The following is a 57,671-nucleotide window of genomic DNA, read 5'->3' as shown; positions in this document are numbered from 1 at the left end:
GCGTGGCACGGATCTCCTCCTCCGAATGGAAGGGGCCGCCGAAGTCGTTGACGGCGATGATGAACGGCGTGCCGTGGTGCGTCAGACGGTCTATCGCGTACCAGGCGTCGGTCAGGGCCCGCGTGTCGATGAGGACGACGGCGCCGGTGGTACCGCGGAGCAGGCGGTCCCACAGGAAGCGGAAACGTTCCTGTCCGGGGGTGCCGAACAGATAGAGGACCCTCTGCTCGTCGATCGTGATGCGGCCGAAGTCCAGTGCGACCGTCGTCGCCGTCTTGGCCGGGACCCGGACGGCGGCGTCGCTCACGGGGGTGGCCGCGCTCATCGCCGCCTCCGTGTGCAGCGGACGTATCTCGCTGACCGAACGCACCATCGTCGACCGGCCGGCGCCGAAGCCGCCGACCACAGCGATCTTGAGCGCGCGGAAGTCCGCGCCGTCGCCCACGGGGGCGTCCGCGCCCGCGAGCGCGCTTCCGGGGGTCGCCCGGGTCTTGGCGCGGGTCATCGTTTCTCGGAGGTGCCGGTCATCGAGTGGTGCCTTCCGGGGTGACGGGGGGCGCAACTGGAGCCGCTGCTTCCTGGCGAAGTCGTCGTCACTATAGGAGGCTTGACGATCAGTTGGGGAAGGGCGTGGCGCTTCCCACTTCACGGAGGCGCACAACGTGTGCAAGTGACACGTTTCCTGCCGGTGCGTCGGCGGCCGGAGGAGTCATCCTGGAGCGCATGGCTGAACACACCAGGGATACGGGCGAACTGGCCCGCGCGCTCAAGGCCGCGGTCGGCGGCGACGTGGACTTCTCGGCCGCCGCCCGGGCCCTGACGACCATGGACGCCTCGAACTACCGGCGGGTCCCGGTCGGTGTCGTCGCCCCCCGAGACGCCGACGACGTGGCCGCGGTGCTCGAGGTGTGCCGGCACCACACAGTCCCCGTCGTGCCGCGCGGCGGCGGCACCTCCATCGCCGGTCAGGCCACCGGCACCGGTGTCGTCCTGGACTTCACCCGCCACATGAACAAGGTCCTGGCCGTCGACCCGCAGGAGCGGACCGCCCGTGTCCAGCCCGGGGTCGTACAGGCCCGGCTCCAGGACGCCGTACGGGGGCACGGTCTGCTCTTCGGCCCCGATCCTTCGACGCACAGCCGCTGCACGCTCGGCGGGATGATCGGCAACAACGCGTGCGGATCCCACTCCGTCGCCTGGGGGACCACGGCCGACAACGTCCACGCCCTGTCGGTCCTCACCTACGCGGGCGTCCGCCACCGGCTCGCCCGGGGCGGTCCGCCGGACGACGCCCCGCCCGGCCTGACCGACCTCGTCGACCGCAACCTCGCCCTGCTGCGCACCGGCTTCCCCGACGGCATGCCGCGCCGCATCTCCGGCTACGCGCTCGACGCGCTGCTGCCGGAGAAGGGCACCGACCTCGCCCGCGCGTTCTGCGGCAGCGAGGGAACCCTCGCCGTGCTCACGGAGGCGACCGTGCGCCTCGTGGCCGCCCCGGCCGCCCGGGCGCTGGCCGTCATCGGCTACCAGGACGAGAGCGCCGCCGCGGAAGCCGCCGCCGGCCTCCTGCCCCACGGCCCGCTCACCGTCGAAGGCATGGCGGAGGACCTGGTGCCCGCCGGCCACGGTCTGCCGCGCGGCGGCGCGTGGCTGTTCGTCGAGACGGGCGGCGACAGCGCCGCGGAGGCGCGGGACCGGGCGGAGCGGATCATGCGGGCCGCCGACGCCCTCGACGGCGCCGTCGTCGACGACCCGGCCGCCGTACGCGCCCTGTGGCGGCTGCGGGAGGACGCGTCGGGCGCCGCGACCCGGCGGGCCGACGGAGGCGAGGCGTGGCCCGGCTGGGAGGACTGCGCCGTGCCGCCCGCCCGCCTCGGCGCCTATCTGCGCGACTTCCGCGCCCTGCTGGCGGAACACGGCCTGCGCGGCACCCCCTACGGGCACTTCGGCGACGGCTGCGTCCATGTCCGCATCGACTTCGACCTGTTGAGCAAGGACGGCGTCCGCCGCTTCCGCGCCTTCTCCGAGCAGGTCGCCTCCGTCGTCGTCGCCCACGGCGGCTCCCTGTCGGGCGAGCACGGCGACGGCCAGGCCCGCGCCGAACTGCTGCCCAAGATGTACGGGGACGAACTGGTGGGCCTCTTCGGCAGGTTCAAGGACCTGTGGGACCCGGCCGGCGGCATGAACCCGGGCATGCTCGTACGTCCCGCGCCGCTGGACGCGAACCTGCGTTTCGCGGTGCTCCCCGCCCGGCCCGTCGACGTCGCCTTCGGCTACCCGCACGACGGCGGCGACTTCGCGGGCGCGGTGCGCCGCTGCGTCGGCGTCGCCAAGTGCCGCACCGAGGACGCCGCCGCGGGCGGCGGCCTGATGTGCCCCTCGTACCGGGCCACCGGCGAGGAGCGGCACTCCACCCGGGGTCGGGCACGGCTGCTGCACGAGATGCTCGCCGGGGAGATCGTCACCGACGGCTGGCGCTCGCCCGAGGTGCGGGACGCGCTCGATCTGTGCCTGTCCTGCAAGGGCTGCCGGAGCGACTGCCCGGTCGGCGTCGACATGGCCACCTACAAGGCCGAGTTCCTGCACCATCACTACAAGGGCCGGCGCCGCCCCGCCGCCCACTACGCCATGGGCCGTCTCCCGCAGTGGCTGCGCGCCGCGGCCCCCCTCGCGCCGCTGCTGGGCGCCGCGGCCCGGGTGCGGCCGCTGGCCGCGCTCGCCAAACGGCTCGCCGGCATCGCGCCGGAACGGGAGCTGCCGCGCCTGGCGCGCGGGACGCTGCGCCGCCGGCTGCGCGGGCGGCGGCCTGCCGGCAGGCCCGCGGCCGTGCTGTGGCCGGACACCTTCACCGACCACCTCTCGCCGCACGTCGGAGAGGCGGCGTGGCGGGTCATGGAGGCGGCGGGCATCGGGATCGCACTGCCGGCCGGGCGGGTCTGCTGCGGACTCACCTATGTCTCGACCGGCCAGCTGGACCTGGCGCGCACGGTCATGCGGCGCACGCTCGACGTCGTCGAGCCGCTGCTCGCACGCGGGATGCCCGTCGTGGTGCTGGAGCCGAGTTGTGCGGCCGCCCTGAAGACCGATCTGCCCGAGCTGCTCGGCGACGACCCGAGGTCGGCCCGGCTGGCGGCGTCGGTGCGGACCTTCGCACAGGCCCTGGAGGAGTGCGCCCCCGGCTGGGAACCGCCGCGGATCGACCGCCCGGTGGCGGGCCAGACCCATTGCCACCAGCACGCCGTCCTCGGTGACGCGGCGGAACGCCGCCTGCGTGCGCGGGCGGGCCTTCAGGGCGCCTTGAGCGGAGGCTGCTGCGGTCTCGCGGGCAACTTCGGGTTCGAGAAGGGGCATTACGAGGTGTCGGTGGCGTGTGCGGAGGAGCAGCTGCTGCCCGCCGTGCGCTCGGCCACCGCGGGCACCGAGCTGCTGGCCGACGGCTTCTCCTGCCGCACCCAGCTCGAGCAGCTCGCCGGCCGCCGGGCCCGGCACCTCGCGGAGGTTCTGGCGGAGGGTCTGGACGAGGGACCGGCCACGACGTGACGCCCCGGCATCCGGCAGGATGGGCGGCCGGCCAGTAAGGAGCGGATGCCATGCGCAAGACCGTCGGGCGGACCGGCGTCGTAGGTCTGCTGGCGCGGTCCTGCGCGGTCCTGCTCCTGGCCGCGCTGGTGGGCCAGTTGCTGGTGTCCGCGATCGCGGTGGACCCGGTCGACCCGGCGGACAAGGGCCTCGGGTCGTTCGTCGTCTCGGTGCTGCGCGGCGGAACGGCCGGGTCGCTCGGTGCGGCGCTGTGCGTCGCGGCCGTCCTGCTGCTGGTGGTGGCCGGACGGGGCGCCAGGGCGACCGTCAGGCGCATGGCGGGCCGCCGGCGGAAGGGGGAAGCGGCGAAGGCGGGCGTCTCAGCCGAGCTGCGCGGGGGAGACCTCGACGACATGGGGCGGCTCCTGGGTGAAGTCGCTGTACCGAACCCACGTCGGGCGCACCCGCACATGGGTGATCCCCGGCCAGGAGAGCCGGTCCCTGCCGTCCGGGTACACGCGGAAGTAGCACTCCTGGAGGCGCGTCAGCTCGTCGCCGGCGGGGAAGTCCGCGAGCCCCTCGATCTGCACGGTGATCGCGTCGTCCCAGCCGATCACGAGGGCGATACGCGGGTCGGCCCGCAGGTTGAGGCTCTTGCGGGTCGTCTCGACGGTGTCGAAGACGATCTCGAGGTCGTCGCTGACGGCGAATCCGACGACCGCCGCCTGAGGTGATCCGTCCGGTGCGGCCGAGGCCTGGACCGCGAGCCTGTTCCTGCGGAGGAACCACACCAGCTCGTCGCGCTTCATACGACCTGCCTATCACGGGCCGCGCCGGGCGGCTCGGCGCTCGTCTCAGGCAAGGCCGGCACCCCGGCCCGTCCCGCCCGGACGGTGTGCGTCAGCGCGGCCGGGCCACCGCTCTGGCCAGCGCGACGAGTTGACGCACGGCGGGGTGCGGCGAGGCGCTGCGCCAGGCGAGGAAGACGGGCACCCGAGGGGCATCCGACAACGGCAGGTAGGTCACACCCCCGTGCGCGTGCATCTGGGCGGTGGAGGCGGCCGAAGCGCCCACGCCGCGGCCCGCGGCGATCGCGGTGAGCCAGTCGTCCGTGTTGGCGACCGTGATCGTCGCCGTGGGCCGGATCTCCGGCGGCCACAGGTCCAGGGTGGTCAGGCCGGACACCGTGTTCAGCACGACCGGGCCGGCCGCCAGGTCGGCCAGCGTCAGCGAGGCCGCCGCCGCGCGGGGGTCGTCCGACGGCACGGCGGCCACACGGGGCTCCGTGAACAGCAGCTCGGTGGCGAGGCCGGGGGTGTCCACGGGCCCGCGCAGTACGGCGGCGTCGACCTCGCCGCGGGCGAGCCCCGCCGTACGGTCGTCGACCCGCAGCAGTTCCAGGGGTACGTCCGGGCGCTCGCGCTGCCACCGGCGCAGCAGCGGGGTCGTGTACGGCCCGAGGGCCGACCAGGCGTGCCCGAGGCGCAGGGGCCGGTGCTGGAGCCGACCGGTGTCGAGCGCGTCGTCGAAGGCGGCGACGGCCACGGCCGCCTTGTCGCGGAAGACGCGGCCCGCCGCCGTGAGGGCGACATGGTGAGTGGAACGGTCGACCAGCCGGACGCCCACGTGCCGCTCCAGCGAGGCGAGCGCGCGCGAGACGCTGGGCTGGGTGAGGCCGAGCCGGGCGGCCGCCCTGGTCACGCTCGACTCCTCGGCGACGGCCAGGAAGCAGCGGAGATGGCGCAGCTCGATGCTCATACGCGTGGAGCATAACCGCAGCGAGAAACGCATTTCACGCGCGGCGCACCGATCCGTAGCTTGGGGAGGGCAAAGGGCGACGGTTCAGGGAGGCCGGGGTGAAGGACGCGCAGTCCGCGGGCACGGGCACGGGGGCGCAGGCCGGTGCCGCGGCGGTGGTGCTGCCGGAGGCGGCGGGCGCCGCGGCGCAGGGTCCCGCCGGGGCGCCGCCGTCCGGTGCCCGGCGGTCCCTCGGGCCCGTCGCGCTCGTCGTCGCGGGCGGGCTCTCCGTGCAGTTCGGGGCCGCCGTCGCCGTGATGCTGATGCCGCGGGCCGGTGCGCTGGGCGTCGTCACGCTACGGCTGGTGCTCGCGGCCCTGGTGCTGTTCGTGATCTGCCGGCCGCGTCTGCGCGGACACTCCCGCACCGACTGGGCCACCGTGATCACCTTCGGTGCCGCCATGGGCGGGATGAACATGCTCTTCTACCAGGCCGTCGACCGGATCCCGCTCGGCGCGGCGGTCACGCTCGAGGTGCTGGGACCGCTCGCCCTCTCCGTGATCGCGTCCCGGCGGCTGGTGAACCTCCTGTGGGCGGCACTGGCGCTCGGCGGTGTGGTCCTGCTCGGCGGCGGCGGCTTCGACCGGCTCGACCCCGTCGGTGCCGCGTTCGCCCTGGCTGCGGGCGGCATGTGGGCGGCGTACATCATCTTCAGTGCCCGCACGGGGCGGCGTTTCCCGCAGGCGGACGGGCTGGCGCTGGCGATGGGCTTCGCCGCGCTGCTGAGCCTGCCGTTCGGCCTGATGGAGGCGGGGTCGCGGCTGTTCGTGCCCTCGACGCTGGGGCTGGGGCTGGCGGTGGCGCTGATGTCGTCGGTCCTGCCGTACACCCTGGAGCTGCTGGCGCTGCGCAGGCTGCCCGCTGCGACGTTCGCTGTGCTGATGAGCCTGGAGCCGGCGATCGCCGCGGCGGCCGGGTTCCTCCTGCTGAGCCAGGCGCTCTCGCCGGCGGAGGGGCTGGCGATCGTGCTGGTCGTCGCGGCGAGCATGGGCGCGGTACGGACCCAGGCGGCCGCGAAGCGGGCGCCCGGGGCGTGACGCGCCGGAACGGCCCCCGCCGTTGTCGGCGGGCTGTTCCGTCCGGCCGTCCGGGCGCCAGGGTTCTACGTTTCGAACGGCGGGGCGCGACGGGCCGGCCGGACCGGGAGAGGGGCGATCGGCTCCCCGCGTCGAGGGGCGTCGGTGTCGCCCGCAATGGGCTTCGCGCCGAACTGCCCTTGCGGTTCACAGAGAATCAATTCTGCGATGCCACGCGGTCGACCTGCGGTTCGGTGCATCCGCAGGTCGGCGACCGGACTTAATCAAAGCAAGCATGCTTGCTTGTTTCCGAGGGTGCTGCCATGCTCCGGGACACAGACCGTCGTCCCACAGGGGAGCGTTCCGTGTCCGACCCGGCCGTCGTACTCGACGACTTGCGCAGCGAAAGCGAAGACCTCGACCAGTTGGTGAGAGAGCTGGATCCCGGGCGGTGGGTCGCCCCGACGCCGGCCCCCGGCTGGAGCGTCGCCCATCAGATCGCCCACCTCGCCTGGACCGACGCCGCCGCCCTGACGGCCGTCACGGACCCCGGCGGCTTCGCCGCGGAGGTGGAGAAGGCGCTCGCCGCCCCCGACTCCTTCGTGGACGACGGCGCACGGGCCGGCGCCGCCCTGCCGCCCGGCGAACTGCTCGCCCGCTGGCGGGCCGGCCGCGAACAGCTCGCCAAGGCACTCCGCTCGGCGCCCGCCGGCACCCGCTTCCCCTGGTACGGGCCGCCGATGAGCGCCGCGTCGATGGCGACCGCACGGCTCATGGAGACCTGGGCGCACGGCCAGGACATCGCCGACGCGCTCGGCGTCGTACGGCGGCCGACCGCGCGTCTGGCGCAGGTGGCCCGACTGGGCTTCCGCACGAGGGACTTCGCGTTCGGCGTGCACGGGCTGACCCCGCCCGCCGAGCCGTTCCGCGTCGAACTGGCCGGCCCCGGTGGAGAATTGTGGACCTACGGACCCGAGGACGCCGCACAGCGCGTGACCGGCCCGGCGATCGACTTCTGCCTGCTGGTCACCCAGCGCGCACACCGCGACGACCTGGCCCTGCGGGCCGAAGGCGCCGACGCCGGCCGCTGGCTGGACATCGCCCAGGCCTTCGCCGGCCCGCCCGGTGCCGGGCGGGCGCCCGGCGCGGGCACGCCGGCCGGCGACGTGCCGGAAGGCGGCAGGCCGTGACCGGCCCCGAAACCGCGCACAGCGCCCGGGTGCTCCGCGTCGGCAACGCGTCCGGCTTCTACGGCGACCGCTTCGACGCCGTGCGCGAGATGCTCACCGGCGGGCCGCTGGACGTGCTCACCGGGGACTACCTCGCCGAGCTCACCATGCTCATCCTCGGCCGCGACCGTCTGAAGGACCCCGGACTCGGCTACGCCAGGACCTTCCTGCGGCAGCTCGAGGAGACCCTCGGCCTCGCCCACGACAAGGGCGTGCGCATCGTCGCCAACGCCGGCGGACTCAACCCCGCCGGCCTCGCCGACGCCGTCCGTGCCCTGGCCGCCCGCCTCGGCGTCCCCGTGAAGGTCGCGCACGTCGAGGGCGACGACCTCACCGCCCGCTTCCCCGGCGCGCTCACCGCCAACGCCTACCTCGGCGGCGGAGGGATCGCCGCCTGCCTGCGCGCGGGGGCCGACATCGTCGTCACCGGACGCGTCACCGACGCGGCCCTCGTCACCGGCCCGGCCGCCGCTCACTTCGGATGGGGCCCCGACGACCTGGACGCCCTCGCCGGCGCCGTCGTCGCCGGGCACGTCCTCGAATGCGGCACCCAGGCGACCGGCGGCAACTACGCGTTCTTCGCCGAGGGCGACCACGACATCCGCCGGCCCGGCTTCCCCGTCGCCGAGATCCACCCCGACGGCACCTCCGTCATCACCAAACACGACGGCACCGGCGGCCTCGTGGACGTCGGCACCGTCACCGCCCAACTGCTGTACGAGACCGGCGGCGCCCGGTACGCCGGCCCCGACGTGACCGCCCGGCTCGACACCGTCCGCCTCGAGCAGGACGGCCCCGACCGGGTGCGGATCTCCGCAGTGCGCGGGGAGGCACCGCCGCCCACGCTCAAGGTCGGACTGAACCGCCTCGGCGGCTGGCGCAACGAGGTCGCCTTCGTGCTGACCGGACTCGACATCGACGCCAAGGCCCGGCTCGTGCGGGAGCAGATGGAGGACGCGCTCGGCAAGCAGCCGCCCGCCGAGGTGCGCTGGGAACTCGCCCGCACACAGAGCGCCGACCCCGACACCGAGGAGCGCGGCGCCGCGTATCTGCGGCTCGTCGTCCGCGACCCCGACGCGGAACGCGTCGGCCGCGCCGTGAGCAGCGCCGCGATCGAGCTCGCGCTCGGCAGCTACCCCGGTTTCCATGTGACCGCCCCGCCCGGCAAGGGGGCCCCGTACGGCGTGTTCGAGGCCGCGTACACCGAGGCGGCCGGCGTCCCGCACACCGCCGTCCTGCACGACGGCGAGCGCGTCACCGTCCCCCACCCGCGGGTCACCCGGGAGCTCACCGACGCCGGGCCCGTCGTGCTGCCCGAGCCGCCGCGGCACGGCCCGACGCGCCGTGCCCCGCTCGGACTGGTGGCCGGGGCGCGCAGCGGCGACAAGGGGGGCGACGCGAACATCGGCGTATGGGCCCGCACCGACGACGCCTGGCGCTGGCTCTCCCACGAACTCACCGTCGACCGGCTGCGCGCGCTGCTCCCCGAGACCGCCGAACTGCCCGTCGTACGGCACGTACTGCCCAACCTGCGCGCCCTCAACTTCACCGTCGCGGGGATCCTCGGCGAAGGGGTTGCCGCGCAGGCCCGCTTCGATCCACAGGGCAAGGCGCTCGGCGAGTGGCTGCGCGCCCGGCACGTCGACATCCCGGAGGCTCTGCTGTGACCGTTCTCGCCTCGGCCGTCGATGTGGCCGGCCCCGAATACACCGCCCACCGCGCCGTGATGCTCGGCCGGCTCGCCGCACTGGACGCCGAGCACGCGAAGGCGCTCGCCGGCGGCGGCGAGAAGTACGTGGCCCGGCACCGCGGCCGCGGCAAACTGCTCGCCCGCGAACGCATCGAACTGCTGCTGGACCCGGACACGCCCTTCCTGGAACTGTCCCCGCTCGCCGCGTGGGGCAGCGACTACCCGGTGGGCGCCTCGATCGTGACCGGCATCGGGACGGTGGAGGGCGTCGAGTGCCTGATCACCGCCAACGACCCGACGGTACGCGGCGGCGCCTCCAACCCCTGGACCCTCAAGAAGGCGCTGCGCGCCAACGAGATCGCCTACGCCAACCGGCTGCCGGTGATCTCGCTCGTCGAGTCCGGCGGCGCGGACCTGCCGTCCCAGAAAGAGATCTTCATCCCCGGCGGGGCACTGTTCCGCGACCTCACCCGGCTGTCGGCGGCCGGCATCCCCACGATCGCCGTCGTCTTCGGCAACTCGACCGCCGGCGGCGCCTATGTGCCCGGCATGTCCGACCACACCATCATGATCAAGGACCGGTCGAAGGTCTTCCTCGGCGGTCCGCCGCTGGTGAAGATGGCGACGGGCGAGGAGAGCGACGACGAGTCGCTCGGCGGCGCCGAGATGCACGCCCGCACCTCCGGACTCGCCGACCACTTCGCCCTCGACGAGCCCGACGCGCTGCGCCAGGCCCGGCGGATCGTCGCCCGCCTCAACCACCGCAAGGCGCACCCGGACCCCGGTCCCGCCGAGCCGCCCAAGTACGCGGCGGAGGAACTGCTCGGGATCGTGCCGGAGGACCTGAAGACACCCTTCGACCCGCGCGAGGTCGTCGCCCGCATCGTCGACGGCTCCGACTTCGACGAGTTCAAACCGCTGTACGGGCCGAGTCTGGTCACCGGCTGGGCGCGGCTGCACGGCTACCCGGTCGGCGTGCTGGCCAACGCCCAGGGCGTGCTGTTCTCCGCCGAGTCCCAGAAGGCCGCGCAGTTCATCCAGCTCGCCAACCAGCGCGACGTACCGCTCCTGTTCCTGCACAACACCACCGGCTACATGGTCGGCAAGGAGTACGAGCAGGGCGGCATCATCAAGCACGGCGCCATGATGATCAACGCGGTGTCCAACAGCCGGGTCCCACATCTGTCGGTCCTCATCGGCGCGTCCTACGGCGCCGGGCACTACGGCATGTGCGGCCGGGCCTACGACCCGAGGTTCCTGTTCGCCTGGCCCAGCGCCAAGTCCGCGGTCATGGGCCCCCAGCAGCTCGCCGGCGTGCTGTCCATCGTCGCCCGGGCGTCCGCCACGGCGAAGGGACGGCCCTACGACGACGAGGCGGACGCCGGCCTGCGCGCCATGGTCGAGCAGCAGATCGAGGCGGAGTCGCTGCCGATGTTCCTGTCCGGGCGGCTCTACGACGACGGCGTCATCGACCCCCGCGACACCCGGACGGTGCTCGGTCTGTGCCTGTCCGCCATCCACACGGCACCGGTCGAAGGCGCGCGCGGCGGCTTCGGCGTCTTCCGGATGTGAGGACCCTCCTGTGATTTCCACTGTCCTTGTCGCCAACCGCGGCGAGATCGCCTGCCGTGTCTTCCGCACCTGCCACCGGCTCGGCATCTCGACGGTCGCCGTCCACTCCGACCCGGACGCCACCGCCCTTCACGTACGGGAGGCGGACGCGGCGGTGCGGCTGCCCGGCGACACACCGGCCGAGACCTATCTGCGGGGCGAGGCGATCGTCAAAGCGGCGCTGGCGGCGGGCGCCGACGCCGTCCACCCCGGCTACGGATTCCTCTCGGAGAACGCGGGCTTCGCGCGGGCCGTGTCCGACGCCGGTCTGATCTGGATCGGCCCGCCCGCCGACGCCATCGAGGCCATGGCGTCCAAGACCCGCGCCAAGCAGCTCATGGGCCTCACCTCCCTGGACCCCGCCTCGGTCACCGACGACGACCTTCCCGTCCTGGTGAAGGCGGCGGCGGGCGGCGGCGGCCGGGGGATGCGCGTGGTCCGCTCGCTCGCCTCGCTCCCGGCGGAGCTGGCGGCGGCCCGCTCGGAAGCGGCATCGGCGTTCGGCGACGGGGAGGTCTTCGTCGAGCCCTACATCGAGGCGGGCCGCCACGTCGAGGTGCAGATCCTCGCGGATGCCCACGGCACGGTCTGGGCGCTCGGTACCCGGGACTGCTCACTGCAACGCCGCCACCAGAAGGTCATCGAAGAGGCCCCGGCGCCGGGCCTCGGCCCCGAACAGGCCGGGACACTGCACGCACAGGCGGTCGCCGCGGCACGCGCCGTGGACTACCGGGGCGCCGGCACGGTCGAGTTCCTCCTCGCCGAGGACGGCCGCGCGCACTTCCTGGAGATGAACACCCGGCTCCAGGTGGAACACCCCGTGACCGAAGCGGTCTTCGGCGTGGACCTGGTGGCCCTGCAGATCGCGGTCGCGGAGGGCGCGGCCCTGCCGCCGCACCCGCCCACCGCCGTCGGGCACGCCGTGGAGGCACGCCTCTACGCCGAGGACCCGTCCTCCGGCTGGACCCCGCAGGCGGGGCGGCTGCACGAGCTGAGCTTCCCCGCGGACGCGGCCCCGGGCGGCCCGGACCCCGCAGGCGGCACGCCCAGGGTGCGGGTCGACGCCGGATACGCGGACGGGGACGTCATCGGGGTCCACTACGACCCGATGATCGCCAAGGTCATCGCCTGGGCGCCCACGCGCGCCGAAGCGGTGCGCAGGCTCGCGCACAGCCTCCGCCGGGCACGGGTGCACGGCCCCGTCACCAACCGGGAGCTGCTCATCGCGTCTCTGGAGCACCCCGACTTCACCGGCGGCCTGCTCGACACCGGGTTCTACGAGCGGAACCTGGCCGACCTCACCCGGCCGGCCCCCGGCGAGGAGCACGCCGCCGTCGCCGCGGCCCTCGCCCACGCGGCCCGGCACACCGGCCGGTTCGGCGGCGCCTGGCGCAACCTGCCCTCCACCGACCAGGTCAAGGGCTACGGCGACCACGAGGTCCGCTACCGGCCCACCAGGGACGGCGGCTTCGACCTCGTGGACCGCCCCGGCACCCGGGTCGTGCGGGCCGAGCCCCACCGCGTCACCCTCGAGATCGACGGGGTCGTACGGACCTACGACGTCACCGACCGCGGCGACACCGTGTACGTCGACTCGCCCGCCGGGGCGTACGCCCTCACTCCCCGGCCCCGCTTCACCGACCCCCAGGACCGGGCCGAACCCGGATCGCTGCTCGCGCCCATGCCCGGGACCGTCGTCCGGCTCGGGGACGGCGTGGTCGAAGGGGCGGCGGTCACCCAGGGCCAGCCGCTGGTCTGGCTGGAGGCCATGAAGATGGAGCACAGGATCGTCTCGCCCGCCTCCGGCACGCTCACCGCACTCCACGCCGTCCCCGGCCGTCAGGTCGAGGTCGGCGCCCTGCTCGCCGTCGTCACGGAGACCACCACGGAAGCCGACGCCCGACCGGTCGCCGAAGCCGCCACGGAAACCGTACGCGAAGCCGCCAACGCACAGGAGGACACCGCGTCATGAACGCCATCGAGACCCAGGAGCACAAGGACCTGCGGGAAGCCGTCGCCGCGCTCGGACGCCGGCACGGCCCCGGCTTCGACCGTGCCACCCTGTGGGCCGAGGCCGGCAAACTCGGCTACCTCGGCGTGAACCTCCCCGAGGAGTACGGCGGCGGAGGCGGCGGCATCAGCGAGCTGTCCATCGTCCTCGAGGAGTCCGGCGCGGCCGGCTGCCCCCTCCTCATGATGATCGTCTCACCCGCCATCTGCGCCACCGTCATCGCCCGCTTCGGCACCGACGAGCAGAAGCGGCAGTGGCTGCCCGGCCTCGCCGACGGCAGCCTCACCATGGCCTTCGGCATCACCGAACCCGACGCCGGATCGAACTCCCACCGGATCACCACCACCGCCCGCCGGGACGGCGACGGCTGGACACTGAGCGGCCGCAAGGTCTTCGTCTCCGGCGTCGACATCGCCGACGCGACCCTGATCGTCGGCCGCACGGAAGACGCGAGGACGGGCAGTCTCAAGCCGTGCCTGTTCATCGTTCCCCGCGACGCCGAAGGCTTCGGCCGATCGGTGATCGACATGGAACTCCAGGCGCAGGAGAAGCAGTTCGAGCTGGTGCTCGACGACGTACGGCTGCCCGCCGACTCGCTCGTCGGCGACGAGGACGCGGGCCTGCTCCAGCTGTTCGCCGGGCTCAACCCCGAACGCATCATGACCGCCGCCTTCGCCATCGGAATGGGCCGCTACGCCCTCGCCCAGGCCGTCGAGTACGCGAAGACCCGCCAGGTGTGGAAGGCGCCCATCGGTGCCCACCAGGCCATCGCCCACCCCCTCGCGCAGGCCCACATCGAACTCGAGCTCGCGAAGCTGATGATGCAGAAGGCCGCCGCCCTGTACGACGCCGGCGACGACATCGGCGCCGGCGAGGCCGCGAACATGGCCAAGTACGCCGCCGGTGAGGCATGTGTGAAGGCGGTCGACCAAGCGGTCCACACCCTCGGCGGCAACGGACTCACACGCGAGTACGGCCTCGCGAAGCTCATCGCGGCCGCCCGCGTCGCCCGGATCGCCCCGGTAAGCCGAGAAATGATCCTGAACTACGTGTCCCACCAGTCCCTGGGTCTCCCCAAGTCGTACTGAGAGGCGACATTCTGGCCGTCCACACACGCCGAGGGAGCGCACACATGGTGTTCCGCAGCAGCTACGCAGATGTCCCCGCAGTCGTCGAACCCATCCACGAGAGCGTGCTCGCAAGAGCCGCCGAGTACGGAGACACCGTCGCCCTCGTCGACGGAGTGAACGGCACCACCGTCACCTACGGGCAACTCGACCTGTTCCATCGGCGCATCGCCGCCGCGCTCGCCGACGCCGGCCTGCGCAAGGGCGACGTCCTCGCACTGCACAGCCCCAACACGGTCGCCTACCCGGCCGTGTTCTACGGAGCCACCCGCGCCGGCGCCGCCGTCACCACCGTCCATCCCCTGGCCACGGCGGAGGAGTTCGCCAAGCAGCTGCGCGACTCCTCCGCCCGCTGGATCGTCACCGTCTCCCCGCTGCTGGAGGTGGCCCGCCGGGCCGCCGAACTCGCCGCGGGGATCGAAGAGATCTTCGTCTGCGACCGCGCCGACGGACACGTCAGCGTCCTCGACATGCTCGGCTCCACCGCACCGGAGCCCGACGTCACCATCGACCCGTCCGACGACGTCGCCGCCCTGCCGTACTCGTCCGGCACGACCGGCGTCCCCAAAGGTGTGATGCTGACCCACCGGTCCATCGCCACCAACCTGGCGCAGCTCGAACCGGTCGCCCCGGCCGGACCCGGGCACCGCCTCCTGGCCGTCCTGCCCTTCTTCCACATCTACGGGCTCACCGCCCTGATGAACGCCCCGCTCAAACAGGGCGCGACCGTCGTCGTCCTGCCCCGCTTCGAGCTGGACACCTTCCTCGGCGCGATCCAGGAACACCGCATCAACGGGCTGTACGTCGCCCCGCCCATCGTCCTCGCGCTCGCCAAGCACCCGGCGGTCGCCTCCTACGACCTCTCGTCGCTGGAGTACATCCTCAGCGCCGCCGCCCCGCTCGACGCGAACCTCGCGGAGGCATGCTCGAAACGGCTCGGGCTGCCGCCGGTACGGCAGGCCTACGGCATGACGGAGCTCTCACCGGGCACCCATGTCGTACCCCTCACCGCCCAGAACCCACCGCCCGGCACCGTGGGCCTCCTGCTGCCCGGCACCGAGATGCGCATCCTCGACCTCGACGGCTCCGGCAGTGAACTGGGCACCGGAGAAGAAGGCGAGATCGCCATCCGCGGCCCCCAGGTGATGAAGGGCTACCTCGGCCGCCCCGACGCCACCGCCGCGATGATCGACGCCGACGGCTGGGTCCACACCGGCGACGTCGGGCGCGTCGACGACGACGGCTGGCTGTTCGTCGTCGACCGCGTCAAGGAACTCATCAAGTACAAGGGCTACCAGGTCGCCCCCGCAGAGCTGGAGGCGCTGCTGCTCACCCACCAAGCGATCGCGGACGCGGCGGTCATCGGCGTCCTCGACGACGACGGCAACGAGATCCCGAAGGCGTACGTCGTACGACAGCCGGGCACCGAACACCTGAAAGAGGAGGACGTCCTCGACTTCGTCGCCGCCCAGGTGTCCCCGTACAAGAAGGTCCGCCGCGTCGAGTTCATCGACGCCGTCCCCCGCGCCGCGTCCGGGAAGATCCTCCGACGGGAACTGCGGGTCCGCGAGAACGGTACGAAGGAGCAGTAGCACGTGACCATCGCCACCACGCACGAGCGCGGCATCACCACCCTGACCCTGGACGCGCCGGCCAACCGCAACGCCCTGACGGCGAGGCTCGTCGGCGAACTCACGGAAGCGCTCGGCAAGTGCGCCCATGACGTGGACGTGCGCGCCGTCGTGCTCACGCACACCGGCTCCACGTTCAGCGCGGGCGCGGACCTCAAGTCACCGCCCAACCCGTACACGTTCGTCGGACTGCTCCGGCAGATCGTGACACTGCCCAAGCCCGTGGTGGCGAGGGTCGCCGGCCATGTGCGGGCCGGCGGCCTCGGCCTCGTCGGCGCGTGCGACATCGCCGCCGCCAGCAGCGATTCCGACTTCGCGTTCACCGAAGTGCGCATCGGCGTCGCACCCGCCGTCATCTCCCTGCCGCTGCTGCCCCGCATGGACCCGCGGGCCGCCGGACGCTACTACCTCACCGGGGAACGCTTCGACGCGGCGGAGGCCGCCCGCACCGGGCTGCTCACCCTCACCGCGGACGACGTCGACACGGCCCTCGCGCCGCTCCTCGACGGGCTGCGCAGGGCCTCCCCCCAGGGGCTGGCGGCATCGAAGGAACTGGTCACGGCTAGGGTGCTGGAAACCTTCGACCGCGACGCGGAGGACCTGGTCCAGCGCTCGGCGTCGCTGTTCGCATCGTCCGAGGCGCGCGAAGGGATGACGGCCTTCCTCGAACGACGGGACCCCGCATGGGTGTTGTGACGCCACCGACCGCCAAGGCCCCCAAGCAGGACCGCAGCCGGGCCACCCGGCAGCGGCTGCTGGAGGCCGCGGTGGCCTGCCTGGCCGAGGTCGGCTGGGCAGGCTCCACGGTCTCCGTGGTGGCCGAACGGGCCGGCGTCTCACGCGGGGCGGCACAGCACCACTTCCCGACCCGCGAGGACCTGTTCACGGCCGCCGTCGAATACGTGGCCCAGGAACGCTCGCAAGCGCTGCGGGACCTCCCGTCGCAGGACCGCGCCGCCGTCGTCGCGGCACTCGTCGACCTCTACACCGGGCCGTTGTTCCGGGCCGCGCTCCACCTGTGGGTGGCCGCGTCCAACGAGGAGCAGCTGCGCCCCCGAGTCACCGAACTGGAGGCGAAGGTCGGCCGAGAGACCCACCGCATCGCCGTCCGCCTGCTGAACGCGGACGAGTCCCGGCCGGGCGTCCGCGAAACCGTGCAGGGCCTGCTGGACATGGCCCGCGGCCTGGGCCTGGCCAACCTCCTCACCGACGACGCGGCCCGCCGGGAACGGGTCGTGGCGCAGTGGGCGGCGCTGGTCGAGGAGGCGCTCGGCTGAGTCCGGGCGGGGGGCGCGGCACACACCCCGCCCGGCGGCCCGCGTCCGGGCGGGCCGCCCGCCGTCAGCCGACGATGTCCTCGTAGCCGGAGATCTCACGCGGGCTGCGGGTCCCCGGGCCCACATAACGCGCCGACGGACGCACCAGCCGGCCCGTGCGCTTCTGCTCCAGGATGTGCGCCGACCAGCCGGCCGTACGGGCGCACGTGAACATCGACGTGAACATGTGCGCCGGGACCTCCGCGAAGTCCAGCATGATCGCGGCCCAGAACTCGACGTTGGTCGCCAGCACCCGGTCCGGGCGGCGGTTGTGCAACTCCTCCAGCGCCGCCTTCTCCAGAGCCTCCGCCACCTCGAAGCGAGGTGCGGCCAGCTCCTTCGCCGTACGGCGCAGCACACGGGCCCGCGGGTCCTCCGCGCGGTAGACCCGGTGCCCGAAGCCCATCAGCCGCTCGCCCTTGTCCAGGGCACGCTTCACGTACGCCGTCGCGTCACCGGTCCGCTCGATCTCCTCGATCATGCCGAGGACCCGGGACGGCGCCCCGCCGTGCAGCGGACCGGACATCGCGCCCACCGCGCCCGACAGCGCCGCCGCGACGTCCGCGCCGGTGGAAGCGATGACACGGGCCGTGAACGTCGAGGCGTTCATGCCGTGCTCCGCGGCCGACGTCCAGTACGCGTCGACGGCCTTGACGTGCCGCGGGTCGGGCTCGCCGCGCCAGCGGATCATGAACCGCTCGACGATGGACTCCGCCTTGTCGATCTCGCTCTGCGGAACCATCGGCAGACCCTGGCCACGGGCACTCTGTGCCACGTACGAGAGCGCCATCACGGCCGCCCGCGCCAGGTCGTCACGGGCCTGCGCCTCATCGATGTCGAGGAGCGGTTTGAGACCCCACACGGGTGCGAGCATCGCCAGCGCCGACTGCACGTCGACCCGGATGTCGCCGGAGTGAACCGGGATCGGAAACGGTTCCGCGGGCGGCAGACCCGGGTTGAAGGCGCCGTCGACGAGCAGGCCCCACACGTTCCCGAAAGACACGTGCCCGACCAGTTCCTCGATGTCGACGCCCCGGTAGCGGAGCGAGCCGCCCTCCTTGTCCGGTTCGGCGATCTCCGTCTCGAACGCGACGACTCCTTCGAGTCCAGGTACGAAGTCGGACATCAGGCGGCTCCTCAAGACGTGTGCGGCAAGACGTGTGCGGCAAAGGGGTGCGGCATACGGCGGCCGACGGGCAGGTCGGACACACCGGTGATGCCCCGTGCGGCCGGTGGTCACCCAACCGCCGGGGAGGCAGGCACGATATCCCCTGGTGTATGGAGGCCACAGTGGCCGGACCCAAGATTTTGGCGGGTCCGGCCGATGCGGGGAAGCGTGACATCCGGCACACTGCCCCATTTCGCCCGAGGAGGATTGACGGCACTCCGTGCCGGGCAAACTCGGTCCCTACGGCAGGATGGCGTTGTGACCGACCACGCCGCCGCTCCCGAACCCCGCCCCTCGGACGTGACCGTCGCGGGCGTGCCCGTGCCGCACCCGGCAGAGACGGAACTCGTCGTCCCGGACCCGGCCGTCATGCGCGAGCAGTACCGCTCGACACCGCTCGACGAGGAGGCGCTGGCCGCCGGCCCCATGGAACAGTTCGCGCAGTGGTTCGCAGAGGCCGCCGCGGCCGCCCTGCTGGAGCCCAACGCGATGATCGTCGCGACGGCGACACCCGACGGCCGGCCCTCCTCGCGCACGGTGCTGCTGAAGCAGTACGACGCACGCGGCTTCGTCTTCTTCACCAACTACGACTCGCGGAAGGGCCGCGAGATCGACGCCAACCCGCACGTCTCCCTGCTCTTCCCGTGGCACCCGCTCGAGCGCCAGATCATCGTCACCGGCCGGGCCGCCCGTATCGGCCGCGACGAGACCGCCGCCTACTTCCGTACCCGCCCGCACGGCTCCCAGCTCGGCGCCTGGGCGAGCGACCAGTCCCGGGTGATCTCTTCCCGCGAGGAACTGCTGCGCCGGTACGAGGAGCTGTCCACCCGCTACCCCGAGGGTGCCCAGGTCCCCGCGCCCGCCCACTGGGGCGGCATCCGGGTCGTACCCGACGCGGTGGAGTTCTGGCAGGGCCACGAGAACCGCCTCCACGACCGGCTGCTGTACGTCCGCACGGACGGCGGCTGGACGATCGAGCGGCTCGCCCCCTGAGCGGGCGCCGGCCCCTGGAAACGCAGACGACCCGTGGGCCTTTGGTCCCTCCGTCCGGACGGAGGGAGCCGGCCGGACTTACCGGCGGCCCACGGGTCGGGTGACTGCTTGGGTTTCGGCAGACGACTGCCGAGGTGCACAGAGTGCGACGGCAGGCGTCAGCCCGCAGCCACCTCGCTTGTCCGGTAAGAAATCACTTCCGGATCACCTCCTTTCTGAGCGTGCCCACACACTAAGAAGCGCGGGCGGCAGGATCAACCCGTTTTTCCGTGCGCCTTTCCGGACCCCCTGCGACCTGCGCGTTCCCTCGGAATTTGTCCGGGCGGCGATCACAGGGCCGCCCGGCGGGGTCAGTTCCTCCATGAGCTCGCCGGCAGCGCCGGTCAGGCGCCGCCGGACCGTGGTGATTTCCGGGAACCGTGTGTGTTGTGCGTCACGTTGAAGTTGAATGGTCGTGACGGGCATCAGCACACGTGGACACGTCCTGCAGGGGGTCCCGGGATGAGTGCTTCCAGGAGTGAGATCACCGACGCGCCCGGTGCCGGCGGGCGGGAGCCGGGGCCGCCGGGGGCGGATCTGCTCGCGGCGCTGCTCGACGGCATGGACGCCGCGCTGTGCGCGTTCGACGCCGCGGGGGTCGTGACGCACTGGAACCGCGAGGCGGAGCGGATACTCGGCTGGTCGGCGCGGGAGGCCGTCGGGCGGCGGGGCTTCGCCGGGTGGGCCGTGCGCAGCGCGGACGCGGCCGAGGTGCAGGGCCGGCTGATGGCCGCGATGGAGGCGCCGGGCCGGCAGGTGCACGAGTTCGCGCTGCTGCGGAAGGACGGCGGGCGGGTGCTCGTACGGACCCAGTCCGCGCGAGTGGTGGGCGGGGACGGCAAGCCGGCCGGCGTCTACTGCGCCTTCAGCGAGGTGCACACCCAGATCGACCTCGAGCGGTCCATCGCGCTGAGCGAGGCGCTCTTCGAGGAGGCGTCGTGGGGCGTCGTACTGGTCGACGTGGATCTGCGGCCCGCCGTCGTCAACGGCGAGGCGGCCCGTGCGCTCGCGGCAGGCCGTACGTCCGCGCTCGGGCGGCCGCTCGGCGAGCTGCTGGAGCAGGGCGTGGAGGAGCTCGAGGGCGCGCTGCACCATGTGCTGGCGGAGGGTGCGCCCCGAGGCCTGGTGGACCTGTGGGTGGCCGTCGCGTCGACCGGCGGGCGGGAGCAACGGCGCTGCTGGCGCAGCGGGTTCGTGCGGCTCGCCTCCCCGCTGGCGGAGGAACCGGTTCCGCTCGGGGTGGGGTGGCTGTTCCACGACGTGACCGACGCCAAACTGGCGGAGCAGGAGGCGAACCGGCTGCGGTTCAGGTCGAGTCAGCTGCACCGGGCGGGGCGCGCGGCCTCCGAGTGCGAGGACCCGCTGGAGGCGGCGACCGCCTATCTCGACTTCGCGCTGGCGGGTTTCGCCGACCACGCCCTGCTGGACGTGACCGAGGGCGGCGGCGGGGACGGCGACGGTACCGAAGGCGCCGGAGAACGCCTGGTGCGGGCCGTCGCGTCACCGGCCGGCGAGCCCGGCCCCGCCGCGGGCGTGGCGGGCGGCGGGCTTCCGGTGCGGTACGCGCCCGGGCACCCGGCGCTCCAGGCCATGGAGCGGCTCGGCTCGGTGAGGGCGAGCGCGGACGCGGAGGGCACGCCCGGGGACTGGGCGGAACGCCGGCAGTGGCCCAATGACGCGGCGCACGCCCTGTGCACGGTGCTCCGCAGCCGCGGCCGGACGGTCGGAGTGCTGACCTTCCTGCGCGGCGCGGCCCGTCCTGCGTTCGAGCGCCCGGACGCCGTGTACGCGGAGAGCGTCGCGGTGCTCACCGCCTCGGCACTGGACCTGGCGCAGTCGACGGGCGACTGAGGGCGCCGGCCCGGCGGCCGGCCGCCGGGTCGTGCGCTTCAGTGCCGGAAGAAGATGCGGTCCCGGTACTCGGCCATCACGCGGCCGTTCCACTCGTGCCCGCCGTCGACGTTGCCCGAGCGCAGCAGCGGCGGCTCGATGCCCCGATCGGCGAGCTGCTCCGCTGCGGCGGCCATCGTCGCCTGCATCAGCGCGCTGGTCACCACCGTGGAGGCGGGGGCGAACGGCGCCTCGATGGCCGGGTGGGTCAGCTCGGCGTCACCGACGGCGATGTGGGAGTCGAGCACGATGTCGCAGTGGTCCTTGAGGAACGTGCCGGACGCGTGGCGGGACTTCGTCTCCGTGGCGTAGGCGACGGAGGTCACACCGATGACCGTGAGGCCGAGGGCGCGGGCGTTCATGGCCATCTCGACGGGCAGCGCGTTGCGACCCGAGAGGGAGATGATCACGAGCAGATCGCCGGCACGGGCGGGGCTGGAGTCGAGCACCGCGCCCGCGAGCCCGTCGACGCGCTCGAGAGCGGAGCCGAGCGTGGCGGGCATGACGTCGACGCCGACGGCGCCGGGGACGGCGAGCAGGTTCATCACGGCGAGACCGCCGGCCCGGTAGACGACGTCCTGTGCCGCGAGCGAGGAGTGCCCGGCACCGAACGCGAAGAGCCGGCCGCCCGCTTCCACGGTGTCTGCGACGGCCGCACCGGCGGCCGCGATGTTCCGGGACTCCTCGTCACGCACGTGCTGCAGCAGACCGATCGCGGCGTCGAAGAACTGACCGGCCAGCTTGCTCTCGCTCATCGCCGAGCCCTTTCCGCAGGGTGGGGGGAATACCGGTGGTACCCGTGTCGTGGATCACGTTGCGGTCTGGACCATTGCCCTGTCAATACGGCCCTGGCAGAGCCGGGCACGGTTGTCGGCGCGATGCGCAAGAATTGACCTGGGGCCAGCGGACGACTGATTTCAAGTCACAGCATCGAGGGGCACGTATGTCCGGACTGATCGACACGACGGAGATGTATCTCCGCACCATCCTCGAGCTCGAGGAGGAAGGTGTGGTGCCCATGCGGGCCCGGATCGCGGAGCGGCTCGACCAGAGCGGTCCGACGGTCAGCCAGACCGTGGCGCGCATGGAGCGCGACGGACTGGTGACGGTGGCCGGCGACCGGCATCTGGAACTGACCGGCGAAGGCCGCCAGCTGGCCACACGCGTGATGCGCAAGCACCGGCTCGCCGAGTGTCTGCTCGTCGACGTGATCGGGCTGGAGTGGGAGCAGGTCCACGCGGAGGCCTGCCGCTGGGAGCACGTGATGAGCGAGGCGGTGGAGCGGCGGGTGCTGGAACTGCTGCGTCACCCGACGGAGTCCCCGTACGGGAATCCGATCCCGGGCCTCGAGGAGTTGGGGGAGAAGGCAGAGGCCGACCCGTTCCTGGACGACAGCATGGTCTCCCTGGCCGAGCTGGACCCGGGTCCGGACGGCAAGACGGTCGTAGTGCGGCGGATCGGCGAGCCGATCCAGACCGACGCCCAACTGATGTACACGCTGCGGCGCGCGGGCGTGCAGCCCGGTTCCGTGGTGAGCGTGACGGAGTCGGCGGGCGGTGTGCTCGTCGGCAGCAGCGGTGAGGCGGCGGAACTGGACGCGGAGGTGGCTTCGCACGTGTTCGTCGCGAAGCGCTGAGCCGCCGACGTCTTGAGACCCTCGCGTTCCGGGGCGCCGACGCCGTGAGACGCCGACGCCCTGGGGCGGAAGCGTCTCGAGGCGCTGACGTCACGAGGCGCCGACGCTCGTAGCCGCTGTCGTACCGAAGCGCTGCTTGTCCGCGCTGCCTTGTGTCCGGGCCGGTCTCGTCCCCTCAGCGAAGAGGGCGGGGCCGGTCCGTTTTTTCACATGGACGAAACCGTTTTCCGTCCGGAATGGCAGCGGCCGGGGCAATCGCGTGCCACCCTGAGGCTGAGGCATATGACCACGGCCGGGGGGTGGGGACCCCCACCGAGGGCAGGGGAGGGATCCGGAAATGCGCCCGTCGTACGCCCCGCGCGGGAACCGGCGCGGATGCCCGCGCGGACTTGCGGGTGCCTCCTTGTGCTGCCGCTCCTGCGGGGGCCCGCTGACAGGAAGGGGTCCCGGCGCCCGAGGGCGCCGGGACCTGTCCTCCCCTGTCCTGACCCGGAGCCCCGAGCTCCCAGGGTCAGTCCCCACGGACCGTTTTTCCCCGAGCGGTCCGCCTCCCGCAGAAGATCTCCCCCCGGTAGCGCGAGTCAATCCCGGCATGGGGTCACTCGAACGAGCGGTGTTGCGTGGCAGAACCGCGTTTTCGAATATAGGTTCGATAGTCTGACGGAGTTCGACACGGGGCTCACACGAGCCAGTCCTACTCGGGGGAGAGAAGGGGGTGCCAGGGCCGATGGTGCGGCGCATCGACGTGACCGGAGCAGATGGCGTACGCCTGGCTGCCTGGGAGTTCGCGGACCCGCCGAAGGGCCGCGCGGAAGGGGACCACGCCCCGGGGGTCTTATTGCTCCACGGCCTGATGGGCCGGGCATCGCACTGGGCCTCGACGGCCCGGTGGCTCACCGAGCGGCACCGCGCGGTGGCGCTCGACCAGCGGGGGCACGGCCGCAGCGACAAACCCGCGGAAGGGCCTTTCACCCGCGACGCGTACGTGGCGGACGCCGAGGCCGCGATCGAACAACTCGGCCTCGCGCCCGTGACCCTGATCGGCCACGCGATGGGCGCCCTCACCGCCTGGCAGCTCGCGGCCAAGCGCCCCGACCTGGTCCAGGCCCTGATCATCTGCGACATGCGGGCCTCCGCGCTCGGCGCCGCGTCCCAGCGGGAGTGGGAGGAGTGGTTCCGCTCCTGGCCCGTCCCGTTCGCGACCCTGGCCGACGTCCGCAAGTGGTTCGGCGAGGACGATCCACGCGTCGAGCGGCCGAACCCGGCCCGCGGCGAGTTCTTCGCCGAGGTCATGGCGGAGCGGGCCGACGGCTGGCGCCCGGTGTTCTCCCGCCGGCAGATGCTCACCTCCCGGGAGACGTGGGTCCACGACGCCCACTGGGAGGAGCTGGCCCAGGTCCGCTGCCCCACCCTGGTGGTCCGCGGCCTCGACGGCGAACTGGGCCGCGCTGAGGCCCAGGAGATGGTCCGCGTACTGCCCCGCGGCCAGTACGGCGAGGTGTCCGACGCGGGCCACCTGGTCCACTACGACTGCCCGTCCGGCTGGCGGAGCGCGATCGAGCCGTTCCTGGACGGGGTCCTGACGCAATGACAGCCCTCGACCCGCCCGCGGCGTCGCCCCTCCCTCCGGGTCCGGCGGAGCTCCAGATCGCCGACATCCTGTCCATGGACGCACGGGGCGCGGTGTGCGTCGTGCGCTGTGTGGCCGGCGTCGCCCGGGCCGGTCAGGCGTACGAGGGCGGGCGCCTGGTCCTCGATCGGATGGACCGGTACGGCCGGCCGGTGGACCGGGTGGATCCGCCGCACAGCGCGAAGGTGCGCCTCAACGGCGCGGGCGCGGACCGGATCCGCGAACGCACGATCCTCTCCACGGACGGCCCGCGCCGCTTCGGGTACGTGGGCCCGCGCGCGATCTGGCACGCCGCCGAGGACGCACCTGAGGGGCGGGTCATCCGCGGCACCGACGACTTCCTGGACTGGGCCGGGGCCCGGGAGCCGGCGGAGTGGGCGGAACCGTTCACGTACGTCGTCGACGAGAAGGGTTTCCTCCGGCTGGCCGCCCGGCGCAGTGAGCATGTCGCCTGTGCCGGACGGGCCGCTGTCCGTGCGGCCGGAGAGGTCGCTTTCGGGCGGGCCGGCGACGGCTGGGAGGTGGTCGAGGTCAGCAACCAGTCCACCGGCTACTGCCCCGACCCCGACTGCTGGCCGTCCGTCGCCGCCGCCCTCGATCGGGCCGGGATCCCGCGGCCCGCTCGGTTCACGCACGAGATCGTCTTCCGCCGCTGCACGGACTGCGCGGAGTTCAACATCGTGCGCGAGGACCACTTCGTGTGCGTCCTCTGCGGGGAGGACCTGCCGGAGCGGCGCGCGCCGCGTGACGTCAGCTGAGCGGCTTGCGGGCCTGCTCGCGGACCTGAGCCGTCGTCTCGGCCGCCGCGTCGAGGTCGATGTCCTGCGGGGACTTCGCCGACGTGGCGGCCGTGACCACCGTCACCGACGCGCTGGTGTTGTCGTCGGCCCAGGCGCAGATGGGCAACGAGCTGGTGCCGCCCCCGTCCTGTGCCATCGTCACGACCTGGCAGGTGATGGTGACCTGGGAGCCGGTCGGGGTGACGTCCGTCGCCGGCACGGCGAGCGTGGCGCCGTCCGCGGTGGCCGCGCCGTTGAGCAATTTTTCCCGGGCCGTGTCGGGGTTCTTGATGCGGCCGTGCATACCGGACAACACCAGGACCCCGCCCTCCGACGCGGACGTGTACTGGGCCACCGTGGCCTGGGGGTCGCGGATGTCGGTCTCGTCGACCGGTGACGACTCGAGCTCCTTCTGCCGCTGGGCGGACTGGTCGTCGGCGAGCTCGTACGACCCGTCGAGCAGGGTCTGCGGTGCGGTCAGCCCGTACTCGGCAGCCGGGTACGCGGTGCCGCCCCCGCCGCCCCCGCCGCCCCCTCCGGCCGGCCGGAGGACATCGGACGCGAACCAGCCGAAGGCGAGGAGCCCGATGATCGACGCCATCACGATGACCACGTTCCTGGCGGTGTGGTCCTTCTTCGGCGGCTGGACCGGCGGGGCGTACGGGTAGGGCGAGGGGGCGCCCCACCCGCCCGCGGGCGGGTACGGCTGCCCGCCGTACCCCGCCTGCGGGGGCACGGGCGGGGCCGCGTGTCCCGGGTACGGCGGCTGCGGCGGCCCGCCGTATGGATTCGGCTGCTGCCCGTACGGATTCTGCGGCGTCGACATGACCATGACGCTACGTCATGACCGCCCGGCCGGTTCCCGGCACCGGCCCGGCTCGTGTCCTGCTCAAGGTCCTGTTCAGCGACGCGTGGGCCCCGTACCGACGCAACTGGCCGGAATGGACAGGCGTTGAGACAGGGGGAATTCACATGCGTGAGACCGGTTGGCGATACCGGGCAGCGAGTTCATGACCACTGGAGCACGCTTCGGCGAGACCAGTGCGGCGCTGTGCGTCGGTCCGGGGTTTCGGCTGTGACGGCACCGCGGTTCATCAGCGGATCACCCGAGCGCCGAGCAGGCCGAGGGTCGATGTCGACGGCGAACCGGGGTCATCCGGAACGGCTGCCTGGCGTATCAGCGAGTCCGGCACGTAGCGCTTCTCCCGTACAGCCCGACGGCCGCCGTCCGACCCTTTGCCAGGGGTCGGACGGCGGCCGTTCAGTGTTGCGGCGGCTGGCGGCGTGAGCGGGCTGGGGCCGGGGTCGTCAGCCCTTGCTGACCGCCGTGAGGATCTCCGGCAGGCGTCTCGCCGTCTGCGGTGCCGCGAGCCGCACGCCCGCCCACGTGAGCAACGCCCCGTACACGGCACCCACCGGCAGCACCGTCCACTGGGTCTCGCTGCCGGAACCGGCGGAGGCGTTCAACATGATCGTGAGGACGATCACCGGTGCGCAGAGCAGCGCCGCCATGACCACGCCGCCGAAGATGGAGAGCCACGCCAGCCCGCCCTGCCCCGGGGCCACGTTCTTGTAGGCGCTGTCCTGCGGGATCGAGTACGGGAAACGGGCCGAGGCCACCGCGCCCGTCGCCAGCATCGCGCCGAGCAGGGCGAAGGACAGGCCGAGCGCCTCCGGCAGGTCGTGCCACTGACCGAGCGCCGCCCCCGTGAGCACCACGACGAGAACGGTGTACGGGAGGGTGATGACGAGCAGCGCCAGGGTCCGGGCGCGCAGTTCCTCGTACGCGTCGCGCGTGGAGGAGATCGTCAGCGCCACCATCCAGAAGGCCGAGGTGTCCTGACCGAACTGGTTGTACATCATCATGCCGAGCATCCAGGCGGCGAAGCACGCGAAGTAGATCGAGCCGGTGCCCTGGAGGGCGTTGAATATGGGCACGATCAGCCCGATGGCCAGCGACGACACCCAGGCGCCCTTGGTCTTCGGGTCGCGCCAGATGTACTTGAGGCTGCGCTGCATCACCGTGCCCGTGCGGCCCTCCGGCAGCAGTCGGTGCTGACCCGACGCGGTGCCCTTGCGGGTCGGCTCGGACGCCGCGGCCAGCGTGGACCCGTCCGGGGTGGTCATCAGCTTCGTCAGGCTGTGTCGCCAGGCGCGCAGCAGCAGGACGAGCGCCACCGCGGAGAGGGCGAGCTGGGCCAGGGCCCGGCCGTACGCGCCGTCGCTCGCCGAGTCCACCGCGCCGATCGCGGACGCCGGCGGCACCCACCGTACGATCGCCGCCGCAGGGTCCAGTGCCGCCAGGCCGCCCGCGTCGCCGAGGCGCTGGGCGCCGAAGTTCACGAACTGGATGCCCACCGCGATCAACAGTCCGCTGAGCACCGCCAGGTCGCGGCCCTTGCGGGAGGTGAGCAGCCGGATGTTCGCCGCCGCGACCGTGCGGGCGAGGGCCAGGCACACCAGCAGGGCGAGCGGGACGGCGACGAGGGACACCAGTGCCGCGACGACGCCGTGGGACAGCGCGAACGCCGAACCCACGACCATGCAGAGAGTGAAGAGCGGGCCGATGCCCATCAGGGACGCGACGAGCAGCGCGGTCACCAGCGGCCCCGGCCGGAGCGGCAGCATCACCAGCCGCGTCGGGTCCAGGGTCTCGTCGCCGCTCGGGAAGAACAGCGGCAGCACCGCCCAGCCGAGCGCCAGCAACCCTGTCAGGAGGACGACGAGCGACATGGCGTGCTCGTTGCCGCGGAGCATGATCAGGCCCAGCAGCTGGAAGGCGGCGAGCAGCAGCACGAACACCATCGAGATGACGAACGCGGTCCTGCGGCCCGACGACTGGCGCAGCCCGTTGCGCAGCAGCGACAGCTTCAGACGTACGAAGACGGAGGTCAGGGACGCCGTACTCAACGCGCACCGCCGCCGAGCCAGTCCAGCGACTCCCCGTTGTCCCTGCCCTGCGCGCCGACCAGTTCGAGGAACGCGGCCTGGAGCGACGGAGCGTCGCCGCGGACCTCGGCCAGCGGGCCCTGCGCGCGGATCGTGCCGGCCGCCATGACCGCCACCCAGTCGCACAGCGACTCGACCAGTTCCATCACATGGCTGGAGAAGACGACGGTCGCGCCCGAGGCGGTGTACCGCTCGAGGACCCCCCGGATCGTCTGCGCGGACACCGGGTCGACGCCCTCGAACGGCTCGTCGAGGAACAGGACTTCCGGGTTGTGCAGCAGCGCCGCCGCCAGGCCGATCTTCTTGCGCATGCCGGTCGAGTAGTCGACGACCAGCTTGTGCTGCGCGCCCGCAAGGTCCAGCACGTCCAGCAGCTGGCCGGCGCGCTTGTCGACCTCGTCGCCCGGCAGTCCGCGCAACCGGCCGTTGTAGGCGAGCAGTTCGCGGCCGGACAGTCGCTCGAACAGCCGCAGGCCCTCCGGCAGGACGCCGATGCGCGACTTGACCTCGACGGGGTCGCGCCATACGTCGTGTCCCGCGACCTGGACCCGGCCCTGGTCCGGGCGGAGCAGGCCGGTGACCATCGACAGGGTCGTGGTCTTGCCCGCGCCGTTCGGCCCGACCAGGCCGATGAAGCTGCCGGCCGGCAGGGTCAGATCGATCCCCGCGACGGCGATCTGCTCGCCGAACCGCTTCCACAGACCTTCGACTTGCACTGCGGGCGGTGCCGTCCGTGCCCCGCCCGCACCCTCAACTGCCTGGTCCGGCATGTGTTCCGCGCCTTTCGCCCGTCCCCGTACGTGCCTTGCGGCACAGGTGTACGGGTCCACCCTACGGACGCCGGGGTGCGGGGAGGCTGCCCTGTCCCCGTCCCATCCGCCTCCTCCCGGGCGTCCGCTCGGCGCTGCCGCTATCCCTGGCGCATCCGGGCCGACGCCGCTTCCCTGCCGCACGCGTACGCGAGCGGGCTGATGAGCTCCTCGGCGTCCGGGAGCCAGCGGTTGGCCGGGGTTGGGCGGCGCGCCCACTGCACGGCGCCCTGCCCGCCGATCCGGGTGGGCGGGGCGGCGACGTAGTGGCCCTCGCCACGGGTGATCAGATCGAGGGAGCTCGGGAGCCAGCCCAGGTTCCTGATCAGCTCGGGGGCCTTGAGCGCCGCGCCCGGCAGTACGAAGAACAGCATCCGGCGGTCGGGAGTGCACGTCACGGGGCCGAGGGGCAGATCCATCCGCTCCATGCGTGCGAGCGCCAGGAAGCCGGCCGAATCGGAGACCTCGATGGCGTCGAAGGTTCGGCCGGTGGGCAGCAGGATCGAGGCCGTCGGTTGCTTGGCCCATATCCGGCGCGCGGCGGTGGCGCTGCCCGTCGCCTGGTTCGCCCAGTCCGGGCGGCCGGCGTGCGCGCCGGGGAGGGGGCAGCGCAAGTCGCCGCACGAGCAGCGCTGCCCCCCTTCGACCGCCTCGAGCCAGGTGCCGGGGAACACGTCCCAGTGCCTCTCTTCCGCGTACCGCACAGCGCTGTCCAGCACTTGCTCGCCTCGCTGTCGGGGGATCCGGGCGGCTTTCGTGACTGCCATGGTCTCTTCCACGACACACTCAACTACCGCCGTAACGACCGGTTACGGGGCGTGATGCGGTGGGCGGTGGAGCATCGATCCTGCACGTGGGGCGCACGGGTGCACGACCGGGGGCGCGCACGGGGCGGGGGCCGTAGGGGCGGGTAGGAGTGCGGGGCGCGCACGTCAGCGGCCGTGACCGGGCCGCACCACGGCAAAAGCGAACCAACCCGACCAACCCTGCATTCTCCGTATATCAGCCGGGCATTGATCAACTCATTGATCAACATCAGGGGGTAGTTCATGGCAGCCAGGCCTCTCGTCGTCCGCCAGCCGAACGAACGGCTTCAGGCGCTCATCCAGGAAGCCGGATGCTCGAACGCCGGTCTGGCCCGGCGCGTCAACATGGTCGGTGCCGAGCGCGGCCTCGACCTGCGCTATGACAAGACGTCCGTCGCCCGGTGGCTGCGCGGCCAGCAGCCGCGCGGCCGGGCGCCGGGCATCATCGCCGAGGCGCTCGGCCGCAAGCTCGGGCGCACGGTCGCGATCGACGAGATCGGCATGGCGAACGGCAAGAACCTCGCCACCGGCGTCGGCCTCCAGTTCGCGCCGACGGTCGTGGGGGCGATCGAGCAGGTCTGCGAGCTGTGGCGGAGCGACGTGGGCCGCCGGGACTTCCTGTCGGGCTCCGCGGTCGCCGCGTCCGCTCTCGTGGAGCCGAGCCGCGACTGGCTGATCACGGGAGCGGACACTCAGGTGGCCCGCACCGCCGGGGCGCGGGTCGGCCCGCCCGACGTCGACGCGGTCCGGGCGATGACCGCCGCGCTGACGGAGATGGACCACCGCTTCGGCAGCGGCCATGTGCGGCCGGTCGTCGTGCACTACCTGAACAGCGTGGTCTCGGGGATGCTGTCCGGTTCGTACCGGGAGGCGGTCGGCCGGGAGCTGTTCGCCGCCGCGGCGCGGCTGACGGAGCTCGCCGGCTACATGGCCGTGGACACCGGTCAGCCGGGGCTCGCCCAGCGGTACTACATCCAGGCGCTGCGCCTGGCGCAGGCCGCCGGTGACCGGGCGTACGGCGGCTATGTGCTGGCCGCATCCATGAGCCACCTGGCGGCGGAGCTCGGCAACCCGCGCGAGATCGCCCAGCTCGCCCGCGCTGCCCAGGAAGGGGCGCGGGGGCGGGTCACCCCGCGGGTGCAGGCCATGTTCCACGCGGCGGAGGCGCGTGGGCACGCCCTCCTCGGTGACGCCCGCACTTGCCACGGGGCGGCCGGCCGGGCGCTCGCCGCGCTGGAGCGGGCCGAGCCGGACAGCGGCGACGACCCTGACTGGATCACTCACTTCGACGGCGCGTATCTGGCGGACGAGCTGGCGCACTGCCACCGCGACCTCGGTGAGGGGCAGAGCGCGGCGCGCTACGCGTCGCAGGCGCTGGAGGGCCACCCCGAGTCGCGGGCCCGCCGACGGGCGATCGGTCTGGTCCTGCTGGCCTGCGCGCAGGTGCAGCAGCGCGAGGTGGAACAGGCCTGCTGCACGGGCACGCGGGCGGTGGAGCTGCTGGACACGCTGCGCTCCAGCAGGGGCGCTGAGTATCTGGACGACCTTCAGTTGCGGCTGGAGCCGTACGCGGAGGAGCCGTCGGTACGGGAGTTCGCCACCCGGCTGGAACTGCGGGCCGCGGCCTGACGTGGAGCGGGGCGCGGGAGGCGCAAGGGGTGGGTGGTGCACAAGGGCTTTCTCCCAGGAAAGGAGGGCGAGTTGTGTCCGCATCTTGTTACCGCTCCGGCACGTGTGTGCGGACCACTCCGGGCACCCGGTAGCGTGAGCCGACGATCGCAGTAGGCCCACACGTAGGAGTCCCGGTGACGCACAGCGGAGAGGGTGACGAGCAGCGGCTACCCGCCGCGCGGCCCGCGCACGAAGGCGTCGTGCTGCCCGCCGACGGCAGTGAGCCCCTCATACCGGGCGCGGCAGGCGCACAGACGGCTCCGGCGGGTGGGCAGCCGTGGGGTGAGCCGTGGGGCCCGCAGCAGTCGGCTCCCGTGCCCGGCGCCGCGTACGGATACCCGGGCCCGCCGCCGGCCGCCGGCGACGCGCCTCAGGGGTACGGCTACCCGGCCCCCGCGCAGCCCGGTGGCTACGGCTACCCGGCCTCCCCGCCGCAGCCGGGCGGTTACGGCCACCCCGGCGCCCCCGTGCAGGCCGGCCCCCAGGGCTACCCGGCCTACCCCGCGCAGGCAGGTCCGCAGGACCACCCCGGCGGTCCCGCTCAGCAGGCCGGCTACGGGGCTCCCGGTACGCCGCCGCAGCAGACGGACGCGCACCACGGGCAGGGTGCACACGCCGCCCCGCCGGCGGGCCCCGCGCCCGCCGGACAGGGCCACTACCCGGCTCAGGGTGGGCCCCAGGGACAGCCGTCGTACGTGGGGCAGGTGCCGGCGGTACCGCAGCCGGGTGTGCACCGGCAGGCGCTCCCGCCGCAGGACGCCCCGGCGGCGCAGTCCTCCGCCCCTCAGGGACCGGACGCCTACGGGCGGTACCAGGAAGCGCCTCAGGTCGCCGGTCGGGGCGGGTTCGGCGGACCGGGCGCGGGGGCGCAGCCCTTCCAGGCGGCTCAGGGCCAGCAGGCCCCGGCACCGCACGACCCGTACTCGCAGAGCGGCTTCCCGCAGGCTGCCGGCCCGAACGCGCCGAGCGGCTTCCCGCAGGCCGCCGGGGGCGACGCCGACGCCACGCAGTACATCGCGCCCGTCGCGCCCGGTGCGCTGCCGCCGGAGATGCCCGCGGAGTCGACCACGTTCCTCGGCACGGGCCCCCTGGCGTCCGGCGCCGCGCAGGGCGGTGCGCCGGAGGGAGCCGGCCAGGTCTCCGACGCCGACGCCACCCAGTACATCGCCCCGGTGCCCGGCGGGGCCGTGCCGCCCGCTCCCGTCGGGCAGCCGTTCGGCATCCGCCCCGGTGCTCCCGGGGACCGGCAGCCGCCCGCCGAGTTCGACAGTCTGTTCCGTTCCGAGGGGCAGGGTGCGCAGACGGCAGACGCCACCCAGCAGATGCCCCGCTTCGAGGAACCGCCCGGTCACGGTCATCCGCAGGACCGCCGGCCGGCGGCCCGGTACGAGCCGCACTTCGACCCGGAGCCGGAGCCGCGCCGCCGGTCCCTGGCGCCGGTGGTCGCCGCGCTCGTCGTCGGGTGCGCCGTGCTCGGACTCGGCGTCAGTGCCGTGATGTTCAGCGACGGGGACGAGCCGAAGGACCCGGGCCCGGACAAGAACGTCGCGGCCGACGCCCCGGCGCCCAGCGAGGCCGGACCCACCACGCAGGCCGCCGACCCCGCGGAGCCGCAGGCGAAGGACCTCGACAAGCTCCTCGCGGACAGCAACAACAGCCGTGCCGCGGTCATCCGTTCCGTGGAGAACATCAAGGTCTGCAAGAACCTGGACCAGGCCACCGCCGACCTGAAGGACGCGGCGCAGCAGCGCCGGAGCCTCGTGACGCGGCTGGGCACCCTGTCCGTCGACAAGCTGCCCCGCAACGCCGAGTTGACCGCCTCGCTGGTCAAGGCGTGGCAGGCGTCGGCCTCCGCCGACGACCACTACGCGGCCTGGGCGCAGCAGGTGAAGGGCAAGAAGGGCTGCAAGGACGGCAAGGCGCGGGTGACCAGCAGCACGGCCGAGGCCAACGCGGCGAGCGGAGAGGCCACGACGGCGAAGAACGCGGCCTCGCCGCTGTGGAACTCCATCGCCCGCAAGTACGGCCTGACAGAGCGCCGCAGCACCCAGCTCTGACGACGAGGCCCCGGCCCGCTTCCCCGTGGGAGCGGGCCGGGGCGCCGGACGCCGGGTGCCGGGGCCCTGGTCGGCCTACGAAGCGTCCATCAGGGTCGGGCCGACGTCCACGAAGTCCTTCCGCTGCGTCACCAGCCGTCCGTCGCGGACCACTTGGAACGTCACACTGCTGTTGACGATCCTCGGATAGCGGGAAGCGCCGAGCATGTCCTCGTAGCTCCATCGCAGGGCCGGAGTCAGGCCGTCGGTCGACACCTCCACCCCTTGGTCGAGGGCGTGCGAGATCTTGCCCGGCGTGATCCGGTCGCTGTTGATCGAGCGGACGACCTTGTTGAGGACGTTGTACGCGATCCACGTGGTCTGCACGCCCGCGTCGGCGGGGTCGATCCTGTTGTCGCCGAACGCGTGGGTCCGGACCACGTCGCGCATCCGGTCCCAGCGGGCGTCGCTCGCGTCGGGGTACCAGCCGGTGATGTAGGCGCCCTCGTAAGGGCCGTTGCGTCCGCCGGTGCGGTCGATGAGGGGCTGGCCGACGCTGCCCATCACGGACGAGATCCGGACCTGCCGTCCGTCCTCGGGCAGCCGCCGGTAGGAGTCGAAGAAGGTTTCCGTGCGTTCGCCGAGCGCGGCCGTGACACAGCCCGGCCGGTCGCCGTCGGACGCGGTCGTGGTCCAGGCCGGCTCCGCCGCCTGCCTGCGTGCCCGCCGTGCGTCGTCGGAGTAGTCGGTGGCGTCGTCGGCGGCGAGGATGTCCGCCGATTCCCGGGCCTTGCCACGGGCCAGGCCCGCGTTGAGGAGGTCGGGCAGGTCGTCGCCGGCGAGGCTGTCCGGCCGTACGAGCGCGACCTTGTCGCAGACGTCCGCGAGCTGCTGGCCGTTCCCGGCGAGCAGGGCGGCCTGACCGCCGTTGACGGGGTAGGACAGATAGCTGGTGAACTCCTCGTCGGAGATGCCGAATCCGCCGATGAAAGGAATGCCGGCGGCCTCCAGGGGAGCCATGAACGCGTCGCCGTACTGGCTGTAGGAGCCGACCACCGCGGCCGCGCCTTCCTTGACGGCGCGGCGGGCGCAGGTGGCCGCGCCCTGGGGCGTGTTCTGCTCGTTGCACGTGATGACACGCAGCTCGTGGCCGTCGATGCCGCCCTGCGTCTCTGCCCAGCGGGCGTAGGCCTTTGCCATGGCGGGCATGCCGGGCATATTGGTTGATTTGGTGTCTTCCGGGGCGAAGGTCATGACGGTGACGGGCTCCCTGGAGCCCCCCGGATCTCCAGGGAGTACGCCACAGCCGGCGATGAGCGACGCCCCGGTCGCCACCACCGCCGTACACGCGGTACGGACTGAGAAGGTCTTGGACGGGCGAGGGGAGGAGGGACGACGCCTACCGGTCATGACTGTGCACGCTTCCGGTTCCAGGTAACGGCACAGTGAGCATGGTTCAACGATGGGTGACGTCCAGGTGAATTACAGGGGGGCGTTCGGGCGGACGGAAAGGGAACGTACGATCGAAGGCGTGCAGCAAGGTTCGGTCAACCCTTCCCGTCGCGGCCGTCGCTCCTCCACCATGGGCGGCATGCCGCTCAACGACATGCCCTGGTGGCGCTGGCGCAGCAACGTGCGCTCGGCGCTGCACATGCTTTCCGACCCCGTCTTCCATCAGGAGTGCTGGCTGGCGGGACGCGAGGGATACGGCGACGTCACCGACGCCGTCTACCGTCTGGTCGAGGACACCTGGCTGGACAACTGGTCCGCGGAGAAGTACGTCGGGACGATCTTCCGCGACTCCGGCGAGGCGGCGCTCGTCGACGTCGCCGTGCTCCGGGTGCTGCGGATCATGCACCAGGTCGGTGCCGACGCCCCGGTCTCCGCGTACATGGAGCACCACGGCTGGTCGGAGGCCGTGCGGGCGGCGCGGGACGCGCACGTCCGGATGGCCACGAGCGACGGGGAGGACCCCGACACCCCGCCGCGTTCCCTCGAGGTGCTGCGGATCATGACGCGGTCCGCCTGACGGACGTGGTCCTGGCCGGACGGCCGGATGTGGCAGGCTACAAGGATGACCGACCAGTACGTCCTGACGCTCTCCTGTCCTGACAAACAGGGCATCGTGCACGCTGTCTCGAGCTACCTGTTCATCACCGGCTGCAACATCGAGGACAGCCAGCAGTTCGGTGACCGGGACACTGGTCTGTTCTTCATGCGGGTCCACTTCTCCGCCGAGGCCCCGGTGACGGTCGACAAGCTGCGCGCCAGCTTCGCCGCCGTCGGCGACGCCTTCCAGATGGACTGGCAGATCCATCTCGCCGACGAGCGGATGCGGATCGTGCTGATGGTCAGCAAATTCGGGCACTGCCTGAACGACCTGCTGTTCCGTTCCCGTACCGGCGCCCTGCCCGTCGAGATTGCGGCCGTCGTCTCCAACCACACCGACTTCGCCGAGCTCGTCGCCTCCTACGACATCCCGTTCCACCACATTCCGGTCACCAAGGACAACAAGGCGGCCGCCGAGGCGCAGCTCCTGGACCTGGTGCACGCCGAGCAGGTGGAGCTGGTCGTCCTCGCCCGCTACATGCAGGTGCTCTCCGACGACCTCTGCAAGCAGCTCAGCGGCCGGATCATCAACATCCACCACTCCTTCCTGCCGAGCTTCAAGGGCGCCAAGCCCTACCACCAGGCGCACGCCCGCGGTGTGAAGCTCATCGGCGCGACCGCCCACTATGTGACGGCCGACCTCGACGAGGGCCCGATCATCGAGCAGGAGGTCGAGCGCGTCGGCCACGAGGTCACCCCGGAACAGCTCGTCGCGGTCGGCCGCGACGTGGAGTGCCAGGCGCTGGCCCGCGCGGTGAAGTGGCACGCCGAGCACCGCATCCTGCTCAACGGCCGCAGGACCGTCGTCTTCGCCTGACAGGTGTCCGACCGCGTCCTATCCGTGGACCGGGGTGCCGCACAGGTCGTCCAGGACGAACGCCTTCTCCTCGTTCTGGAGCCGACGTTCCGCCTCCAGCTGCATGAGCAGCCGGTCCAGCAGCGCCTCGTCCCGAGGGCGGACGACGAACTCGAGCACCGCCCGGTAGAACGCGTCACGCAAGGTCGGCGGCATCGCGTCGGAGGCGTCGAAGCAGATCCGGCTCGCCGAGCGGAACAACCGCTGGACGTCCCTGGTGGCCGACGGCCCCGCCGAGAGTGCCGTGGCGCCCGGGAAGAACGGCCGCTCACCGGGCAGCGCCGCGGCCGCCCAGCTCTTACGGGCCTCCTCGGAGGTGAGCCGGTCGAGCAGGTCCCAGGCTGCCGCACTGCTCCTGAACACCGCGGCCATGTCACCCGACACCGCGAAGGCGTTCTCGTCCACCTCGTCCTCCTCCGCGGCCGTCAGCCTGTCCAGGTAGTCGGCAGTCGGCAGGGGCCGCACGTCGTCGCCGTAGTGCCTGCGGATGAAGGAGCCCTGGTGCTCATGGGTGCAGTCACCGCGGTTCAGGAGTCCGTGGCGGCGGTCACCGATCACCGCGAAGTCGTGCAGCCATCGGGCCTCGGGGGTGCGCCCGCCCGCTGTGAGCATCCGTGCCCACTCCTCCCAGACCGCGCGGGTCTCCTCCCAGGGCATCCTGCCGGTGGCCCATTCCTCGTACTTCGCCGAGCCCCTGCGTTGAAGCATCAAGTCCTCGATCCAGTCGGTGCCCGGCCAGCCGGAGGTGGCGCCGGAGCCTAGTCCCACGCACCACACGGGGGCTGAGTCCGCCACCTCCCTCCTGCTCCACACCAGCGACTTGAGGTCCACCCGGATGGGAGCCCAGTAGGCGCGGGTCCTCGCCTGGCCGCCCGCGTCCTGCACCGTGACGGTGGGCGCCCAGGGGGTGACGGCGGCCCCCGCGACATGTTCAGGCAGCGGACGGAGATCGCCCGCCCTGGCGTACTCGGCCAGCTCGCCGGGGCTGTTGAGGATCGCCACGTCCGGCGGCGCGCCGGCCTGGAGCTGGGCGACGAGGGTCTCGCGCAGCGAGCGGGTGCCCTTGTAGACGTAACGGTTCCCGGTCTGCTGCTCGATGCTGTTCAGCGCTCGTACGAAAGGCTTCTCCTCGCCGTCGGTCCACGGGCCGAGCACGACCAGGGTGCGTTCCTCCGGCGGGCCGTCGCCGCACCCGGCCGTGGCCACGGCGAGCAGAACACCCGCGAGCAGCGTTCTCAGGCCCCTGCGTCTCCTCATGAGTTCCTCACGCGTCGGTGGACGTCCGTCGGGTGCGGGCCGGCGGGTACGGCCTGCCGTAGAGGTGGAGCGTGACGCCGCAGGCGATGGCCCCGAGTCCCGCGGCCGGCACGGTGATGCCCGCCGTGAGCGACCAGCCGTCCGGGTCCGCCACGCTCATCCGCGCGTACGCGGCGTCCGCCGCCCGCTCGATCGCCCGCGGGGCGGCCTCGTCCGTTTCCACGTCCGCCAGTTCGGCGACCTGCGCGTGCACGTCGTGCTGGGCGTCGTGCTCCTGGGCGCCGCCGAACGCCAGCAGCAGCGGCGTCACCAGCACCGGCAGCGCGCCCGCCGCCAGCTGGAGGCTGACGAGCCGCAGCCGGTCCCGCAGGAACACCGCCGTGCCGACCGTCATGAAGCCGAACAGCGCGGTCGTGACCACGGCCGCTCCGGCGGCTGTCAGCGTGAGAGGGCTCCAGGCGGCAAGGTCGCCGCTCTCCTGCCGCAGCAGGCTCTCCATCTTCTGGATCCGGTCCAGCACGGTGGTCGGTTCCTGCTCCTCCTGCGGACTCGTGCCCGGGCTGCCGAGCAGTCCCGCCGCGTACTCGACACCGGCCGTGCGCAGCAGTTCGCTGGACCGGTTGCGGTCGGCCCAGGCGATCTTGTCCCCGTAGGCGACGACGAGCCCGGACACCACCCGCAGCTCCTGTTCCTGTCCCCGGCCGAGGGCACCGGTCAGGGCGACCCGGTTCAGGCTCTGCGACGCCTCCGTCAGCCGGGAGCGGTACGTCTCGCCGAGCTCGACCCGACCGGCGTGCCCGGTCTTCAGCAACCGCAGCTCGGCCTGCTCCCGCGCCAGGACCAGCGACGTACGGGCCTGCGCCAGTCCCTCCAGCGCCGGCACCGACCGGTGGCGCAGCCGGTCCGAGCGATCGTGCACGTCGCTGTACGCGGCGGCACACAGCGCGAGCGCGACGAGCGCCAGGGCGGGCAGCACCAGCATCCGGCGCCGCAGGAACGCGGCCGTCGCCCGCCGCCCACCGGGTCCCCGCCCGGTGGCCCGCGCCCACAGCCCGGGCCCGAGGATCCGCCAGGCCCTGATCCACGGGGCGGGCTTCGTTGCGGGCGGCCGGCGCACCGCAGCGACCGGACGCCGCCACAGCGCGGGCACCCTTCGCCGCGCGGACGGCCGCACGTCACTCCCGCCGGCCTTCCCTCGGGCGGCGTCCGCCGGCGGGCCGGTGTACGGGCGCGTGGTCATGAACGGCCCCCGAGGGTCGGACGGCGCAGCCAGGGGCCGCGGTCGTGGTGGCGGGCATGGCGCAGACCGAGCGGGCGGGTGCTGTACGCGTTGTCGAGGAGCGCCTCCGCGAGTGCGGCGCGCTCCGCGGTGTCCGTGTCCGGTACCTGTTTCGCCAGTTGGCGGTAGCTCGCGGACAACTGCTCGCGCAGTTCCCGTTCGGTCCGCGGGAGCGGGACGGCCGACGGCAGCGCGGCGCGCACCCGCTCGAGCACCCCGCCGCCCTGTGACCGCACCAGCTCCAGCAGTTGCTCCAGCAGCTCCGCGGTGAGCCGTTCCTGCGCCTGCCGGTCGGTGAGCCCTTCGTGGCCCGCGAGCCGGTGCAGGGCGGCGTGGGCGCGCACCGCGGAGGCGACCGTGGGCGTGCCGGCGTGGATGCGCACCATCGCCGTCCGCGCGGCCGTGCGGTGCCGCGAGTCGGGCGGGACACCGTCGAGGGAGGCCAGCGCGCGGTCGGGGCTGTGCCGGGCGAGATGGATACGGGCCAGCCCGAACGCGGCGGCGCCGAGGGCGTGGTTGCGCCGCCACACCGCGTCGTAGAACAGCATGGCCTGCTGCTCGTGCGCCTCACGCGCGGCCGGTGCCTCGGGCGCGCAGGCCCGCTCTCCGGTCCGCCACTCGTCGGCGAGCTTCTCGTGGCAGTAGCCGAGGGCGAGCTTGGGGGCGTACTCGCCGGGGATCGCCGCGTACACGGTGTCGAAGCAGTTCAGCGCCCTGTGCAGCCTGCCGTGGGCCAGCTGCGCCAGACCCTGGTGCCAGTCCAGGCGCCAGTCGTAGCGGGCCCGGTCGCCGAGCAGCCGCCCGGCCCTCTCCAGCTCCACCGCGGCGGTCACCAGTTCCTTGTCACGGCCGTGCCGGCGGACACCGGCCAGCTCCAGGTGGAGCCGGCAGCGCAGCAGATGCAGCTCCGGCGACGGCAGCCACTCGTCGCTGAGCTGGAGCAGACCGGCCGGATCGTCGTAGGAGGTGCGCTGGAGCTCCTTCCAGTTGGGATCCTGCACGTCGGCCTTCGGCACCGGCAGGGCCACCGCCGCCTCCGCCGGCTCCGGCACATGGGCGCCCAGCCGATCGGCCGTGCCGTCGGCCCGCCAGCGCTCCAGCGGCGGCGGCTTGCCCAGCCGGCCGTCCAGCGCGATCGCGGCCGAGTGGAACAGCGGGGACGGCTCGAACGTCTCCTCGTCCAGTCGCAGCGACCGCAGTTCGCGCAGCACACCGCGCAGCTGGACGGCCATCTCCTGCGCGGAGGCGTAGCGCCGCCTCGGGTCGGTGGCCGTGGCACGCGCGAGGGCGCGCCGGAGCGATTCGGTGCCGAGGTCGGACGGTGGCGCCGGGTCCTTGGCGAGCAGCTCACCGAGGACGGCGCCGACGGTGTACAGGTCGCCCGCGGTGGTCATCCCGCCGCCGGGTCCGCTCTCCGGCGGCCGGTGGCTGACGGGTCCCGGTGCTTCCGGTTCGCGTACGCCCGCGACGTCGATGAGTTTGATGCCGGTGCCGCAGTGCAGGACGTTGGTGAGCGAAAGGTCGCCGTAGACCAGTTTCTCCTCCTGGTGCAGGTGGTCGAATGCCTCCAGCACGAGCAGCCCGTACACGACGATGAACTCGCGGACCCGTGGCCCGGCGAACGGCTCGACGCTGCGGGCGATGCGGGAGCCGACCCACGACAGGGATGCCCCGTCGGCGAACTCCATCACGATGAACTCGGCCGATGTCGGCTCGTGGCGCGCGTAGTTGACCACCCGGATGACCGAGGGATGGTTGAGGCTGACGAGCCGCAGCCGCTCCTGGTGGGCCTGGAGCACGGCCGCCGGATCACCGGGGTCGAGGATGCCCTTGAGCGCGACGGGACGGTTCTCCAGGAGCAGATCGCGGGCGAGGTACACCTTGCCGTGGCTGCCCTGCCCGATGGGCCCCACCACCTCGTACTGCTGGTGCAGCCGCTCGCCGCCCGCGAGGCGGTCCCCGGCCTGCTCGGTGACCAGCGCGTCCGGGTCGCGCACGGCGACGGACGGCAGATCGGTCAGTCCGTCACCGGGCGGCCCCACGACGAACTCCCGGGGACCCGTCGGACCGGTGAGCTCCTGTTCGGCCGTCTCCGCGTCGATCAGCGCCGACTCGATGTCGACGGCGCAGCGGAACAGGGCGTGCGGCTGTTCCGGGGAACCGTTCAACGGGCCCGCCGGGCCGAGTTGTTCCAGCATCCGGCGCAGTCGCGGGGCCAGGGCGGCGGGCCGCCGGCCGGACAGCTGCCGCAGTCGCTGCTCCGTCTCCGCGAGCCGGCTCACCCGCGTGCCGAGCCTTTCGGCGCGGCGGGCGGCCCAGTCGGGGCCGAGGAGTGCGTCGCGCACCCGGGCGAGGAGGGGTGAGCGGGGGTCGCTGAAGACGAGCAGGAGCCGGCTCTGGCCGCGGGCGAGGAGCGCGGAGAGGAGCCGCAGCATCTCGTCGTCGGTGGAGGCCGACCGGTCGACGGACAGGAAGGCGGCGATCAGCGGCGGGCTCTCGGCCGCGATCCGTCCGATCAGGTCCCCGTCCGTGTCGCCGGCACCGGCCGGCAGGCCGTCCGGGAGGGGATCGAGGCCGATACGGTCCGCCGTGTCCCTGGCCAGTTCCGCCACGGTGCGGTTGGTGGCGTCGACCGCGATGTCGATGCTGCCCGCCTGCGGCTCACCCGCGCCCCGCCCCGGGCCCGTCGCGCTGCCGCGGGCGGACGGCGCGTCCGGAGGGCTCTGCTCACGGTCGGCGAGGGTGAGCACCGATCTGACAGTGTGCAGCAGGTCGTGCTGCCCCTCGCCGGCGAACACGGGCTCCACCGGGTCGGTGTCCGGGGCGCCGTCGAGCCAGCGCGTCAGCCGGCGGTGCAGCCCTGTGACACGTCCGGAGGCGGTCCTGTCGTGGGCGACCGCGACGTCGTGCGACACGGCCGGCTTCCCCGTGACCGTGAGCCCCAGCCGTTCCAGCGGCAGGTGCTTCAGCACCGTCTCGGTCGGGATCATGTACGCGTGGTCCCGGCGCACCCGCGCCTGCGGCGTGCCGAACTGGTGCGCCACGATGCCGATGACCCGCCGCGAACGGCTGTGGACGACGGCGCATCCGCTGTAGCCGCGCCGCACCACGTAGGGCGCGTTCAGCGCGTCGAGCTGCACCCACTCCGGCGTCGGAGCGGGACCGCCGCGCCCCATCAGCCGGGCGTCCAGGTGCTCCCCGCCGGGCAGGTCCTCCGGATATCCGGTGAAATGCACCATGTCGCCGCGTGCGGGGATCTGCCGGTGCAGGACGGCGTGCGGCACCGCCGGTTCCTGGTCCAGCTTGAGCAGCGCCAGGTCCCCGCCGAACTGGCCCGTCGGCATGACCAGGTACTCCCTGAGCAGCCGGGCCCGCAGGGCCTCCGTGGTGTTTCCGGCCGGGGCATGGGGTACGTCGACGTAGACCTCCTCCAGCGGGGTACGGATGCCGGAGGAGTCCGGGCGCATCAGGACGACATGCGCGCAGGTGAGCACCAGGCCGCCGGGGAGCAGCACCCCGGCGCCGAGCGGCCGGCCCGCCCGATCCGGTCCGCGGAGCAGACGTACCCGCCAACTCTCTTCGTGGATCTGGGAGTTGGATGTGCGAATCGGCTCGCTCATACTGCTCACGATAACTACGGGAGACGGGGGACGCGATGGCTGAGCGTGACGAAACGGCGGTCGTGGGGCTGGCTGAGGTCATAGGGCAGGTCCGTGACGAACTCGAGCGGGCCCAACGGGCGGGCGAGGGACGCGATCTGCGGTTCAGCGTGGAGAGCGTGCACCTGGAGTTCGCGGTGCAGGTGCGCCGGGAGGGCAGCGGGCGGGCCGAGCTGCGGATCGGGGTGCTGACGGCCGGCGGCGGCGGCTCCGCGGCGCGCGACACGACGCACACCATCCAGGTGGAGCTGAAGCCGCACGGACCGGACGGCGACCCGCACATCAGTGTCGGCGGCGAGTGACGCGGCACGGACCGCCGTCGGCCCCGGCGGGTGCTGACGCACCGCGCGTACCGCCCGGGGTTCAGCCGGCCACCAGCGCCTCGCCCACGCTCGTACGGGCGTAGAGCACCACGCGACCCGTACGGTGCGCGCTGACCAGACCCGCCGCGCGCATCGCCGTGAGGTGCTGCGACACACCGCCCGCCGACAGGCCGGTACGGCGGGCCAGGTCGGTGGTCGACGCCGGGGCCGCGAGCTCGGCCAGCAGCAGGGCCCTGCTGCGGCCCAGCACACCCGCCAGGGCGTCGGAGAGCGGTTCCGCCCGCGCTTCCCACAGGGTGGCGGTGCCCCGCGGCGGGTAGCGCAGAGTGGGCTGCCAGTCCGGGCTGTCCACGTCGGAGAAGATCCGCGGCCCGCCGAAGACCGATGGCACCAGGACCAGCCCGCGGCCGTCCAGACGCCGTTCACCACGTACACAGCGGTGCAGCACCTGCAACGTCCCCGATTCCCACGTGACCCGCGGATCGAGGTCGTCGAAGAGACGCCGGGCACCGCCCTCTGCGAGGCGCTTGGCGCGATAGAGGATGTCGCCCTCGACCACGGTGAGGATCCGCGCCCAGTACGGGGCCATCGCCACCTCCCAGTAGGTGGCGATCACGTCCGCGAGCCGCGCGAGACCGCGATCCGGGTCCGCGCGCAGTGCGGCGACCCCCTCCCTCGCGGCGGGCGTCGTCGTACGGAGCAGTTCGTGCGGCATGGAACGCAGCGCCGCCAACTCCACGTCGAGCGAGGGCTGCGGGGTCGTGGGCGGCGCCACCAGGAAGCCGGGGACGCCGGCCGGCGGCGGGCCGATGAGCGAGGACAGCGGGGCGAGGTCCAGCTTCGCGGCGGCGAGAGCGGGCCGTACCCGCTCCGCCCACGGCCGGTGCGCACCCGGCCCGGTGTCCCTGAGCACCCGCACGCTCGCGACCACCTCCCACAGCGGCGAAACGGCGAAGCGTATGCGGGCCACGTCCTCGGCGGAGAAACCGATCTCCAGTGTGCCGCCCTCCGGGCGGCTCTCCAGCACCATTCGGCCGAGGCTAAATCATTGGAGCCCGACGTGGAGTCCGGGGCAGCGTACGGACCATGACCAGCGACAGTCCCTGGCGCTCCCGTGACTTCCGCACACTCTTCACGGCCACCGCCTTCAGCCAGCTCGGCACCAACATCGGCTACGTCGCCGTCCCGCTGATCGCCGTGTCCGCGCTCGACGCGAGCGCGGGCGAGGTCGGTCTGCTGGCGACGCTGAGCACGGTCGCGTTCCTCCTCATCGGCCTGCCGGCCGGTGCCTGGGTGGACCGGTTGCGCCACCGCCGGGTGCTGATCACCGCGGACCTCGTGCGGGCCGCCCTGTTCGCCTCCGTGCCGTCCGCCTGGGCGCTGGACGCCCTCACCCTGGAACACCTCTACGCGGTCGTCCTGCTGAACGGCTGCGCCACGGTCTTCTTCGACGTCGGCTCGCAGAGCATCCTTCCCCGGCTGGTGGGCCGCGAGAGCCTGGTACGGGCGAACGCCGCCGTGGTGAGCCTCCAGGCCGCGGGCAATGTGGCGGGCCGGGGCGCGGGCGGCGGGATCGTGCAGATGTTCACGGCGCCGGTGGCCGTCATCGGCGTCGGCGTCCTCTACCTGGCCTCGGCCGTCCGTCTCGCGCTGCCGTCGGCGGGCCGTACCCGCACGGAGACGGACGGTGTCGTCCCGCGGGGGGTGAACGGCGGGCGCGCCGCGGCGCGCGGCGGACTGGCGGCGCAGATCGCGGAGGGACTGCGGCACGTCCTGCGCAACGCCGAACTCCGCGCACTCGCCCTCACCGCGTCCCTCACCAACCTCGGTTCACAGATCGTCAACACGCTCCTGCCGGTGCTGTTCACCCGCGAACTCGGCCTGTCCGCCGGTGTGCTCGGCCTCTACTGGGCGACGGGCGGCGCCGGCATCCTCCTCGGCGCGCGCTGTGCCCGCCCCGTGGCCCGCCGTTTCGGCCACGGCCGTACCCTCGGCGTCGCGGGACTTGTGATGGCGCCGACCGCGCTGCTCGTGCCGCTCATCGACCGCGGTCCCTGGCTGTGGTTCGCCGGGGCCGGATGGATGCTGGTGACCTTCAAGATCGGCGTCGACAACGTCCTCGGGGTGAGCCTGCGCCAACGGCTCACGCCGGACCCGCTGCTCGGCCGGATGAACGCCACCTTCCGCTTCATGCTCACCGGCGCGATCGCCGTGGGTTCGGCCGTGGCCGGCCTGATCGGTGAACTCGCGGGTCTGCGCGTCGCGATGTGGGTGGGCGCGGGCTGCCTCACGCTCGCCTTCCTCCCCGTCTTCCTCTCCCCGGTGCGCCGCCGAGAGGAACTGCCGCAGCCGTGGGCGTCTGCCCGGACGGCGGGCGGCACGCCGAAGGAGCGGACGCCCGGCGCCTGGACTCTTTCGTCCGGGACCACCCGAACCCGCCCCGCCCGACGGAGGCCGGCCCCGGAACCAGGGAACCGGCCCCGGGCCGTCCGGCCGATTACCGGGGTGATCCGGCAGTGGTTCTCCTAGAGCCGGCTCAGGGCCGCCGCCGCGAACAGCACGTCACGGATGGCCCGGCGATCGCCGTCCTGGCCCGCGGCGGCCTCCTGCGGGGAGACATGTCCGGCCACCAGTTTGCAGAACTCGACGCTGTCCAGGGCCACTTGGGCGACCGACTTGTCCGGTGAGCCGACTGCCGCAGGGGAGTCCAGGGCGATGTACCAGCTGCCGCCGCCGGAGCCCTCGACCTCCAGATGGAGCGACCGTCCGGGCGCGCCCGCAGCCACCAGTTGCTGCGGCGGCGCAGCCAGCCCCGCGCGCCTGCGCTCCGCGAGGGCCGCGGGCAGCAGCCGCGCCGCGAGGTCGATCATCCGGTTGAGGTGGGCGCCGCTCGGCGGTGCGTACGGGTAGTCCACCGCGTCGGCGATGTCGTCCGCATGGATCCAGCACTCGAAGGCACGGTCGAGCAGTGCGTCCCGCAGCGGAAGCGCGAAGGAGCCGTACGAGACGGACATTTCGGCGACGCCCGGACCGGCGAACGACACGGTGCGGATCAGGTCGTGGCTCTGGTCGCGCCACGGTTCGCGGATCGTGCCGGTGGCCGGCAGTTCCCTGTCGTCCCAGAACGCCTCGGTGCGCGCGGTCGGCAGGAGCGGTGCGTGCGGCCCCAGCGGGTCGTCGAGCCCGATCGCCCCGGCCACTGTGCCGTCGACGGTCAGCAGGTGCCCGATGACACCGGCCACCGTCGTGCGGCGGCTCATTTGGCGTTCGCCCTCGAACCACTTGAGCCGCACCGGCGCGTGCCACTCCGAGTCCCCGATGTCCCGGAGCAGCGCGTCGAGCCTCGCGGTCTCCGCGTCGTACGGATCGGCCCAGTCGGGCACGGGGATACGGGCGGGTCTGCGGCCCAGGCAGTTCTCCAGCACCCGGAAGCGCAGCAGGGGGTCGAGGTCCAGGTCCCGGTCGGTGTGCAGCAGCCCGACCGCGTCACGCAGCCGCAGGGCCTCCTCCGCGCACGGGGCGCAGTCGCCGAGGTGCTCCTCGACGGTGGCGGTCTCCTCCGCGGAGCACGCGGACAGGGCCCAGGCGCCGAGCAGGGACTTCAGTACGCCGTGCGAGGGGGCGGCGGGGGCTTCGGGAGCGGCGGGTGTGTCACCGGCCGCGGGATCGTCGGCGGTGGACGCCCCGTTCACCGAGCGGTTCCCGGAGTCGTCGACCGCGCCGTTCGCCCCGCTGCCCGCCGCGCTGCGGGTCGTGCCGGACCCGGCCGCCGGGCAGGGGCCGTCCATGGCGTCCGAGGGTCCGCCGCCGGGAGCCGACTCCGGAGGAACGGGCGGTGCCGGCCGGTACGCGTCCGGACGGAGGTCGTCCGCCGCGGCGCGAGGGGACGGGATGCGCGGCACGCCCCGCACTTCTTCCCCGTCGCCACCGCTGTCCGGGGGGCCGTTCACAGCGCTCGTCCGTACCCGGGCGGTGACGAGCCCTCGAGTGAGCGGGTGTGCGCCGTCGCCAGCAGTTGCAGGCCCAGCCTCAGCCGCCGACGGGCCTCGTCCTCCGTGACGCCGAGGTCGGCGGCGGTCTGTCGGTAGTCCCTGCGCTGGAAGTACGCCAGCTCCAGCGCGGCGCGCAGCGGGGCGGGCATGGACGTCACGATGTAGTCGGCCCTGGCCGCGACGGCGGCCCTGCGCACCTTCTGCTCCAGTTCCTCCGCCGTGCCCCCGCCGCCCTCGGCGAGCGCCGCCGCCTCGCTCTGCCGCAGCCGGTGCACGGCCTGGCTGTTGGTGAGTCGCGCGACCCAGGAGCGCATGGAGCCCTGCTTGGGGTCGTAGGCGTCCGGATTTTCCCATATGTACCCGAAGACTTCGCGGGTGACCTGGTCGGCGGCCTCCTCGTCGTCGAGTACGCGATGGGCCTGGCTGTGCACGAGCGCGGCGAACTTGTCGTACAGCTCACCGAGCGCCGCGGCCTCGCCGCGGGCCAGTCGCTGCTGCATCCTGCGGTCCCAGCGCGGTGGTGCGTCCTTCGCCATACCGCCCCCAAGCTCTGCGCTCGCTCCGTGCCTGCCTCTGCCCTCGTGACTGTTGCTCCCTCGAATGTAGTGCGCCGGACGAAATACGCACGTGCCTTTGCGTCAAGTACGGTCCTGCCGGCGTCCGGGATGGTAGGGCCGCGTCCGGGGAAGAACCCCCTGGGGGCGAGTGGGAACGCGCTCCGTGACGAATGTCGCGTTTCAGCGACGGACGGTCGGGCAGCGGCAGTGGAAGGACAGCTTCCGGTCCTCTGTGACCGGCCTGAGGAGGGGTCCAACGTGGTGATGCTCAAGGTGGCCGAGTCCCGGCAGGGCGCGTGGACCGTGCTGCACGTACGCGGGGAGCTCGATCTCGTGTCCTCGCCGGTCGTGCGCCAGCGGGTCCACGACGCTGTCGCCGCCGGCCACCACGACGTCGTGCTGGACCTCTCCGAGGTGTTCTTCTGTGATTCCAGCGGCGTCGGCGTGCTGATCGCCGCGCGGCGGCTGATGCGTTCGTGCCGGGGCCGGCTGCGGCTGATCCTTCCGGCGCGCGGCGCGGAGGACGGGTCGCACGTCAACCGGGTGCTGGGGGCCCTGGGTGTGCGCCGTCTCTTCGAGGTCTACGCGGACACCGGCTCGGCGACGGACGACGGGGCGCAGCCGCTGACCGCGTGACACCGGCCGGGCCCGCGACGAAGCCCACGAACTACCGTCGGCCGTAAGCCCGCACGCGCGCCCCGTGCCCCGCACGCGCGCCCCTGTACGCCCCGTCGCACACCCGTCACCTGCGCTTTGCCGAGCTGTTGCCGCCGTGCAATTGGCCGGGTGCGTACACACCTCCGCCTCCGGGGCTTTACGCTCCCCGCATGGACAGCGCAGAGTACGAGCGGAAGATCGCTTCCCGCTTCGCCGCTTTCGATCAGGACGGCAACGGCTACATCGACCGCGAGGACTTCAGTTCGGCCGCGGCCAAGCTGCTTGCCGAGTTCTCCGTCACCGCCCGGTCCGACAAGGGACAGGGCCTTTACAGCGGCGCGGAGGCGTTCTGGCAGGGTATGGCCGGGATCGCCGACGTGGACGGCGACCAGCGGGTGACCCGCCAGGAGTTCGTGACGAGCGCGGTCAAGAGACTGCGCGACAACCCGAAACGCTTCGGCGAGATCGCCCGCCCGTTCGTGCACGCCGTGATCAGGGTCGCCGACGAGGACGGCCGCGGCGTCACGCCCGCGGCCGTGGAACGCGTGCTCGGCGCGCTCGGCGTCGACGCGGGCGTCGCGGCGGCGGCCGGGGCGGCGCTGGACACGGACGGGGACGGCCGGATCACCGAGGACGACGTACTGACCGCGTTCGCCGCGTATTACGTCACACCCGAGCCCAACTGACGTTCCGGGGCGGCCGCGTCATCTGTACGCGGCTGCCCCGCGTGGCCTCCCGGGCTGCGCCCCGGACCCCTTACCGCGCTCCGCGCGGTGGCCTCGATCGCCGGCCTGGCCGGATGTGCGGGCGCGACTCGCGCATGCCCGGACCTGGCGGGTTGGGAAAATGGTCATGCGTACCGTTCGCGCAGTTTGTACTTGAGTACCTTCCTCAACGCCTCGTTGCGAGGAAGGGCGTCCACCACCTCGAGCTGTTCCGGGAGTTTGTGGAGTGCGACGCCCGTGCCGCGGAGGAAGGCGGTGATGTCCTCCAGTACGGGATCCGCCACGCCCGGCGTCCGCTCCACGACCGCGCACACCCGCTCGCCGCGCTCCTCGTCCGGCAGGCCGACGACGGCCACGTCGCCGACCGCGGGGTGGCCGTGCAGCAGGTCCTCGATCTCCTTCGCCGAGATGTTCTCGCCCTTGCGGATGATGACGTCCTTGGCCCGCCCCGTGAGCACGAGGTGCCCCTTGTCGGTGAGCAGGCCGAGGTCGCCGGTGATCAGGAAGCCCTCGGCGTCGAAGGCCGCCGCCGTCGCGACGGGGTCGAGGTAGCCCTGGCAGACGGCCTCGCCGCGCAGCCTCACCTCGCCGTCGACGATCCGTATCTCCATCCCGGCGGGCGGTCTGCCCTCGGTCCGGACGAGGTCGTCCTCGCTGTCGTCGGGCGAGCCCATGGTGATCATCGGCACCTCGGTCATGCCGTAGCCGTGGGTGAGCACGCAGCCCATCTCGCGGACGACGGCGCGGTGCAGTTCCGGCGGCTTGGGCGCGCCGCCGCCCGCGAGCAGCCGCAGGGTGGGGATCAGCTTCCGGCCGGGCTGCTTGCGCTGTTCGGCGAGGAACATCGCGTAGAAGGCCGTGGAGCCGCCGGCGACGGTGACGCGGTGCCTGCGGTACTCGTCGAGCGCGTCGGGGAGCGCGAACTTCTCGAAGAGCACCGCGGGGAACCCGTACAGCAGGAGCATGACCAGGTAGTCCGGGCCGCCGATGTGGGCGAACGGGAAGGCGATCGAGCCGATGTCGTCCTCGGACAGGCGCAGCGCGTGCGCCAGGCACGAGCCGCCCGCGATCAGCGAACGGTCGGTGTGCAGCACGCCCTTGGGGTCCGAGGTGGTGCCGGAGGTCCAGTAGATCCAGCGCACGTCGGTGCCGGAGGCGGGTGGCGCGGGCAGCACGGACGGATCGCCGTCGGGCAGTGACGCGTACGCCTCGAAGACACCGCGGGCGCCGGCCCGCCGGGCCATGGCCGTGAAGTCGAAGCCGCGCCATTCGCCCGGCACGGCGAAGTACGCGGCGTGCGACTCGCGGAGCGCGAAGCCGACCTCCCGGTCCCGGTAGAAGGGGATGACGGGCGACTGGACCGCGCCGAGGCGCGCGAGCGCCACGGTCAGCAGCACCGTCTCGATCCGGGTGGGCAGCTGCCAGGCGACGACGGTGCCCGGGCGGACGCCCCGCGCGTACAGTCCGGCGGCGGTCCGCTCCGCGCCGTCGCGGAGTTCGCCGAAGGTGAGGACGCGGTCGTCCTGGAGCAGTACGGGGCGGTGCGGGGTGAGGGCGGCCCGGCGTGCGACGAGTTCCCAGAGGGTGCGGGCCGATCCCAGTGTGTGAGCGGTCTCTTCCATGCCCGGACACCTCCGCTGGAAATGATCTGACGATGCGTCAGATCGTAGGGTCGCGCGCCTTGTCGGTCCAGGGGTGCGGAGCTAGCCTGAGCACCGGAACTGACGCAGCGTCAGTAGCGGAGGAAGGTCCCGATGGAACAGGAACTGCCCCGTATCGTCAGCGTCGACGACCATGTCATCGAACCGGCGCACCTCTTCGAGACCTGGCTCCCCGCCAAGTACCGCGAGCGCGGGCCCAAGCCGCTGACCGCCGGGATCGGCGAGCTCGCCTACGTCGGCGGCAAGTACCGGATCACGATGGACCCGGACGGACCGCCCACCGACTGGTGGATCTACGAGGACCTGAAGTTCCCGTACAAGCGCAACATCGCAGCCGTCGGCTTCGACCGCGACGAGATGACCCTCGAGGGCATCACCCGGGCGGAGATGCGGCCCGGCTGCTGGGATCCCGCCGAGCGCCTCAAGGACATGGACCTCAACCACGTCGAGGTCTCGCTCTGCTTCCCGACCTTCCCCCGCTTCTGCGGACAGACCTTCGCGGAGGCCCACGACAAGGAGGTCGCGCTCGCCTGCGTCCGCGCCTACAACGACTGGATGGTCGAGGAGTGGTGCGGCGACAGCGGCGGCCGGCTCGTCCCGCTGTGCATCGTCCCGCTGTGGGACATCGGCCTGGCCGTCGCCGAGATCCGCAGGAACGCGGCGCGCGGCGTGCGCGCCGTCACCTTCTCCGAGATCCCCACGTACCTCGGGCTGCCGTCGATCCACTCGGGCTACTGGGACCCGTTCTTCGCCGTGTGCCAGGACACCGGCACCGTCGTCAACATGCACATCGGCTCGTCGTCCCAGATGCCCGCCGCCTCTCCGGACGCGCCGCCCGCCGTGCAGGCCGCACTCTCCTTCAACAACGCCATGGCCTCGATGACCGACTTCCTCTTCAGCGGCGTCCTCGTGCGCTTCCCGCGGCTCAAGCTCGCCTACAGCGAGGGGCAGATGGGATGGATCCCGTACGCCCTGGAACGCGCCGACGACGTGTGGGAGGAGCACCGGGCCTGGGGCGGTGTGCGCGACCTGGTCCCCGAACCGCCCTCCACGTACTACTACCGGCAGATCTTCTGCTGCTTCTTCCGCGACAAGCACGGCGTCGCCTCCCTCGACACCGTGGGCCGCGACAACGCCACCTTCGAGACCGACTACCCGCACGTCGACTCGACCTTCCCGCACACCAAGCAGGTCGCCCTCGACCATGTGAAGGACCTGGACGACGAGACCGTGTACAAGCTGATGCGCGGCAACGCCATCCGCATGCTCGGCCTGGACCTGGACACGTAGTGGACCTGGCGTACACCGCCGCGGAGGAGGAGTTCCGTGCCCGGCTGCGCCACTGGCTGGCCGACGCGCTGCCCACGCTGCCTCCACCGCCGCCGGCCGGCGACTGGCCGGCCCGGCGCGCCTATGACTGCGCCTGGCAGCGGAGGCTGTACGACGCCGGCTACGGGAACGTGCACTGGGACGCCTCCCCGACCCTCCGGTTGATCTTCCTCGAGGAGACGGAGCTCGCCGGAGCACCCTACGTAGGCGCCAACTTCGTCGGACTGCTGCACGCCGGGCCGACCATCGCCGCGGAGGGCACCCCCGAGCAGCGGGAACGCTGGCTCGGACCCATCCTGCGCGGTGAGGCGATCTGGTGCCAGGGATTCAGCGAACCGGACGCGGGGAGCGACCTAGCCTCCCTGCGCACCAAGGCCGTCCGCGACGGCGACGCCTACGTCGTCACCGGTCAGAAGATCTGGACCTCGCACGCGGAAGTGGCCGACTGGTGCGAACTGCTCGTACGCACCGACCCCGGCGCACCCCGGCACCGCGGCATCACCTGGCTCGCGATGCGGATGGACGCGCCCGGTGTCACCGTACGGCCGCTGCGCACACTGGCCGGGTCCGCCGAGTTCGCCGAGGTGTTCCTCGACGAGGTCCGCGTGCCCGCCGCCGACCGCGTGGGGGCGGAGAACGACGGCTGGCGCGTCACCATGGTCACGCTCTCCTTCGAGCGCGGCACCGCCTTCGCCGGCGAGGTCGTCGCCTGCCGCCGCACCCTCGGCGAGGTGGCCGCGCGGGCATGTGCGAACGGCTGCTGGGACGATCCGGTGCTGCGCCGCAGACTGGGCAGGCTGCACGCCGAGTTCACGGCGCTGTGGCGGCTCGTGCAGTGGAACGTCAGCGAGGCCGCCGCCACCGGCGGCGTGCCCGGAACCGGCGGCTCCGTCTTCAAGCTCCGCTACTCCCACGCACGCCAGGAGCTGTACGAGGCCGCCGCGGAGGTCCTCGGCCCCGGCGCTCTCGACCTGTCGCTGCCCTGGACGCGGGAGCGGCTCTCGTCCCTCTCGTACACCATCGCCGCCGGCACCTCCCAGATCCAGCGGAACATCCTCGCCGAGCGCGTACTCGGCCTGCCGAAGGGGCGCTGATGGACTTCCGGCTCAGCGACGACCAGCGGGCGCTGCGCAGCGGCGTACGGGACCTGCTCGCCGGCCGCTTCGGGCGCGAGGCACTGCGGGCCGCCGTGGACCGCGAGGGCAGGCTCGACCGGAAGCTCTGGCGCGAACTGGGCGACGCGGGGTTCTTCGCGCTGCGGCTGCCGGAGAACGCCGGCGGCGTCGGTGCGGGTCTCCCGGAGGCGGTGCTCATCTTCGAGGAGGCGGGCCGGGCGCTGCTGCCGGGACCGCTGGTGGCGACGCATCTGGCGGCGGGCCACGTGCCGGGAGCGGCCGACGGCACGGTGGTCGTCACCTCCACGTCCGAACTCCTCTGCCTTGTGCGGCACTTCGAGGAGGCCGACACCGTCGTCGCGTTCACGCCCGACGGCGTGCCGCGCGCCGTGGACGCCTCGGCAGCGGTCGCCGTGCGATCGCTGGACCCGCTCACACCCCTGCACCGCCTTCCGCACCCCCGCCCGCCCCGGGCGCCCGGCCCGGGGCCGGGCGCCGCCGTCCTTCTCACGGCCGCGGAGCAGTTGGGCAGCGCCGCCCGCAGCACCGAGGAGGCGGTGCGCCACGCGAAGGGTCGGGTGCAGTTCGGGCAGCCGGTCGGCGGCTTCCAGGCCGTGGGGCACCTGTGCGCGGAGATGCTCGTGCGCACGGAGGTCGCGCGGGCGGCCGTCTACGCGGCGGCCGTCAGCGGGGACCCGGCGGAGATCGCCGGCGCAAAACTGCTCGCCGACGAAGCGGCGGTGCGCGGCGCCAAGGACTGCCTCCAGGTGTTCGGCGGCATGGGCTTCACCTGGGAGTCGGACGTGCACCTCCACCTCAAACGCGCCCTGCTGCGGGCCCGGATGTGGTTGACGACGGCCCGGGCGGAGGAGATCCAGGCGCAGGCTTTGGCCTCGGCACTTTGAACCGTCACCGTGCGTCGATATCGGGTTGTGTCCTTCGGAGGACTCGTCACTGGGTGGAGTCGGGGCGCCACTCCGGTACTCTCCGTGGGATGAGAGTCGCTGCGATGACGGGGTCTCACGGTGTCGCCGGTCAGGCGGTCCCGAGCCCGTCGGTGCGCACTGTTCGGGGCGATCTCTCGCAGTCGTCGGGCCGCAGGTGGGGGCCCCTCCGGCGGTCGGCAGGCGGTAGGCGGGCCGGGTTGCGAAAGCGTTCTGCGGCCTTGTGTTCGACTCCCAGGGACGCGGGTCGCACAGTATGCACCATGCGTACTCCTTCACGCTGGAATATGCCCGAAGCGCTTGTTGCGGTGACTGACAGTCAATCATGCTGTGCTGTAAGGGAATCACATTCCGTTATGGCTGTGAGGCGCGAGGCTATGTGTCCGCCGGTTCGGGTGGTGTGAGCGGTGCAGGTGCTTCAGGTGCAGTTGGAGATCGGATCCGACCCTTCGGAGGTGGGGCGGGCCCGAAGATGGGCCCGTTCGCGGCTCCTCAAGTCCGGCATGGGTGACGACGAGCCGCTGGCGGAGACGTTGATCCTGCTGATCTCGGAGCTCGTCACCAACGCCGTGGTGCACACCGGGTGTCCGGCCGTGCTGCGGATGCTGTTCGGCGCGGGTACCGCGGAGGCGGGGACGGTCCGGGTCGAGGTCGCCGACGTCAGTGCCTGCCCGCCGAGACCTCGGCACGCGAAGGGCGAGGACACCGGCGGACGGGGCCTGGAGCTCGTCGACGGCCTCGCGGACCGCTGGGGCTGGCAGCGGGAGGGCGCGGGCAAGTCCATCTGGTGCGAGGTGGACCGCGACCTGCCGGCGGACGCCGCACGGCTGGCCGGCCCGCCGGTCGCCGCGCGCGGAGCCTGACCGCCGCCTGCGGGCTCCGGGCGGAGCCTTCGCCCGCGCGTACCGGCGTGCGGCGTCCGATCCCCGCCGCCGGGTGCGGGAGTGGCGTCAGAGTACGGCCACCGGTGCGACCGGCGTGCCGGTCCCGCCGACGAAGGGCTCCGCCATCGCCGACAGCAGGAACGCGTACCGCCGTTCTTGTGCACAGGCTGTGGACAGTTCCTCCAGATTCCAGTTCTGGCCCTGCATCATGCCCATCTCCACCAGGTCGAGTGCGTGCACCGCGAGCCACAGGTTCTCGATCTCCGGCGGGAAGATCTCGAAGGTGAGGGTGTCGTTCGCGACGGCGGCGACGTCACGGGCGTGGAACCACTCGGGGGTGCGCACCGACAGGCCGGGCGAAGGGAACGCGTAACCGTGCCGGTCGCCCTCCAGGCACAGCCGCACCTGCCCCGTCCGTACGAGGACGATGTCGCCGGCGCGGACGGTGACCCGGCCGTACTCCGCGGCCTCCTCCAGGTCCTCCGGCGTGACGGCATGGTCGACTGCCAGCCGGTCCAGCCCCTTCGCCCGTGCCACGTCCAGCAGTACGCCCCGTGAGACCACGGGCGTGGCCTTGTCGATGCCGCTGAAGCGGGCCCGGTCGTGCGGCGTGATCGTGTCGGCCGGGCGGCCGTTGTAGATGCGGCCCGAGTGCGAGGCATGGGTCAGGCCGTCCCAGTGGGTGGCCGCCTGGAGCCCCATCGTCACGGTGTCGTCGCTGGTGGCGATCGTCCCGGGCCCGAAGAGCTCCTGGTTGATCTGGACCATCGTGTGCAGCGGGTTGACCCGGCCCGGGATGACGCCGGTCTGCACACCGTCCTGCCGGAGGGGAAGAGCGAGCGGCACGCGCCGACCGCTGCGCACCGTGGCGGCGGCGTTCCTGACCACCTCGCCGGTGATCAGGTTCAGGGTGCCGATCTCGTCGTCCGCGCCCCAGCGCCCCCAGTTGTTGACGCGTTTCGCGATGTCGTGGAACGCGGCCGGCAATGACATCTGGCCTCCCGGGGCTTGTGCTCGTGCGGCGGACTGGGCCTAGAATCTAACGGTCCGTCAGAAACTGCGGGAAGGGGCCGGTCGTGGGGAACTTCTTGGCAGGCAGGGCCGTCGCCGTGACCGGGGCGGGCCGTGGCATCGGGCGCGCGGTGGCCATCGCCTGCGCGGCCGAGGGGGCGAAGGTCGTCGTCAACGACCACGGCGTCTCGATCGACGGCTCCTCGCCCACGTCGGCCGTGGCCGACGGTGTCGTGAAGGAGATCGAGGCCGCCGGCGGCACGGCCGTTGCCGTGGCCGACGACATCGCGACGATGGCGGGCGGGGCGCGGGTCGTGGACGTGGCGCTCGCCGAGTACGGACGGCTCGACGGCGTCGTCTGCGTCGCGGGCATCCTGCGCGAACGAATGCTGTTCAACATGTCGGAGGACGAGTGGGACCCGGTCCTCGCCACCCACCTCAAAGGCACCTTCACGGTCTTCCGCGCCGCGTCGGCGGTGATGCGGGCCCAGAGGTCCGGCACCCTGATCGGATTCACCAGCGGCAGCCACCAGGGCAGCGTGTCGCAGGCCAACTACTCCGCCGCCAAGGGCGGCGTCATCTCACTGGTCCGCAGTGCGGCGCTCGGCCTCCACAAGTACGGGGTCACGGCCAACGCGGTGGCCCCGGTGGCCCGTACCCGCATGTCGGCGAACGTCCCCATGGAACTCAAGGAGATCGGCGACCCCGAGGACGTCGCCGCCCTCGTCGTCTACCTGCTCTCCGAGCGGGCCCGCGCCGAGCGGATCACCGGGCAGGTCTACACGATCGCCGGCCCCAAGATCGCGGTCTGGGCGCAGCCGAGGGAGCTGCGGGCCGCCTACGGGGAAGGGCCCTGGACCCCCGACCGGATCGCCGACTTCCTCCCCGGCACGGTCGGCACCGACCCGATGCCGCTGCTTGAGCGGATGGACGCGCCCCGTGGGAGCGCCCCCGCCCGCGCCGACACCGTCCCCACGGACACCGTCCCCGCCGACACCGTCCGGCGCCTCGGCGCACGGCCCCAGGACTGAGCCGCCGCCGTGGAACTCACCACCTTCCGGGCCGGCACGATCCACGGCGGCTCGGACGAGAGCCGGTGGGACACCGTCGCCGAGCGGGTGCTCGGCCTGCCGAAGGAGCCGTGATGAGAGGTGTCGTGTTCGACGGTGAACAGGCCGAGGTCGTCACGGACCTGGTCGTACGGGACCCGGGGCCGGGTGAGGTCGCCGTCGACATCACGGCAGCCGGGCTCTGCCACAGCGACCTGTCGGTGATCGACGGGACGATCCCCTTCCCCGTGCCGGTGGTGCTCGGCCACGAAGGCGCCGGCGTCGTCGCGGCGGTCGGCCACGGGGTCGGCCATGTGGCCCCCGGCGACCATGTCGCGCTGTCCACCCTCGCCAACTGCGGCGCCTGCGCCGACTGCGACCGCGGGCGCCCCACCATGTGCCGCCGGGCGATCGGCCGTCCCGGCCGTCCCTTCTCACGGGCCGGCACGCCGCTGTTCCAGTTCGCCTCCAACTCCGCTTTCGCGGAGCGCACGGTCGTCAAGGCCGTGCAGGCCGTGAGGATACCCGCGGACATCCCCCTCACCTCGGCCGCGCTCATCGGCTGCGGCGTCCTGACCGGTGTCGGGGCCGTGCTCAACCGGGCCGAGGTGCAGCGCGGTGACACCGTCGTCGTCATCGGCACCGGCGGCATCGGGCTCAACGTCCTGCAGGGCGCCAGGATCGCCGGTGCCTCCGCGATCCTCGCCGTCGACACCAATCCGGCGAAGGAGGCCGTGGCACGGCAGTTCGGTGCGACGCACTTCCTCGGGTCGGCCGACGGCGTGCGCGACATCCTGCCGACCGGCGCGGACCATGTCTTCGAGTGCGTCGGCAGCGCCGCGCTCGTGCGGCGGGCCATCGAACTGCTCGACCGGCGCGGCCAGGCGATCCTGCTCGGGATGCCCGCCCCG

Annotated in this window: 47 protein-coding genes (2 of these 47 cut by a window edge); 29 read left to right on the top strand and 18 right to left on the bottom strand. The window is 72.7% G+C overall.

Features of this window, described 5'->3' with window-relative positions; genetic code table 11:
• Positions 1–505: the 5' portion of a GTP-binding protein gene (locus tag MDN94_RS05600; protein WP_482724849.1), read on the bottom strand. 122 nt of this gene lie to the left of the window's left edge; the window shows 505 of its 627 coding nt (coding positions 1–505); it begins with the start codon at positions 503–505; its stop codon lies beyond the left edge, outside the window.
• 218 nt (positions 506–723) lie between these two features.
• Between MDN94_RS05600 and MDN94_RS05595 the strand changes: the two genes are divergently transcribed.
• Complete coding sequence (locus MDN94_RS05595) at positions 724–3,540, top strand: FAD-binding and (Fe-S)-binding domain-containing protein (protein WP_482724848.1); 2,817 nt, start codon at positions 724–726, stop codon at positions 3,538–3,540.
• 359 nt (positions 3,541–3,899) lie between these two features.
• Here MDN94_RS05595 and MDN94_RS05590 read toward each other — a convergent pair whose 3' ends face one another.
• On the bottom strand, positions 3,900–4,328 hold the full coding sequence (locus MDN94_RS05590) for a pyridoxamine 5'-phosphate oxidase family protein (protein WP_453458174.1): 429 nt from the start codon (positions 4,326–4,328) through the stop codon (positions 3,900–3,902).
• A gap of 91 nt (positions 4,329–4,419) precedes the next feature.
• The gene (locus tag MDN94_RS05585) at positions 4,420–5,277 is read right to left on the bottom strand and encodes a LysR family transcriptional regulator (RefSeq protein WP_482724847.1); all 858 of its coding nucleotides are present in this window, start codon (positions 5,275–5,277) and stop codon (positions 4,420–4,422) included.
• Positions 5,278–5,375: 98 nt separating this feature from the next.
• Between MDN94_RS05585 and MDN94_RS05580 the strand changes: the two genes are divergently transcribed.
• The 9 genes from MDN94_RS05580 to MDN94_RS05540 all read left to right on the top strand — a co-directional run bounded on the left by MDN94_RS05580 (position 5,376) and on the right by MDN94_RS05540 (position 16,908).
• A complete protein-coding gene (locus MDN94_RS05580) occupies positions 5,376–6,353 on the top strand; it encodes an EamA family transporter (RefSeq protein ID WP_482724846.1) in 978 nt (325 codons plus the stop codon).
• A gap of 344 nt (positions 6,354–6,697) precedes the next feature.
• On the top strand, positions 6,698–7,522 hold the full coding sequence (locus tag MDN94_RS05575; protein WP_482724845.1) for a TIGR03084 family metal-binding protein: 825 nt from the start codon (positions 6,698–6,700) through the stop codon (positions 7,520–7,522).
• On the top strand, positions 7,519–9,228 hold the full coding sequence (locus MDN94_RS05570) for an acyclic terpene utilization AtuA family protein (protein ID WP_482724844.1): 1,710 nt from the start codon (positions 7,519–7,521) through the stop codon (positions 9,226–9,228). Before MDN94_RS05575 ends, MDN94_RS05570 begins: the two co-directional genes overlap by 4 nt.
• Positions 9,225–10,823: an acyl-CoA carboxylase subunit beta gene (locus MDN94_RS05565; RefSeq protein WP_482724843.1), complete on the top strand. Its 1,599-nt coding sequence runs from the start codon at positions 9,225–9,227 to the stop codon at positions 10,821–10,823. The genes MDN94_RS05570 and MDN94_RS05565 overlap by 4 nt, the downstream gene beginning before the upstream one ends.
• 10 nt (positions 10,824–10,833) lie before the next feature.
• A complete protein-coding gene (locus MDN94_RS05560; RefSeq protein WP_482724842.1) occupies positions 10,834–12,834 on the top strand; it encodes an acetyl/propionyl/methylcrotonyl-CoA carboxylase subunit alpha in 2,001 nt (666 codons plus the stop codon).
• Positions 12,831–13,961: an acyl-CoA dehydrogenase family protein gene (locus tag MDN94_RS05555; RefSeq protein ID WP_482724841.1), complete on the top strand. Its 1,131-nt coding sequence runs from the start codon at positions 12,831–12,833 to the stop codon at positions 13,959–13,961. Before MDN94_RS05560 ends, MDN94_RS05555 begins: the two co-directional genes overlap by 4 nt.
• Positions 13,962–14,005: 44 nt before the next feature.
• Entirely contained in the window at positions 14,006–15,592 is a 1,587-nt protein-coding gene (locus tag MDN94_RS05550) for a 4-coumarate--CoA ligase family protein (protein ID WP_482724840.1), read from the top strand.
• Between the two features lie 3 nt (positions 15,593–15,595).
• Complete coding sequence (locus MDN94_RS05545; protein ID WP_482724839.1) at positions 15,596–16,327, top strand: enoyl-CoA hydratase family protein; 732 nt, start codon at positions 15,596–15,598, stop codon at positions 16,325–16,327.
• On the top strand, positions 16,315–16,908 hold the full coding sequence (locus tag MDN94_RS05540; RefSeq protein ID WP_453458146.1) for a TetR/AcrR family transcriptional regulator: 594 nt from the start codon (positions 16,315–16,317) through the stop codon (positions 16,906–16,908). Before MDN94_RS05545 ends, MDN94_RS05540 begins: the two co-directional genes overlap by 13 nt.
• A gap of 64 nt (positions 16,909–16,972) precedes the next feature.
• On the opposite strand, the gene MDN94_RS05535 is transcribed toward MDN94_RS05540, so the two are convergent.
• On the bottom strand, positions 16,973–18,073 hold the full coding sequence (locus MDN94_RS05535; RefSeq protein ID WP_482724838.1) for a citrate synthase 2: 1,101 nt from the start codon (positions 18,071–18,073) through the stop codon (positions 16,973–16,975).
• Between the two features lie 300 nt (positions 18,074–18,373).
• Between MDN94_RS05535 and pdxH the strand changes: the two genes are divergently transcribed.
• Both pdxH and MDN94_RS05525 read left to right on the top strand, forming a co-directional pair.
• Positions 18,374–19,108 carry a pyridoxamine 5'-phosphate oxidase gene (pdxH, locus tag MDN94_RS05530; protein WP_482724837.1) on the top strand — a complete coding sequence of 245 codons (735 nt, stop codon included), beginning with the start codon at positions 18,374–18,376 and terminating at the stop codon, positions 19,106–19,108.
• A 501-nt stretch (positions 19,109–19,609) separates the two neighbouring features.
• On the top strand, positions 19,610–20,998 hold the full coding sequence (locus MDN94_RS05525) for a PAS domain-containing protein (RefSeq protein WP_482724836.1): 1,389 nt from the start codon (positions 19,610–19,612) through the stop codon (positions 20,996–20,998).
• Between the two features lie 38 nt (positions 20,999–21,036).
• On the opposite strand, the gene MDN94_RS05520 is transcribed toward MDN94_RS05525, so the two are convergent.
• Positions 21,037–21,792, bottom strand: coding sequence for an SIS domain-containing protein (locus tag MDN94_RS05520; protein WP_482724835.1), 756 nt, complete (start codon positions 21,790–21,792; stop codon positions 21,037–21,039).
• A gap of 188 nt (positions 21,793–21,980) precedes the next feature.
• On the opposite strand from MDN94_RS05520, the gene MDN94_RS05515 reads away from it, so the two are divergent.
• From MDN94_RS05515 to MDN94_RS05505, 3 genes are all read left to right on the top strand, one after another.
• Positions 21,981–22,673 carry an iron-dependent transcriptional repressor DtxR gene (locus MDN94_RS05515; RefSeq protein ID WP_441265138.1) on the top strand — a complete coding sequence of 231 codons (693 nt, stop codon included), beginning with the start codon at positions 21,981–21,983 and terminating at the stop codon, positions 22,671–22,673.
• A 727-nt stretch (positions 22,674–23,400) separates the two neighbouring features.
• Entirely contained in the window at positions 23,401–24,264 is an 864-nt protein-coding gene (locus tag MDN94_RS05510) for an alpha/beta fold hydrolase (protein ID WP_482727012.1), read from the top strand.
• Positions 24,261–25,061, top strand: coding sequence for a hypothetical protein (locus tag MDN94_RS05505; RefSeq protein ID WP_482724834.1), 801 nt, complete (start codon positions 24,261–24,263; stop codon positions 25,059–25,061). The genes MDN94_RS05510 and MDN94_RS05505 overlap by 4 nt, the downstream gene beginning before the upstream one ends.
• On the opposite strand, the gene MDN94_RS05500 is transcribed toward MDN94_RS05505, so the two are convergent.
• The 4 genes from MDN94_RS05500 to MDN94_RS05485 form a co-directional block, all read right to left on the bottom strand.
• A complete protein-coding gene (locus tag MDN94_RS05500; RefSeq protein ID WP_482724833.1) occupies positions 25,054–25,908 on the bottom strand; it encodes a hypothetical protein in 855 nt (284 codons plus the stop codon). The genes MDN94_RS05505 and MDN94_RS05500 overlap by 8 nt on opposite strands.
• Before the next feature lie 482 nt (positions 25,909–26,390).
• Positions 26,391–28,013 carry a transporter gene (locus MDN94_RS05495; protein ID WP_482727011.1) on the bottom strand — a complete coding sequence of 541 codons (1,623 nt, stop codon included), beginning with the start codon at positions 28,011–28,013 and terminating at the stop codon, positions 26,391–26,393.
• Positions 27,989–28,801, bottom strand: a complete 813-nt coding sequence (locus MDN94_RS05490) for an ABC transporter ATP-binding protein (protein ID WP_482724832.1) — start codon at positions 28,799–28,801, stop codon at positions 27,989–27,991. The genes MDN94_RS05495 and MDN94_RS05490 overlap by 25 nt, the downstream gene beginning before the upstream one ends.
• 140 nt (positions 28,802–28,941) lie before the next feature.
• Positions 28,942–29,607: a bifunctional DNA primase/polymerase gene (locus tag MDN94_RS05485; RefSeq protein WP_482724831.1), complete on the bottom strand. Its 666-nt coding sequence runs from the start codon at positions 29,605–29,607 to the stop codon at positions 28,942–28,944.
• Positions 29,608–29,889: 282 nt separating this feature from the next.
• Here MDN94_RS05485 and MDN94_RS05480 point away from each other — a divergent pair, with 282 nt between their 5' ends.
• The gene (locus MDN94_RS05480) at positions 29,890–31,275 is read left to right on the top strand and encodes an NsdA family TPR-like regulatory protein (RefSeq protein WP_482724830.1); all 1,386 of its coding nucleotides are present in this window, start codon (positions 29,890–29,892) and stop codon (positions 31,273–31,275) included.
• A gap of 176 nt (positions 31,276–31,451) precedes the next feature.
• Positions 31,452–33,374 carry a hypothetical protein gene (locus MDN94_RS05475; RefSeq protein WP_482724829.1) on the top strand — a complete coding sequence of 641 codons (1,923 nt, stop codon included), beginning with the start codon at positions 31,452–31,454 and terminating at the stop codon, positions 33,372–33,374.
• A gap of 75 nt (positions 33,375–33,449) precedes the next feature.
• Here the strand turns inward: MDN94_RS05475 and MDN94_RS05470 are convergent, their stop codons facing one another.
• Positions 33,450–34,763, bottom strand: a complete 1,314-nt coding sequence (locus tag MDN94_RS05470; RefSeq protein ID WP_482724828.1) for an ABC transporter substrate-binding protein — start codon at positions 34,761–34,763, stop codon at positions 33,450–33,452.
• A gap of 172 nt (positions 34,764–34,935) precedes the next feature.
• Here MDN94_RS05470 and MDN94_RS05465 point away from each other — a divergent pair, with 172 nt between their 5' ends.
• Both MDN94_RS05465 and purU read left to right on the top strand, forming a co-directional pair.
• Positions 34,936–35,382, top strand: a complete 447-nt coding sequence (locus tag MDN94_RS05465; protein WP_482727010.1) for an SCO4402 family protein — start codon at positions 34,936–34,938, stop codon at positions 35,380–35,382.
• A 45-nt stretch (positions 35,383–35,427) separates the two neighbouring features.
• Positions 35,428–36,279, top strand: coding sequence for a formyltetrahydrofolate deformylase (purU, locus tag MDN94_RS05460; protein ID WP_441265130.1), 852 nt, complete (start codon positions 35,428–35,430; stop codon positions 36,277–36,279).
• An 18-nt stretch (positions 36,280–36,297) separates the two neighbouring features.
• Here purU and MDN94_RS05455 read toward each other — a convergent pair whose 3' ends face one another.
• From MDN94_RS05455 to MDN94_RS05445, 3 genes are read right to left on the bottom strand one after another with little or no spacing between them, the layout of a single operon-like run.
• The gene (locus MDN94_RS05455; RefSeq protein WP_482724827.1) at positions 36,298–37,575 is read right to left on the bottom strand and encodes an extracellular solute-binding protein; all 1,278 of its coding nucleotides are present in this window, start codon (positions 37,573–37,575) and stop codon (positions 36,298–36,300) included.
• Between the two features lie 7 nt (positions 37,576–37,582).
• Positions 37,583–38,815 (bottom strand): hypothetical protein, encoded by a 1,233-nt coding sequence (locus tag MDN94_RS05450; protein WP_482724826.1) that lies wholly within the window; start codon positions 38,813–38,815, stop codon positions 37,583–37,585.
• The gene (locus MDN94_RS05445) at positions 38,812–42,474 is read right to left on the bottom strand and encodes a tetratricopeptide repeat protein (protein ID WP_482724825.1); all 3,663 of its coding nucleotides are present in this window, start codon (positions 42,472–42,474) and stop codon (positions 38,812–38,814) included. The genes MDN94_RS05450 and MDN94_RS05445 overlap by 4 nt, the downstream gene beginning before the upstream one ends.
• A gap of 35 nt (positions 42,475–42,509) precedes the next feature.
• On the opposite strand from MDN94_RS05445, the gene MDN94_RS05440 reads away from it, so the two are divergent.
• Positions 42,510–42,815, top strand: coding sequence for a trypco2 family protein (locus MDN94_RS05440; RefSeq protein WP_482724824.1), 306 nt, complete (start codon positions 42,510–42,512; stop codon positions 42,813–42,815).
• Between the two features lie 61 nt (positions 42,816–42,876).
• Here MDN94_RS05440 and MDN94_RS05435 read toward each other — a convergent pair whose 3' ends face one another.
• The gene (locus MDN94_RS05435) at positions 42,877–43,866 is read right to left on the bottom strand and encodes an ArsR/SmtB family transcription factor (protein ID WP_482724823.1); all 990 of its coding nucleotides are present in this window, start codon (positions 43,864–43,866) and stop codon (positions 42,877–42,879) included.
• 56 nt (positions 43,867–43,922) lie between these two features.
• Here MDN94_RS05435 and MDN94_RS05430 point away from each other — a divergent pair, with 56 nt between their 5' ends.
• Positions 43,923–45,365, top strand: a complete 1,443-nt coding sequence (locus tag MDN94_RS05430; protein WP_482724822.1) for an MFS transporter — start codon at positions 43,923–43,925, stop codon at positions 45,363–45,365.
• Here MDN94_RS05430 and MDN94_RS05425 read toward each other — a convergent pair.
• Both MDN94_RS05425 and MDN94_RS05420 read right to left on the bottom strand, forming a co-directional pair.
• Positions 45,362–46,738, bottom strand: coding sequence for a maleylpyruvate isomerase N-terminal domain-containing protein (locus tag MDN94_RS05425; RefSeq protein ID WP_482724821.1), 1,377 nt, complete (start codon positions 46,736–46,738; stop codon positions 45,362–45,364). The genes MDN94_RS05430 and MDN94_RS05425 overlap by 4 nt on opposite strands.
• A 44-nt stretch (positions 46,739–46,782) precedes the next feature.
• Positions 46,783–47,364 (bottom strand): sigma-70 family RNA polymerase sigma factor, encoded by a 582-nt coding sequence (locus MDN94_RS05420; RefSeq protein ID WP_364599567.1) that lies wholly within the window; start codon positions 47,362–47,364, stop codon positions 46,783–46,785.
• A 282-nt stretch (positions 47,365–47,646) separates the two neighbouring features.
• Between MDN94_RS05420 and MDN94_RS05415 the strand changes: the two genes are divergently transcribed.
• Entirely contained in the window at positions 47,647–48,021 is a 375-nt protein-coding gene (locus MDN94_RS05415; RefSeq protein WP_159695137.1) for an STAS domain-containing protein, read from the top strand.
• A gap of 191 nt (positions 48,022–48,212) precedes the next feature.
• Positions 48,213–48,728 carry an EF-hand domain-containing protein gene (locus tag MDN94_RS05410; RefSeq protein WP_482724820.1) on the top strand — a complete coding sequence of 172 codons (516 nt, stop codon included), beginning with the start codon at positions 48,213–48,215 and terminating at the stop codon, positions 48,726–48,728.
• Positions 48,729–48,892: 164 nt separating this feature from the next.
• Here MDN94_RS05410 and MDN94_RS05405 read toward each other — a convergent pair whose 3' ends face one another.
• Entirely contained in the window at positions 48,893–50,389 is a 1,497-nt protein-coding gene (locus tag MDN94_RS05405) for a class I adenylate-forming enzyme family protein (protein WP_482724819.1), read from the bottom strand.
• A gap of 132 nt (positions 50,390–50,521) precedes the next feature.
• Between MDN94_RS05405 and MDN94_RS05400 the strand changes: the two genes are divergently transcribed.
• The 4 genes from MDN94_RS05400 (at position 50,522) to MDN94_RS05385 (ending at position 54,679) form a co-directional block, all read left to right on the top strand.
• A complete protein-coding gene (locus tag MDN94_RS05400) occupies positions 50,522–51,718 on the top strand; it encodes an amidohydrolase family protein (protein ID WP_482724818.1) in 1,197 nt (398 codons plus the stop codon).
• Positions 51,718–52,851 carry an acyl-CoA dehydrogenase family protein gene (locus tag MDN94_RS05395; RefSeq protein WP_482724817.1) on the top strand — a complete coding sequence of 378 codons (1,134 nt, stop codon included), beginning with the start codon at positions 51,718–51,720 and terminating at the stop codon, positions 52,849–52,851. Before MDN94_RS05400 ends, MDN94_RS05395 begins: the two co-directional genes overlap by 1 nt.
• Positions 52,851–53,777, top strand: coding sequence for an acyl-CoA dehydrogenase family protein (locus MDN94_RS05390; protein ID WP_482724816.1), 927 nt, complete (start codon positions 52,851–52,853; stop codon positions 53,775–53,777). Before MDN94_RS05395 ends, MDN94_RS05390 begins: the two co-directional genes overlap by 1 nt.
• Positions 53,778–54,223: 446 nt before the next feature.
• Entirely contained in the window at positions 54,224–54,679 is a 456-nt protein-coding gene (locus tag MDN94_RS05385; protein WP_482724815.1) for an ATP-binding protein, read from the top strand.
• 87 nt (positions 54,680–54,766) lie between these two features.
• On the opposite strand, the gene MDN94_RS05380 is transcribed toward MDN94_RS05385, so the two are convergent.
• The gene (locus MDN94_RS05380) at positions 54,767–55,693 is read right to left on the bottom strand and encodes a cyclase family protein (protein ID WP_482724814.1); all 927 of its coding nucleotides are present in this window, start codon (positions 55,691–55,693) and stop codon (positions 54,767–54,769) included.
• Positions 55,694–55,776: 83 nt separating this feature from the next.
• Here MDN94_RS05380 and MDN94_RS05375 point away from each other — a divergent pair, with 83 nt between their 5' ends.
• Both MDN94_RS05375 and MDN94_RS05370 read left to right on the top strand, forming a co-directional pair.
• On the top strand, positions 55,777–56,742 hold the full coding sequence (locus MDN94_RS05375; protein ID WP_482724813.1) for an SDR family oxidoreductase: 966 nt from the start codon (positions 55,777–55,779) through the stop codon (positions 56,740–56,742).
• Positions 56,743–56,855: 113 nt separating this feature from the next.
• Positions 56,856–57,671, top strand: partial view of a Zn-dependent alcohol dehydrogenase gene (locus MDN94_RS05370; RefSeq protein ID WP_482724812.1) — the 5' portion only. Its footprint extends 234 nt past the window's final position; 816 of the gene's 1,050 nt are visible here — the first part of the coding sequence; the start codon lies at positions 56,856–56,858; the stop codon falls past the right edge of the window.

It is taken from the genome of Streptomyces sp. WAC00040 (assembly GCF_056835925.1).
The sequence above is the reverse complement of the archived record's forward strand: the minus strand, read 5'-3'. Positions and strand labels throughout refer to the sequence as shown.

Excerpts from the sequence above, each read along its gene's own strand:
- MDN94_RS05535 (WP_482724838.1), bottom strand. The coding sequence starts at position 18,073 with ATGTCCGACTTCGTACCTGGACTCGAAGGAGTCGTCGCGTTCGAGACG.
- MDN94_RS05555 (WP_482724841.1), top strand. The coding sequence starts at position 12,831 with ATGAACGCCATCGAGACCCAGGAGCACAAGGACCTGCGGGAAGCCGTC.
- MDN94_RS05480 (WP_482724830.1), top strand. The coding sequence starts at position 29,890 with ATGGCAGCCAGGCCTCTCGTCGTCCGCCAGCCGAACGAACGGCTTCAG.
- MDN94_RS05440 (WP_482724824.1), top strand. The coding sequence starts at position 42,510 with ATGGCTGAGCGTGACGAAACGGCGGTCGTGGGGCTGGCTGAGGTCATA.
- MDN94_RS05410 (WP_482724820.1), top strand. The coding sequence starts at position 48,213 with ATGGACAGCGCAGAGTACGAGCGGAAGATCGCTTCCCGCTTCGCCGCT.
- MDN94_RS05510 (WP_482727012.1), top strand. The coding sequence starts at position 23,401 with ATGGTGCGGCGCATCGACGTGACCGGAGCAGATGGCGTACGCCTGGCT.
- MDN94_RS05405 (WP_482724819.1), bottom strand. The coding sequence starts at position 50,389 with ATGGAAGAGACCGCTCACACACTGGGATCGGCCCGCACCCTCTGGGAA.
- MDN94_RS05445 (WP_482724825.1), bottom strand. The coding sequence starts at position 42,474 with ATGAGCGAGCCGATTCGCACATCCAACTCCCAGATCCACGAAGAGAGT.
- MDN94_RS05455 (WP_482724827.1), bottom strand. The coding sequence starts at position 37,575 with ATGAGGAGACGCAGGGGCCTGAGAACGCTGCTCGCGGGTGTTCTGCTC.
- MDN94_RS05525 (WP_482724836.1), top strand. The coding sequence starts at position 19,610 with ATGAGTGCTTCCAGGAGTGAGATCACCGACGCGCCCGGTGCCGGCGGG.
- MDN94_RS05585 (WP_482724847.1), bottom strand. The coding sequence starts at position 5,277 with ATGAGCATCGAGCTGCGCCATCTCCGCTGCTTCCTGGCCGTCGCCGAG.
- MDN94_RS05420 (WP_364599567.1), bottom strand. The coding sequence starts at position 47,364 with ATGGCGAAGGACGCACCACCGCGCTGGGACCGCAGGATGCAGCAGCGA.
- MDN94_RS05450 (WP_482724826.1), bottom strand. The coding sequence starts at position 38,815 with ATGACCACGCGCCCGTACACCGGCCCGCCGGCGGACGCCGCCCGAGGG.
- purU (WP_441265130.1), top strand. The coding sequence starts at position 35,428 with ATGACCGACCAGTACGTCCTGACGCTCTCCTGTCCTGACAAACAGGGC.
- MDN94_RS05470 (WP_482724828.1), bottom strand. The coding sequence starts at position 34,763 with ATGACCGGTAGGCGTCGTCCCTCCTCCCCTCGCCCGTCCAAGACCTTC.
- MDN94_RS05595 (WP_482724848.1), top strand. The coding sequence starts at position 724 with ATGGCTGAACACACCAGGGATACGGGCGAACTGGCCCGCGCGCTCAAG.
- MDN94_RS05590 (WP_453458174.1), bottom strand. The coding sequence starts at position 4,328 with ATGAAGCGCGACGAGCTGGTGTGGTTCCTCCGCAGGAACAGGCTCGCG.
- MDN94_RS05400 (WP_482724818.1), top strand. The coding sequence starts at position 50,522 with ATGGAACAGGAACTGCCCCGTATCGTCAGCGTCGACGACCATGTCATC.
- MDN94_RS05515 (WP_441265138.1), top strand. The coding sequence starts at position 21,981 with ATGTCCGGACTGATCGACACGACGGAGATGTATCTCCGCACCATCCTC.
- MDN94_RS05550 (WP_482724840.1), top strand. The coding sequence starts at position 14,006 with ATGGTGTTCCGCAGCAGCTACGCAGATGTCCCCGCAGTCGTCGAACCC.
- MDN94_RS05490 (WP_482724832.1), bottom strand. The coding sequence starts at position 28,801 with ATGCCGGACCAGGCAGTTGAGGGTGCGGGCGGGGCACGGACGGCACCG.
- MDN94_RS05485 (WP_482724831.1), bottom strand. The coding sequence starts at position 29,607 with ATGGCAGTCACGAAAGCCGCCCGGATCCCCCGACAGCGAGGCGAGCAA.
- MDN94_RS05520 (WP_482724835.1), bottom strand. The coding sequence starts at position 21,792 with ATGAGCGAGAGCAAGCTGGCCGGTCAGTTCTTCGACGCCGCGATCGGT.
- MDN94_RS05390 (WP_482724816.1), top strand. The coding sequence starts at position 52,851 with ATGGACTTCCGGCTCAGCGACGACCAGCGGGCGCTGCGCAGCGGCGTA.
- MDN94_RS05540 (WP_453458146.1), top strand. The coding sequence starts at position 16,315 with ATGGGTGTTGTGACGCCACCGACCGCCAAGGCCCCCAAGCAGGACCGC.
- MDN94_RS05430 (WP_482724822.1), top strand. The coding sequence starts at position 43,923 with ATGACCAGCGACAGTCCCTGGCGCTCCCGTGACTTCCGCACACTCTTC.
- MDN94_RS05380 (WP_482724814.1), bottom strand. The coding sequence starts at position 55,693 with ATGTCATTGCCGGCCGCGTTCCACGACATCGCGAAACGCGTCAACAAC.
- MDN94_RS05505 (WP_482724834.1), top strand. The coding sequence starts at position 24,261 with ATGACAGCCCTCGACCCGCCCGCGGCGTCGCCCCTCCCTCCGGGTCCG.
- MDN94_RS05465 (WP_482727010.1), top strand. The coding sequence starts at position 34,936 with ATGGGCGGCATGCCGCTCAACGACATGCCCTGGTGGCGCTGGCGCAGC.
- MDN94_RS05435 (WP_482724823.1), bottom strand. The coding sequence starts at position 43,866 with ATGGTGCTGGAGAGCCGCCCGGAGGGCGGCACACTGGAGATCGGTTTC.
- MDN94_RS05500 (WP_482724833.1), bottom strand. The coding sequence starts at position 25,908 with ATGTCGACGCCGCAGAATCCGTACGGGCAGCAGCCGAATCCATACGGC.